The organism is Kitasatospora sp. NPDC059088, from assembly GCF_042738155.1.
GTDB lineage: Bacteria > Actinomycetota > Actinomycetes > Streptomycetales > Streptomycetaceae > Kitasatospora.
Genome location: NZ_JBHYGR010000059.1, coordinates 1 through 53,059 on the forward strand (window position 1 = coordinate 1; position 53,059 = coordinate 53,059).

Consider the following 53,059-nt stretch of genomic DNA (forward strand, 5'->3'; position numbering starts at 1 on the left):
GCCCCGCGGGGGGGGGGGGCGCCGGCGCGGGGGGGGGGGGCCGCCGCCCGGCCGCCACCTCGGGGCCCGCGCCCCCCCCCTCGCCGGTGTCCAGCACGGCCGCCCAGGCCCGCGCCACCAGCTGCTCGGCCGGGGTGCGCGGTGCGGTGCGGTCCCGGCCGGCCGTGCCCGGGTAGCCGTCCGGGCCGGGGGCGGGCAGCGCGCGCCGGTCGAGCTTGCCGTTGGGGGTGAGCGGCAGCGCCGCCATCGGGACGTAGCCGGCGGGCACCAGGTAGGCGGGCAGCAGCCGCAACAGGTGGGCGCGCAGGTCGGCGGCGGACGGCGGCTCGGTCGCGCCCTCCCCGGCGACGACGTGGGCGACCAGCCGGCGGGTGCCGGCGGCGTCCTGGTGCACGCCCACGGCGGCCTGGCCGACGCCGGGGTGGGTGAGCAGGGCGGCCTCGACCTCGCCGGGCTCGATCCGGAAGCCGCGGATCTTGACCTGCTGGTCGGACCGGCCCAGGTAGTGCAGGGTGCTGCCGTCGGCCGAGCGGCGGGCCCGGTCGCCGGTGCGGTACATCCGGGTGCCGGGGGCGCCGAAGGGGTCGGCGAGGAAGCGGGTGGCGGTCAGCCCGGGCCGGTCGAGGTAGCCCCGGGCCAGCCCCTCCCCCGCCACGTACAGCTCGCCGACCGCGCCCGGGGGGACGGCTGCGAGGTCGGCGTCCAGCAGGTACAGCCGCAGGTCGGCCAAGCCGTCGCCGAGCGGGGCCGGGCCGCCCGCGGCGGCGGTGGCGGCGTCCAGCGGGGCGTGGGTGACGTGCACGGTGGTCTCGGTGATGCCGTACATGTTGACCAGGCGCGGGGCGTCCTGGGGGTGGCGGGCGTACCAGTCGGCGAGCCGGGTGACGTCCAGTGCCTCGCCGCCGAAGACGACCGTGCGCAGCGCCGACCGCCGGGAGAGTTCGGGGTGTTCGGCGTCGGCGCGGACCAGCGGCAGGAACGCGGACGGGGTCTGGTTGAGCACGGTGACGCCCTCGTCGGCGAGCAGCCGCAGGAACGCCTCCGGGTCGCGGGCGGTGTCCGCGGGCACCACGACCAGTCGGCCGCCGTGCAGCAGCGGGCCCCAGAGCTCCCAGACCGAGAAGTCGAAGGTGTAGGAGTGGAACAGCGTCCAGACGTCCTGCGGGCCGAAGCCGAGGAGTTCCCGGGTGTGGTCGAACAGCCGGACCACGTTGGCGTGCGGCACCACGACGCCCTTGGGGCGGCCGGTGGAGCCGGAGGTGTAGATGGCGTAGGCGGGGTTGTCGGACAGCGGGCGGTGGCGGGGGCCGAGCGGGGCGGCCGGACGGCGCTCCAGGTCGGCGCGCACGGCCGGGTCGGCCAGTGCCAGGACGGGGACGTCCGCGTCGGTGCGGTCGAGCGTCACCAGGGCCACCGGGGCGGCGTCGCCGAGCAGTTCGGCCCGGCGTTCGGCGGGCAGGTCCGGGTCGAGCGGCAGGTAGGCCGCGCCGGCCTTGAGCACGGCGAGCACGGCCACCACCAGGTCGGCCGTCCGGGGCAGCGCGAGGGCGACGAACCGCTCGGGCCCGGCGCCGAGTTCGGCCAGCCGGTGGGCCAACCGGGAGGCCCGGGCGTCCAGTTCGGCGTAGTCGAGGTGCTCGGCGCCGTGGCTGACGGCCCGGGCGTGCGGGGTGCGGGCGGCCTGGGCCTCGAAGAGGTCCACCAGGGTGTTCCGGGGCCGGGCCGGGAGGGTGACCGGCCCGGTCGCCCGGCGGCGCTCCTCGGGCGTGGTCCAGGCGAGTTCGCGCAGCGGCCGGTCCAGGCCGTCGGCCAGCCCGGCGAGCAGCAGGCAGAGCCGCCCGGCGAGCGCGCGGACGGTGTCGGCGTCGAACAGCTCCGGGTCGTACCCGAGGTCGAGGCCGAGCCGCTCCCCCTGGTGGGCGCGCAGCACCAGCGGGAAGTTGGTGGCGTCCCGGGAGGAGACCTCGGCCAGCCGCACCCCGGCGCCGGCCGCGCGGGCGTCGTCGAAGGGGTAGTTCTCGAAGGCGACGATGCTGTCGAACAGCGCGCCGCCGGGGGGCAGGTCGCTGTACCCGGTGAGTTCGGCGAGCGAGACGGCGGCGTGCCGCCGGGCCTCGGCCTGGGCCTCCTGGAGGGCGCGCAGCCAGTCGGCGGCGGTGCGCCCGCTCTCCACCCGGACCCGGGTGGGCAGGGTGTTGATGAACAGGCCGATCATCGACTCCACGCCGGGCAGGTCCTCGGGGCGGCCGGAGACCGTGGTGCCGAACAGCACCTCCGGCTCACCGGCGTACCGGGCCAGCAGCAGCGCCCAGGCGCCCTGCACCACGGTGCCGAGGGTGAGCCCGGCCCGGCGGGCCGTGTCGGCGAGCCGTCCGGAGACCTCCTCGGACAGGCCCGCGCGGTGGCTCTGCGCCGAGCGGGCCCGGTGGGCCTCGCGCCGGGCCCGGTCGACGGGCAGCGGGGTGGCACCGGCGAAGCCCGCCAGCACGCCGCGCCAGTGGGCCCGGGCGGCGGCGGCGTCCTGGGCGGCCAGCCAGCGGACGTAGTCGCCGAAGGGGCGGCGCACCGCGGGGGCGGGGGCGGTGCCGGTGGTGACGGCGGCGTACTCCTCGAACACCTCGGTGAGCACCTGGGCGAGGCTCCAGCCGTCCAGGATCAGGTGGTGGGAGGTCCAGAGCAGGTGCAGCCGGGCCTCCGGCAGCCGGACCAGGGTGAGCCTGGTCAGCGGGGCGGTGGCGATGTCCAGGCCCCGGGCGAGGTCATCGGCGCGCAGCCGCTCCAGGCGTTCGGCGCGCCGCGCCGGGTCCAGGGCCCGCAGGTCGTGCACCGTGACGGGCAGCCGGACGCCGCGGCGCACCAGCTGGAGCGGGGCGGGGACGCCCTCCCAGACCACCGAGGTGCGCAGGGCGGGCGTGCGGTCGGTGACCCGCTGCCAGGCCAGGGCGAAGGCCTGCGGGTCGGTGACGCCGTCCAGCAGCAGGGCGGCCTGGTCGAGGTAGACGTCGTCGGGGCCGCCGACCAGGCGGTGGAAGAGCATGCCCTCCTGGAGCGGGGTGAGCGGCAGCAGGTCCTCGACGTCCCGGCCGTCGCCGACGGTCCGGTCCAGGGCGGCCTGGTCCAGCCCGGCGAGCGGGAAGTCGGAGGGGGTGCGGCCGCCCGCGCCGGGGCGGGCGCAGTGCTCGACGACGGCGGTCAGCGCGGCGGCGGTGGCGTCGGCGAGGGCGCGGACGGTGGCGCTCGCGTGCACCTGGTCGCTGTAGTGCCAGGTGAGTTCCAGCTCGCCGTCGGCGACCACGGCGGAGACGTCCAGCAGGTGGTCCAGCGGCTCGCCGGGGGCGAGCTCCCGGCCGGGCGCCGGGCCGGCCGGGGCGAAGTCGCCGCCGGCGGGCGCGGTCCACTGGCCGTGGTAGTTGAAGCAGACCTGCGGCAGCGGGACGTCCCGCAGGGCGCGGGCCGCCGGGTCGTCCCGGCGCAGCCTGGCCAGTGCCTCGAAGCTCAGGCCCCGGTGCGGGAGGGAGCGCAGCCGCTCCTTGACCCGCTTGAGGGTGGCGCCCCAGTCGGGGGCGTCGGCCGTCCCGGCGGGGGCGAGGGTGACGGGATACCGGGTGGTGAACCAGCCGACCGTACGGCTGAGGTCGAGGCCGTCGAAGAGGTCCTCGCGGCCGTGGCCCTCCAGGGCGACGGTGACCTCCGCCCGGCCGGTCCAGTCGGCGAGGGCCCGGCCGAGGGCGCTCAGCAGCACGTCGTTGACCTGGGTGCGGTAGACCTCGGGGACGCTGCGCAGCAGGGCCGCGGTGGTGGCGGCGTCCAGCCGGGTGCGCAGGGTGCGGACGGAGCCGGCGGTCGGGGTGCCGGGGTGGTCGACGGGCAGCGGGTGGGCCGGCTGCCCGGCCTGGTCCGTCCAGTACGGGAGGGCCGGGTCGAGGGCGCCCGCGCGGACGTGTCCGGCGAGCCGGTGGGCCCAGTCGGTGAACGGGACCGGCTCGGGCTCCAGCTCGGGCGTGGCGCCGGACTCGGCCTGCCGGTAGGCCCGTTCGAGGTCGGCGAGCAGCACCCGCCAGGAGACGCTGTCCACGGCCAGGTGGTGGGCGGTCAGCAGGAGTTGGGGGCGGGCGCCGTCGTCGGCCGGAGGGAACAGCACGGCGCCCAGCAGGGCGCCGGTGGCCGGGTCGAGGCGGGCGCGGGCGGCGTCGGCGGCCTCGGCCCGGTCGCCAGCCGGGTCGGCCGTGCTCAGCAGGGCGGCGTCCGGCGGGGTGTCCACGGGCTGTTGCCGTCGGCCGCCGGGGCCGTCGGTGAAGCGGGTGCGCAGCGCCGGGTGGGCGGTGACCAGGGCCCGCAGGGCGGCCTCCAGGGCGGGGCGGTCGAGCCGGTGCGGCAGGTCGAGCAGCAGCGACATGGTGAAGTGCCGCAGCGGGCCGTGGTCGGCGAGGAACCAGTCCTGCACCGGGGTGAGCGGGGCGGGTCCGTCCGGACGGCGCGGCGCCGGTGCGGTGGCGGCGGCCGGGCGGGCGGCGGCGGCCAGGCAGGCGGCGGCCAGGTCGGCGACGCTCTGGTGGCGGAAGACGTCCTGGGAGCCGATCAGCAGCCCGGCCGCGCGGGCCCGGGAGACGGCCTGGATGCTCAGGATGGAGTCGCCGCCGAGTTCGAAGAAGTTGTCGGTGGCGCCGACCCGGGGCAGGCCGAGCACCTCGGCCCAGATCGCCGCCAGGGTCTGCTCCTCGGGGGTCCGCGGGGCGACGAACTCCCTTTCCGTCACGTGGACTTCGGGGGCGGGCAGGGCCCGGCGGTCCAGCTTGCCGCTGGTGCTGAGCGGCAGCGCCTCCAGGGCGGTGTACGAGGAGGGCACCAGGTGGTCGGGCAGGGTGCGGCGCAGCGCCGCCCGCAGGTCGGCGGCGGTCCGGGCGGCGCCGTCGGCGAACACCAGGTAGGCGGCCAGCCGGGCGTGGCCGTGCCGGTCGGGCACGGCGGCGACGGCGGCCGCGGCGACCCCGGGCAGGTCCAGCAGGGCCGCCTCGACCTCGCCGGGCTCGATCCGGTGGCCGCGCACCTTGACCTGGTCGTCGGCGCGCCCCAGGTACTCCAGCCGTCCGTCGGCCGTCCAGCGGGCCAGGTCGCCGGTGCGGTACATCCGAGCGCCGGGCGGCCCGTACGGGTCGGCGGTGAACCGGGCGGCGGTCAGCCCGGGGCGGCCGGCGTAGCCGCGGGCGAGCTGCTCGCCGGCCAGGTGGAGCTGGCCGCCGACCCCGGGCGGCACCGGCCGGAGCCGGTCGTCCAGGACGTACGCCCGCAGGTTGGGCAGCGGACGCCCGATCAGCGGGCGGTCCTCGGCGGCGATCCGGCAGGCCAGCGCGTCGACGGTGCACTCGGTGGGGCCGTAGTAGTTGTACGCGGCGACGTCCGGGTGGGCGGCGAGTTCGCGCCAGAGCCGGGGCCCGACCGCCTCGCCGCCGAGCATCAGCACCCGGGGGCGGTGCCGGGGGTCGTCGAGCAGCCCGGCGGGCAGCAGTTGGCGCAGGTAGGAGGGGGTGAGGTCGAGGAAGTCGATGCGGTGGCGGACCACGTACTCGACCAGCGCGGCCGGGTCGGTCCGGGTGGTCTCGTCGACCAGGTGCAGCGGGTGGCCGTCGGCCAGCAGCAGCACGCCCTCCAGGGAGGTGTCGAAGGAGAACGAGGCGGTCAGCGCGACCCGCAGCGGGCCGCCGCCGGCCTCGGCGACGAACCCGGCCCGGTGGGCGGCGAGCAGGTTGGCCAGCGCGCGGTGCGGCACGGCGACGCCCTTGGGGCGGCCGGTGGAGCCGGAGGTGTACAGCACGTAGGCGGTGTTGGCGGGGTCGAGCGGGGCGGTGCGGTCGGCGTCGCCGGGGTCGGTGGCGGGGCCGTCGGCGGGCAGCGCGCGCAGCGCCGCCTCGTCCAGGACGAGCGCCGGGCGGGCGTCCGCGAGCAGGAACGCGACGCGTTCGGCGGGCAGCGCGCGGTCCAGCGGCAGGTAGCCGGCGCCGGTCTTCCAGACGGCCAGGATCGCGGTGATCATGTCGGCGGTGCGCGGCAGGTGCAGCGCGACCAGCTGTTCGGGGCCGATGCCGCGGGCGATCAGCTGGTGGGCGAGCCGGTTGGCGCGGGTGTTGAGCTCCGCGTAGCCGAGCGCCTCGCCCCCGGCGACCAGGGCCGGGGCGTCGGGCGTCAGGGCCGCCCGGCGCGCCAGCAGGTCGGGGTGGGTGGCGGGTTCGACGGGCAGCCCGGTGCCGCTCCAGTCGTGGAGGAGCTGCCGGGTCTGCGCCGGGGAGAGCAGCGGCAGGGTGCCGAGCGGGCGGTCCGGTTCGGCGGCGGCGCCGGCCAGCAGGCGCAGCAGCTGGTCGGCGGTGCGGCGGGCGGTGGCCGGGTCGATGAGGTCGGCGCGGTACTCCAGCAGGCCGGTGAGCGCCTCGCCGTCGGGAACGAACTCCACGCTGAGGTCGAAGGTGGCGGCCTGCCGGGGCACGTCCACCGGGGTGATCGCGGTACCGGCCGGGGCGGTGGCCGCGGGCGGTGCGGGGTGCAGCAGCACCAGGACGTCGAACAGCGGGTTGCGGCCGGCCTCGCGGGGCGCGGCCACCGCCTCGACCACCCGCTCGAAGGGCGTGTCGCCGTGCGCGAGGGCGTCGTTGCCGGTCCCGGTGGCGGCCGTCAGCAGGTCGCGGAAGGAGCCGGCCGGGTCGACCCGGGTGCGCAGCACGACCGTGTTGACGAAGCAGCCGACGGCCCGCTCCAGTTCGGTGCGGACGCGCCCGGGCGTCAGCGAGCCGACGGTGACGTCCGCCTGCCCGGACCAGCGGGCCAGCAGCGCCTGGACGCCGGCCGTCAGGGCGGTGTTCAGGGTGCCCTGCCGCTCGGCGGCGAGCGCGCGCAGCCGGGCGGTGAGCGCGGCGGGGACGGTGAAGGGGTGGACGGCGCCGGGGCCGGCCTCCTCGCCGCGCCGGGGGTGGTCCAGCGGCAGTTCGGGGGGCACCGCTCCGGTCAGGCGTTCTTTCCAGTGGGCCAGCTGTCTGTCCGCCCGGGCCCCGGTCTGCTGCTCGCGCTGCCAGGCCGCGTAGTCCGGGTACTGGACGGCGACGGGCGGCAGCTGCGGGGCCTCGTCGCGGGCCAGCGCCGCGTAGCCGGTGCACAGTTCGTCCAGGACCACGCCCATCGACCAGCCGTCGGTGACGATGTGGTGGGCGGTCAGCTGGAGCACGTGGGAGTGCGCGGACTCGCGCAGCAGCAGGGCGCGCAGCAGCGGGCCGTGCCGCAGGTCGAACGGGCGGGAGTACTCGGCGAGGAGCAGGGCGTCGAGGTCGGAGCCGTCGACCTCGTGGACCGGCAGCGGCACCGGCCCGGCCGGCCGTACGGTCGGCACCGGGCGGCCGTCGGCCTCCTCGAAGACGGTCCGCAGCGCCTCGTGCCGGGCGACCACGGCGGCCAGCGCCCCGCGGAGCGCCGTGGCGTCCAGCGGCCCGGTGAACCGGACGGCGAGCGCGCTGTTGTAGCGCGGGTCGCCGGGCCGCAGCCGGTCCAGGAACCAGAGCCGCTGCTGGACGGAGGACGGCGGCAGCGGCCGGTCGCGGTCGGCGCGCGGGATGCCCGCCGGGGCGGCGGCGGACTTCCCGGCCAGCCGGAGCCGGAGCGCTTCCCGCAGGTCGGCGGGGAGGGCGGCCGCGCGGTCCCGCCGGGCGGGCCCCGGGGGTGTCGAAGGCGTCGAAGGCGTCATGGTCGTCGGATCCTCACCGTTCGTCATCGTCGGGGCCGCCGGACGCGGCGGCTTCGAGTTCGCTCAGCACCTGGTCCTCCACCAGGTCGGCCAGGTCGGCCACGGTGCGGGAGACCAGCACGTCGCGGGGGGTGAGCGTGACGCCGAAGGCATCGTTGGCGCGGGAGGCGATCAGCAGGGCCCGCACGGAGTCGCCGCCCAGCAGGAAGAAGTCGTCGGTGACGCCGACGGCGGTGCCCAGGGTGTCGGCCCAGATCGCGGCGAGCGCCTCCTCGGTGGGCGTGCGGGGTGCCACCCGCTCGGCGGGGCCCGGTTCGACCGGCCGGGGTGCGGGCAGCGCGGCGCGGTCGGTCTTGCCGCCGGGGGTGAGCGGGAAGCGGTCGAGGACGGCGAAGGCGGTGGGGACCATGTGGCCGGGCAGTGAGCGGGCGGCCAGCGCCCGCAGTTCCGCACCGGTCGGTGGCTCGCCGGGCGAGGCGAGCACGTGGGCGACCAGCCGGGGCAGTCCGGGCTCGTCCTCGCGGATGCTCACCACCGCGTCCAGCACCGCGGGGTGGCGCACCAGGACGGCCTCGACCTCGCCCGCCTCGATCCGGTGGCCGCGCAGCTTGAGCTGGTGGTCGGTGCGGCCCAGGAAGTGCAGTTCGCCCCGGTGGTCGCGGCGCACCAGGTCGCCGGTGCGGTACATCCGGCTGCCGGGCGGTCCGTACGGGTCGGCGGTGAACCGGGCGGCGGTCAGTCCGGGCCGGCCGAGGTAGCCGCGGGCCAACCCGGGCCCGCTCAGCCACAGTTCGCCCGGCGTGCCGTCGGGCACCGGCCGCAGCCGGGCGTCCAGGACGCGGGCTCCGGTGCCGGGCAGCGGGCGGCCGATCGGCGGTGCGGCGCCGTCCGCCGTCAGCGGCGCGGACCAGGTGGCGACCACGGTGGCCTCGGTCGGGCCGTAGGAGTTGACCATGCGGTGGTGCGGGGCCCAGCGGGCGACCAGCTCGGGGCCGCAGGCCTCGGCGCCGACGATCAGGGTCCTGAGGTCCGGCAGGGTACCGGGGGTGTCGGCGGGCAGGGTGGCCAGGGCGGCGGGCGGCAGCAGGGTGTGGGTGATCCGCTCGGCGCGCAGCAGGCCGGCGAGCCGGTCGCCGAGCAGCGGCCCGGGGGCGGGCACCACCAGGCGGGCGCCGTGCGGCAGGGCCAGGCAGAGTTCCAGCACGGAGGCGTCGAAGCTGGGGGTGGCGAAGGCCAGCACCCGGTCGCCGGGGGCGATCCGGTAGTGGGCGGCCTCGGCGGCGGCGAAGGCGGCCAGGCCGCGGTGGGTGAGCACGACGCCCTTGGGGGTGCCGGTGGAGCCGGAGGTGTAGATGACGTAGGCGGGGTCGTCGAGGTCGAGCGGGCGGGTCCGGTCGGTGTCGGTGGGGCGGTGCTCGGGGCCGCCGTCCGGTCCGGCGGCGAGCAGGGCGGCGGTCTCCTTGGCGTCCAGGGTGAGCGCGGGGGCCGCGTCGCGCAGCATCGCCTCCACCCGCTCGTCCGGGTAGGCGGGGTCGACGGGGAGGAAGGCGGCACCGGTCTTGGCCACGGCGAGTTCGGCGAGCAGCATGTCCGCCGAGCGCGGCAGCAGCAGGGCGACCAGGGTGCCGGGTCCGGCGCCGCGGGCGATCAGCCGGTGCGCCAACCGGTTGGCGTGGGCCTCCAGTTGGGCGTAGGTCAGCTCCGAGCCGTCGGCGCTCAGGGCCACCGCGTCCGGCCTGCGGTCGACGGCGGCCTCGACCAGGGCGGGCAGGGTGGCCGGGGTGACCGGGTCGAGGGCCGGGCGGGCCGGCCCGTGCAGCAGCCTCCGCCGTTCCCGGGGCGGCAGCAGGTCGAGGTCGTCCAGCCTGGCGGCGCCGTCGCTGCCGGCCAGCGCGGTGAGGATGTGCAGCAGTTGGTCGGCCAGGCTCTCGGCGGTCGCGCGGTCGAGGTGGCGGGGGTCGTGGCCGAGCTCCACGGCGAGCCGCTCGCCCGGCGAGACGACCACGGTGAGCGGGTAGTTGGTGGCCTCCCGGGCGTCCAGGTCGCGGATCCGCAGCCCGTGGGCGCCGGCCGAGGCCGCGCTGACGGGGTAGTTCTCCAGCACCACCAGGCTGTCGAACAGCGGTGTGCCGGGCGGGAGTTCGCTCAGCGCCCGGATCGCGGCGAGCGGCAGGTGCTCGAACCGGCGGTCCTCGGCCCGCTCCTCCTGGAGGCCGCGCAGCCAGTCGGCGCAGGGCCGGGTGCCGTCCACGGTGACCAGGGCGGGCAGGGTGGTGATGAACAGGCCGACGATGTCGTCCGCGCCGGCCAGGTCGGCGGGGCGCCCGGAGACGGTGGTGCCGAAGCACACCCGGGCGTCGCCGCTGCGGTGGGCGAGCAGCAGTGCCCAGGCGCCCTGCACCAGGGTGTTGAGGGTGAGCCGGTGGCGGCGGGCGAAGGCCTGGAGCAGCGCCGTGTCGGCCGCGGTCAGCCGGTGCGAGAGCCACTGCCCGGAGCGGGCGGTGTCGCCGGGGGCGGGCCTGCGGTGGTAGGGCAGGGCGGTGGGCGCGGTGAGGCCCGCCAGGGCGGTGCGCCAGTGCTCGGCGGCGGCGCCGGTGTCGCGGGCCGCGAGCCAGCTCACGTAGTCCGCGAAGGGGCGGCGTTCGGGCAGCTCCGGCGCCCGCCCGGCGAGGAGTGCGGCGTGCGCGGCCAGCACGTCGGCGAGCACGTGGAAGACGCTCCAGCCGTCCAGCAGCACGTGGTGGAAGGTCCACACCACCCGGATGCTGTCCGGCCCGAGCCGGACCAGGTCGAGCCGGAGCAGCGGGGCGCGGTCCAGCGCCATCGGGCGGGAGCGCCGGTCGGCGAGCAGCGCCTCCAGCCGCCGGGTGCGCTCGCGCTCGGTGTGCCCGCTCCAGTCGTGCCGGGTGACCGGCAGGGTGGCGTGCCGGTGCACCAGTTGCAGCGGGACGGGCACGTCGTGGAGGGCGACGGCGGTGCGCAGCACGGGCGTGCGGTCGACGACCAGCTGCCAGGCGGCGGCCAGCGGCTCCGGGTCGCGGGCGCCGTCCAGCACGAAGGTGAGCTGCTCGACGTACAGGCCGTGTTCGGCCTCGTCCAGGCCGTGCAGCACCATGCCGGTCTGGGTGGGGGTGAGCGGCTGGATCCCGGTCACCTCCCGTCCGGTGCCGACCAGCCGGTCGACGGCGGCCTGGTCCAGCGGGGCGAGCGGGAAGTCGGACGGGGTGCGGCCGCCGGCGCCGGGTTCGGCGCAGTGGCGGACGATCTCCCGCAGTTCGTCGAGGAGTTCGGCGGCGAGCCGGTCGACGGTGGCCCGGCGGTGCCGTTCACGGGAGTAGGACCAGGTGAACTCCAGCCGCCCGTCCGCCACCCGGCCGAGCACGTCGAGCAGGTGGGGGCGCCGGGCGGTGCGGTCGAGCCCGCCGGTGAGCGCGCCGTACGGGGTGTGCAGCAGGCCGCCGGGGGCGGGCGTCCAGTCCTGCCGGCCCAGGTAGTTGAAGCCGAGCTGCGGGGTTCCGGCGAGGCCGGGGGCCTTGCGCAGGTGGCGCAGGGCGCCGTGGCCGACGCCGCCGTGCGGGACGGCGCGCAGGTTCTCCTTGACGGCCTTGAGCACGGTGCCGGTGTCGGCGGCCCGGGGGACGTCCAGGGTGACGGGGTACATCGTGGTGAACCAGCCGACGGTGCGGGAGAGGTCGACGCCGTCGAGGAGGTCCGCCCGGCCGTGGCCCTCCAGGGCGACGCTCACCCGGTCGCGTCCGGTCCAGCGGGCCAGCACCCGGCCGAGGGCGCAGAGCAGTACGTCGTCGATCCGGGTGCGGTAGGCCGCGGGGACGTCCTGGAGCAGTCGGGCGGTCCGCTCGGCGTCCAGGGCGACGGTCAGCGACTCCTCGACGGCGGCGGTGTCGGCGCCGTCCAAGTCGGTCGGCAGGACGGCGTCGGCCTCGCCCTCCGGGCTTTGCCAGTGGGCGAGTTCGCCGTCGAAGCCGCCGGCGGCGGTGTGTGCGGCGAGCCGTTCGGCCCAGGCGCGGAAGGAGGTGGTCTTGGGGCCGAGGTCGGGCCGCTGCCCCGCGCGCAGGGCGCGGTGGGCGGTGTCCAGGTCCTCCAGGATCAGCCGCCAGGACACCGCGTCCACCACCAGGTGGTGCGCGGCCAGCAGCAGGACGGGGTGGGGTTCGTCGGCGAGGTGGCAGAGGGCGGCGCGCAGCAGCGGTCCGGCGGCCAGGTCGAAGCCCTCGGTCAGCTCCCGGCGCAGCGCCTCGAACTCCGCCGCGCCCGGCAGGTGGTGGGTGCGCAGCTCCGGGTCCGGCCCGGGCGCGCTGCCGTACTGCCGCCACCCGCCGTCCGGCCGGCGCCGGTAGCGCAGCCGGAGCGCGTCGTGCTGTGCCAGGACGGCGGCCAGCGCCGCCCAGAGCAGGTGTTCGTCGGTGTCGGGGGCGAGCCGGAAGGCGAGCGACTGGGTGAGCCGGACCGGGTCCCCGTCGAGGGTGTCGAACAGCCAGTGCTGGACGGGGGTGAGCGGGGCGTCGCCGGTCACCGGGCCCTGTTCGGCGGTGCCGCCCGGGTTCGGCGACTCCTCGGCGGCGCGGGCGAGTTCGGCCAGGGTCTGGTGGGCGAACAGGTGGCGGGGGGTCAGGGCGAGGCCGGCCCGGCGGGCGGCGGAGACGATCCGGATGCCCAGGATGGAGTCGCCGCCGAGGGCGAAGTAGTTGTCGTCGGCGCCGACTTCGGGCACGCCGAGGACCTCGGACCAGATCGCGGCGAGGGTGCGTTCGGCGGCGGTGCGGGGCGGCCGCGCGGCGGCGTCGGCCGGGGTGTGCCACTGCGGTACGGGCAGGGCGCGCCGGTCCAGTTTGCCGGTGGCGCCGAGCGGCAGCCGCTCCAGCGGCACCACGAGGGCGGGCACCAGGTGGTCGGGCAGGCTCCGGCCGAGGAAGTCCCGCCACTCGACGGGGTCGGGCAGCCGGCCGTCGCGGGGGACGGCGTAGCCGACCAGCCGCTTGTGGCCGTCCTGTTCGACCACCCGGGCGGCGGCCGCCGCCACCTCCGGGTGGCGGGCCAACGCGGCTTCCAGCTCGCCGAGTTCGATCCGGAAGCCGCGCACCTTGACCTGGTCGTCGGCGCGGCCGAGGTAGCGCAGTCGGCCGTCGGCGCCCCAGCGCACCAGGTCGCCGGTGCGGTACATCCGGGCGCCGGCCGGGCCGAAGGGGTCGGGCAGGAAGCGGGCGGCGGTGAGGCCGGGGCGGCGCAGGTAGCCGCGGGCCACGCCGGTGCCGGCCAGGTACAGCTCCCCGGGGGCGCCGACCGGCACCGGGCGCAGCCGCCCGTCCAGCACGTAGGCCCGGGCGCCGCCGGCCGGGCGGCCGATCGGCGGGTCGCGGTCGGGGTCGGCAGGGCCAGCGGGATCGGCGGGACGAGCGGGGTCGGCCGGGTCGGCGGGTTCGCAGACGGCGGCGGTGGCGTAGACGGTGGCCTCGGTGGGGCCGTAGACGTTGAGGACCCGGCAGCCGGGGACGGCCTCCCGGACCAGACGTACGGTGCGGGCGGGCAGCGCCTCGCCGGCCAGCACCACGGTGTCGGCGGTGAGGCGGACGGCGTTCCCGGCCAGCAGTCCGCCGAGGGCGGAGGGCACCGCGCTGACCAGCCCGGCCCGCCGGGGCCCGGAGCCCTCGGTGAGGGCGAGGAGGTCCCGGACGAGCTCCACGCAGCCGCCGGCGAGCAGCGGCGAGAAGATCTCGAACACCGAGACGTCGAAGTTGAGCGAGGTGGCGGCCAGCACGTGGTCCAGGCCGCGGCCGGTGAACTCCCTTGCCGCCCAGTCGGTCAGGGCCAGCACGGAGGCCTGGGCGACCACCACGCCCTTGGGGCGGCCGGTGGAGCCGGAGGTGTGGATGACGTAGGCCGGGTGCCCGGGCAGCAGCGGGGCGGATCGTTCCTGCACGTCCAGCGCCTCCGCGGGCGCGGCGGCGAGCCGGGCGGCGCAGTCCGGGTCGTCGAGCAGGATCCGGGTGAACCCGCCCGCGGGGAGGCGCCGCCCGGCGCCGGAGTCGGTGATCACGGCCTCGGGCCGGACGTCCTCGAACAGGTACGCGATCCGCTCGGCCGGGTACCCGGGGTCGACCGGGAGGTAGCCGGCGCCGCTCTTGAGCACCGCCAGCAGGGCCACCACCAGCTCCGCGGTGCGGGGCAGCGCGAGCGCGACGAAGCGCTCGGGGCCGGCCCCGGCCGCGATCAGCAGCCGGGCCAGCCGGTTGGAGCGCTCGTCCAGCTCCCGGTAGCTCAGCACGGTGCCGCCGGAGCGGACGGCCGGGGCGTCGGGGGTGCGGGCGGCCTGCCGGGCGAAGGCCTCGGGCAGGGTGCGCTCCGGTGGCTCGACCACCGCGCCGCCGAGGCGTCGGACCAGCTCGCGGCCCGACTCCGGTGCCAGCAGCGGCAGTTCGGCGGCGGTCCGGTCGAGGCCCGCCGCCAACCCGGCCAGCAGCGTGCGCAGGCTCGCCCCGAGGCCCTCGACGGTCGCGGTGTCGAAGGCGGCCGGGTCGTGGTCGAGGTCGATCACGACCGAATCGCCGGGGGCGACCACCACGCTGAGCGGGTAGCTGGTCGGCTCCTGGACGCTCTCGGTCTCCACCGCCAGCCCGTGCCGGCTCAGCGCACCGGCGTCGAAGGGGTAGTTCTCGAAGACCACGATGCTCTCGAACAGGGCCGTCCCGCCGGGCAGTTCGCTCCAGTTCTGGAGCTGGGCCAGCGAGACGGAGTCGTACCGGCGGGCCTCCGACTGGGCGCCCTGCAGCGCGTGCAGCCACTCCCGCAGCGGGCGGCGCTCGTCGATCCGCGCCCGGGTCGGCAGCGCGTTGATGAACAGCCCCACCATCGAGGTGACGCCGGGGAGTTCGGCGGGCCGCCCGGAGACGACGGTGCCGAACACCACGTCGTCCCCGCCGCCGTAGCGGGAGAGCAGCAGCGCCCAGGCGCCCTGGAGGACGGTGTTGACGGTCAGCCCGGCCTGCCGGGCGGTGTCGCGCAGCCGCTCGGAGAGTTCGGCGCCGAGGCCGATCCGCACCTTGGCACCGGAGCTCGCCCGGTGGGCCCCGGCGGGGCGCCGGTCCCGGGGCAGTTCGGTGGGCGCGGGGAAGCCGGCCAGGGTGTCGCGCCAGTACCGTTCGGCCCGCGCCCCGTCCTGGGCGGCGAGCCAGCGCAGGTGGTCGGCGAAGGGGGCGCGTTCGACGAGCTGCGGCGGCCGGCCCTCGGTCAGCGCGGCGTAGCGCTCGCAGACCTCGTCGAAGACCTGGGCCGCGCTCCAGCCGTCGAGCAGCACGTGGTGGAAGGTCCACACCACCCGCACCCGGTCGGCGCCCAGCCGGACCAGGGAGAGCCGCAGCAGCGGCCCGGTGGCCAGGTCGATCCCGGCCTCCCGGTCGGCGGCGAGCAGCCGGGCGGTGTCCCGGGCGACCCGCTCGGCGGGCCGGTCCGACCAGTCGTGGTGGGCGATCGGCAGGGCCGCCCGGCGCCGCACGACCTGGACCGGCTCGGCGGTGTCCTGCCAGCTGAGCCGGGTGCGCAGCACCGGGTTGGCGTCCGCGGTCCGCTGCCAGGCCTCGGCGAGCGCCCCCGGGTCGGTGACCCCGGTGAGCACCAGCTGCACCTGGTTGACGTAGGTGCGCCCGGCCGGCTCCAGCAGGCTGTGGAACAGCATGCCCGCCTGCATCGGCGTCAGCGGGAGGACGTCGGCGACCTCGCGCCCGTCCCCGACGATCCGGTCCACCGCCGCCTGGTCCAGCCGGGCCAGCGGGAAGTCGGCGGGGGTGCGCCCGCCGGCGCCCGGTTCGGCGCAGTGCGCGAGGATCCCCTCCAGCGCGCGCAGCATCGCCTCGGCCAGGGCGGTGACGGTGTCCGCGCGGTGCCGGCCGGCGCCGTAGTACCAGGCGATCTCCAGCTCCTCGCCCTCGACCCGGGCGACCACGTCCAGCAGGTGGGGCCGCTCCGTGCCGGGCGCCTCCGAACCGCCCAGGCCGCCGGGGACGGCGCGCACCAGGGCGGCGCCCTCGGCGGACCAGTCGAAGCGGCCGAGGTAGTTGAAGCTGATGCCGGGCGCGGGGGCGTCGGCGAGTCCGCCGTCGGGCGCCAGGTGGCGCAGCGCGCCGTAGCCGAGGCCGTGGTCCGGCACCGCGCGCAGCTGCTCCTTGACGGACTTGAGCGCGGCGCCCCAGTCCCCGCCGGGGGCGTCGGGGACGTCCAGGGCGACGGGGTACAGCGAGGTGAACCAGCCGACCGTACGGGACAGGTCGACGCCCTCGAACAGGCCGTCCTCCCGGCCGTGGCCCTCCAGGCCGATCGCCACCGTGCGCCGCCCGGTCCAGTCCGCCAGCACCCGGCCGAGCGCGGTGAGCAGCACGTCGTCGATCCGGGTGCGGTAGACGGCGGGCACCTGGCGCAGCAGCCGGTCGGTGCGTTCGCGGTCCAACCGGACGGTCACCGAGCGCAGTTCGGCGGCGGTGTCGGCGCCCTCGCCGTCCACCGGCAGCGGGGCGGCGCACGCCCGGGCGGCCTCGGCCCAGTGGGCGCGCTGCCCGGCGAAGCCGCCGGACTCGGCACGGACGCGCAGCAGGCGGGCCCACTCCCGGACGGAGGTGGTGCGGGCGGGCAGCCGCAGCGGGCGGCCCTCGACGGCCTGCCGGTAGGCGGTCTCCAGGTCCTCCAGCAGCACCCGCCAGGAGACGCCGTCGACCACCAGGTGGTGGACGACGAGCAGCAGCCGGGCCGGGCCGGCGGTGCCGGGCCGGAACAGCCGGGCGGTGAGCAGCGGGCCGGTGTCCAGCCGGAAGCCGGCCTGGGCGGCCGCGGTCACGGCCGCCTCCTCGTCCCGGTGGTGGACCGTCAGCAGCTCGGGGGCGGTGGTGTCGGCGGGTTCGCAGTGCTGCTGCCAGGTGCCGTCCGGGCCGGGGGTGAAGCGGCAACGCAGGGCGTCGTGGTGCGCCCGGAGGGCGGCCAGGGCACGGCGCAGGGCGTCCTGGTCGACCGTGCCGGGCGTCTCCACCACCACGGACTGGTTGAAGTGGTGGGCCTCGGCCGGGGCGGCGTCGAGGAACCAGTGCTGGATGGGGGTCAGGCCGACCTCGCCGCCGACCGGTTCGGTGCCGACCACGGTCACGGCGGTGCCGGCGGCCGCGGCCAGCGCGGCGACAGTGGGGTGCCGGAAGAGGTCGCGCGGGGAGAGCGCGAGGCCGGCGGCGCGGGCGCGGGAGACCACCTGGATGCTGAGGATGGAGTCGCCGCCGAGCAGGAAGAAGTCGTCGTCGAGGCCGACCCGCTCGACCCCGAGCAGCTCCGCCCAGATCCCGGCCAGGGCGCGTTCGGCGTCGGTGCGCGGGGCGCGGTGGGCGGCGCCGCCGGCCGGGGCGCGGTCGGGGGCGGGCAGCCGGCGGCGGTCGACCTTGCCGTTGGCGGTCAGCGGGAGTGCGGGGACCGTGACGAAGGCGGTGGGCAGCATGTAGTCGGGCAGCTCGGCGGCCAGGTGGGCGCGCAGGGCGGCGGCGCTGGGGGGTTCGGCGTTCGCGGCGGTATCGGGGGTATCGGCATGGTCGGCGCTCTCGGCGCTCTCGGTGAGCACCAGGTGGGCGACCAGCCGCTTGCGCCCGCTGCCGTCCTGGTGCAGGCCGACCACGGCCTCGGCGACGGCCGGGTGGGCGGTCAGCCGGGCCTCGATCTCGGCGGGTTCGATCCGGAACCCGCGGATCTTGATCTGGTCGTCCGCGCGGCCGACGAACTCCAGGTCGCCGTCCTCGCTCCAGCGCACGGTGTCCCCGGTGCGGTACATCCGGCCGCCGGGCGGGCCGTACGGGTCGGCGAGGTAGCGGGCGGCGGTCTCCCCCGGCCGCCCGGTGTAGCCCCGGGCGAGGCCGGCCCCGGCCAGGTACAACTCGCCGGTGGTGCCCGGGGGTTGTGGCTGGAGCGCGCCGTCCAGGACGTACGCCCGGGTGTTGTCCAGCGGGCGGCCGATCGGCAGCACGGCGGGCAGCGGGTCGCCGGTGCGGAAGGCCCGGCGGGTGGCGAAGGTGGTGGTCTCGGTCGGGCCGTAGACGTCGACCACGGTGAGTCCGGGGCAGGCCTCCAGCACCCGGCGCACCACGGCGCCCGGCACCGCCTCGCCGCCGGTCCACACCTCGCGGGCGCCGCGCAGGCAGCCCGGGTCCTCCTGGGCGAGCACCCGGAACAGGCCGATGGTCAGGAACAGGCAGCGCACGCCCTGTTCGGTGACGGCGCGGCGGACCACGGCGGCGTCCACGTCCCCGGGCGGGGCCAGGACGGCGGTGCCGCCGCGCAGCAGCGGCACCCACAGCTCGTAGGTGGAGGCGTCGAAGGCGTGCGGGGAGTGCACCAGCACCCGGTCGTGCCCGGCGAAGGCGCCGTCCAGGGCGAGCGCGGCGACGTCCCGGCGGCGCACGGCGACGCCCTTGGGGGTGCCGGTGGAGCCGGAGGTGAACATCAGGTACTGGAGGTGGTCGGGGTGGACGGGCGCCGGCTCGAAGCGCTCCGGCTCCGGGCCGGCGGGGCCGCCGTCGACCAGCAGCACCCGCTCGTCCGGGCGCAGTCCGGCCGCGGTGCCGGCCCGGTCGGCGTCGGTGAGCAGCAGGTCGGCACCGGCGGCGGTGAGCATCCCGTGCAGCCGCTCGCGCGGGGCCCGGCCGTCCAGCGGGACGTACACCCCGCCGGTGCGGACCAGCGCCAGCTGGGCGACGACCAGGGCGACGGAACGATCCATCAGGACCCCGACCGGGCGCTCCGGGCCGACCCCGAGCGCCGCCAGCCGGGCGGCCAGGGCGGCCGCGCGGGCGTCGAGTTCGCGGTAGCTCAGGCGCTCCTCGCCCGCTTCCAGGGCGACCGCCCCGGGCGACCGCCGCACCTGCTCGGCGAACAGCTCTGCGACGTCCCGCTCCGGCCGCTCGACCGCGGTGGCGTTCCAGTCGACCAGGACCTTCCGGCGCTCCCCCGCGGACAGCAGCGGGATCCGCGCGGGCGGGCGGTCGGCGCCCTCGGGCAGCGCGGTCAGCAGGGCGGTGAGCTGCCGGGCGGTGCGCCGGATCGTGCCGGGGTCGAACAGCCGCGGGTCGTAGCACAGCCGCAGGGACAGCTCCGGCCCCGGGTGGGCCAGCAGGGCGAGCGGGTAGTTGGTGGTCTCGATCCCGTCCAGCTCGCGCAGCCGCAGGCCGTGGGCGGCCGCCGCACCGTCGTCGACCGGGTAGTTCTCGAAGACCACGATGCTGTCGAACAGGGCGGCCTGCTCGGGGAGTCCGGTGGCCTCCCGGAGCCGGGTGAGCGGCAGGAAGCCGTGCCGGCGGTCCTCGCTCTGCTCCCGTTGGAGCCCGCGCAGCCAGTCCAGCAGGGTGCCGTCGGCGGGCACCGCGGTCCGGGTGGGCAGGGTGGTGATGAACAGCCCGGTCATCGACTCCACCCCGGGCAGCTCGGGCGGGCGGCCCGAGGAGGTGGTGCCGAACAGCACGTCGCCGCGGTGCGCGCCGCGGCCGAGCAGGATCGCCCAGGCGCCCTGGACCAGGGTGTTCAGGGTCAGGCCGGCGCCGCGGGCCAGCTCCTCCAGGGCCCGGGTCGCGGCGGCGGGCAGGGTGAACGGCAGGGCCCGGCTGGACTCCGCGCGGTGGCTGCCGCGCGGCTCGCGGTCGTAGGGCAGCGGGGTCGGCTCGGTGACCCCGGCCAGCCGGGTGCGCCAGTGCCGCTCCGCCTCGGCGGTGTCGCGCCCGGCCAGCCAGGCGAGGTAGTCACGGTAGGGGCGGCGGTCGGGGACGGTGCCGGACGGGACGGTGCCGGGCGGGACGGTGCCGGACGGTGCGCCTCCCTCCGGGCCGGACCGGGCCAGGGCGGCGTGGGCCGCGAAGACGTCCGTGAGCACCTGGAACAGGCTCCAGCCGTCCAGCACCAGGTGGTGGAAGGACCACAGCACCCGCACCCGGTCCTCACCGAGCCGGATCAGCGCCAGCCGCTGGAGCGGGGCCCGGTCGAGGTCGAGGCCGCGGGCCCGGTCGCGGTCCAGCAGGTCGGCCAGCCGCGTGGCGCGCTCGGGCTCGGGGACCTCGCGCCAGTCCAGTTCGGTGACCGGCAGCTCCGCCCGGCGGTGCACCACCAGCAGCGGCTCGGGGACGTCCTGCCAGCGGACCCGGGAGCGCAGCACCTCGGTCCGGTCGGAGACCCACTGCCAGGCCGCGGCCAGCCGGCCGGGGTCGGGCACGCCGTCCAGGACGAAGTCCAGCTGCTGGAAGTAGGCGCCGCCGCCGTCGTCCGCGAGGTCGTGGAAGAGCATGCCGGCCTGGGTGGGCGTCAGCGGGAGGACGTCCGCGACCGCGCCCGGGTCCTCGCCGGTGATCCGGTCCACGGCCGCCTGGTCGAGCCGGGCCAGCGGGAAGTCGGACGGGGTCCGCCCGGCGGCGCCGGGGCTGACCGCGAAGCGGGCGAGGTCGGCGAGCTCCTCGGCGTAGCGCCGGGCGAGCGCCTCGACGGTGGCCCGCCGGTGCCGGGGTTCGGCGTAGTGGAAGGTGAACTCCAGCGCCTCGTCGACGAGTCGGCCGACGATCTCCAGGGGGTGCGGGCGCTCGACCCCCGGGTCGGCGTCCAGCTCCAGCGGGCGGAAGGTGCCGCGCAGCAGCCCGGCCCCGTCGTCCGCACGGTCGTCACCGCTGCCACCTCCGCCCGAAACGTCCATCCGGCCCAGGTAGTTGAAGCTGATCCGGGCGGTGGGCGCGGCCGGTGCCGTGCCGGGGCGGCCCAGGTGGCGCAGGGCGTCGAAGCCGAGCCCGCGCCGGGGGACGGCCCGCAGCTGCTCCTTGACCTGCTTGAGCACGGCGTCCCAGCCGGCCTCGGGCGGCACGGCCAGCGCGACCGGGTGCCGGGTGGTGAACCAGCCGACGGTGCGGCCGAGTTCGAGCTCGGCGAAGAGCTCCTCGCGCCCGTGCCCCTCCACGTCCACCAGCACCTGCGCCGGCCCGCCCGCCCCGCGCAGCGCCCGCCCGAGGGCGGACAGCAGCACGTCGTTGGCCCGGGTGCGGTAGGTCTCGGGCAGGGTGCGCAGCAGGGCGGCGGTGGCGGCGGGGTCGAGCCGTACGGTCACCGAGCGGGCCGAGGCGTAGTCGTCGGGGGCCGTCCGGTCCTCGGCCGGGAAGGGCTCGGGGTCCTGGCCGTGCGCGGACGGCGAGGGGAGGGCGTGCGCCCAGTACTCCGTCTCGTCCTCGAAGCCTCCTGCGGCCGCGAACCCGGCCAGCCGCTCGGCCCACTGCCGCAGCGGGGTGGACTTCGGCGGCAGGGCGGCCGCGCCGTCCCGGCCCGCGCGGCGGGCCCGGTAGGCGGTGTCGAGGTCCTCCAGCAGCACCCGCCAGGACACCCCGTCGACCACCAGGTGGTGGACGGCGAGGTGCAGCACGGGCGGCCGCCCGGCGCCCCGGTCGTGCAGTACGGCGCGCAGCAGCGGGCGGTGCCCGGCGCCGTGCAGCGCGAACGGACCGAAGTGGGGGGTGTCACCGTCCGGCCCGGTGTGCCGGCCCAGCCGCAGCCGGGGCGTGCGCTCCTCGACCCGCCAGTGCGCGGCCTCCGCCCCACCGGCCGTCACGAACGAGGACCGCAGGGCGTCGTGGTGCGCGACCAGGTCGTTCAGCGCCTCCTCCAGCGCCGCCGGATCCACCTCCGCGGGCAGCAGCAGTGACAGCGCCTGGTTGAAGTGCCCGGCCCGTCCGGCGGAACGTTCCAGCCACCAGCGCTGGATCGGGGTCGGCACCGCCGTCCCGGTGGCGGCCACCGGGGCGACGGCGGCGGGCCGTTCGGCCGCGTCCGCGCAGCGGGCCAGCGCGGCGACGGTCTGGTGCCGGTAGAGGTCCCGGGAGGTCAGCGGCAGGCCCTCCTGCCGGGCCCGGGCGACCACCTGGATGCCGAGGATGGAGTCGCCGCCGAGGTCGAAGAAGTTGTCGTCCGCGCCGACCCGCTCCAGCCGCAGCACGTCCGTCCAGATGGCGGCGAGCGCCTGCTCGGCGGGGGTGCGGGGGGCGACGTGGCGGACGGTCCGGGCGAGCGGTCCCGGGTCGGGCAGCCGGCCGCGGTCGAGCTTCCCGTTGGGGTTGAGCGGCAGGGCGGGCAGCAGGACGACGACCGCGGGCACCAGGTGGTCCGGCAGGGTCAGCGCGAGCGCGCGCCGCACCGCCTCGGGCTCCACCCCGCCCGCCGGGCCCGGCACCACGTAGCCGACCAGGCGCCGGTGGCCGCCGCTCTCCGCGACGGCGGCGGCCGCCTCGACCACGCCGGGGCAGCGCCGCAGCGCCTCCTCCACCTCGCCCAGTTCGATCCGGAAGCCGCGGACCTTGACCTGCTGGTCGATCCGGCCGAGGTACTCCAGGTCCCCGTCGGCGTTCCACCGCACCAGGTCCCCGGTGCGGTACATCCGCGTCCCTGGCCCGCCGTACGGGTCGGCCACGAAGCGGGCCGCGGTCAGCCCGCCGCGCCCCAGGTAGCCGCGGGCCAGGCCGCCCCCGCCGAGGTACAACTCGCCGACCACTCCCGGGGGTTGCGGGCGCAGCCCGGCGTCCAGGACGTACGCCCTGGTCAGTCCCAGCGGGCGGCCGATCGGCGGCGCCCGGTCCGGCAGCCGGTCACCGGCGAACCAGGCGGTGGCGTAGACGGTGGCCTCGGTGGGGCCGTAGAGGTTGGCGACGGCGCTGCCGGGCAGGGCCCGCCGCAGGTCGCGCACCGCGCGGGCGGAGAGCGCCTCGCCGGCCAGCACCACGGTGTCCGGGGCGACCGGGGCGGTGCCCCCGGCGATCAGCCGGGAGAGCGCCGAGGGCACCCCGCTGAGCAGGCCGACCGGGCGCGGGCCCCCGGCGTCGGCCTCGGCCTCGGCTCCGGCCTCGGCTGCGGCCTCGGCGAGGACGGTGAGGTCCGCGACCACCTCGACGGATCCGCCCACCAGCAGCGGGCAGAGCAGCTCGAAGACCGAGACGTCGAAGTTGAGCGAGGTCGCGGCGACCACGCGCGTCAGCCCGTCGGCCCCGAACCGCTCCGCCGCCCAGTCCGCGAGCGCGGCGACGCTGCGGTGGGTGACCACGACGCCCTTGGGGCGGCCGGTCGAGCCGGAGGTGTGGATGACGTACGCGGGGTGGTCCGGCAGCAGCGGGCCGAGCCGGTCGGCGTCGGTCAGGTCGGCGTCAACCCCTGAGGTGTCGGCCCCTGAGGCGTCGGCCCCGGGAGCGGCGGCGCAGTCCTCCAGCAGCAGCACCGGGCACCCCGCCGGCAGCGCGGCCGCCGTCTCCCGGGTGGCGAGGACCAGCGCGGGCCGGGCGTCCGCCAGCAGCAGCCGGATCCGCTCGGCCGGGTACGCCGGGTCCACCGGCAGGTACGCCGCACCGGATTTCAGCACCGCCCACACCGCCGCCGGAAGTTCCGCCGAGCGCGGCAGGCAGAGCGCGACCAGCCGCTCCGGGCCCGCGCCCCGGGAGACCAGCAGCCGGGCGAGCCGGTTGGCGCGCCGGTTCACCTCCGCGTAGTCCAGCCGCACCGGTCCGTGCACCACGGCGGTCCGCCCGGGGGCCTCGGCGGCCCTCGCCTCGAACAGGGCGGGCAGGACGGCGCCCGGCGCCCCGGCCCGGCCGGTGGCCGGCGGGTTCCAGGAGTCGAGCAGGGTGCGCTGCTCCTCCTCGGAGAGCATCGGCAGTTCGTCGAGGACGCGCTGCGGACCGTCCGCCATGCCGGCCAGCAGGCGGTGCAGGTGCCGGCTCATCCGGGCCACCGTGCGCCCGTCGTACAGGTCGGTGCTGTACTCGACGGTCAGCGTGCAGCCGCCGGCCCCGTCGGGGGTGAACTCCAGCACCAGGTCGAACCGGGCGGCCGGGCGGGGCAGCGGGTGGTCGGCGAAGTGCAGGCCGCCGGCGGTGGCCGGGGCGGTGGGGCTCTGCTGGACGACCAGCACCTGCACCAGCGGGGTCCGGCTCGGGTCCCGGGGCGGGGCGAGTTCCTCGACCACCCGGTCGAACGGCGCGGCGGCGTGCGCGAAGGCGTCCAGCAGCACGGCGCGCAGGTCCCCCACGTACCGGTCGACGGTGGCCTTGCCGTCCACGTCGGCGCGCAGCACCACGGTGTTGACGAAGAAGCCGGTGACGTCCTCCAGCTCCCGCCGGTCGCGCCCGGTGGTGACGGTGCCGAAGGCGACGTCCCGTTGGCCGGAGTAGCGCGAGAACAGCAGCGCGGACGCCCCGGCGAACAGGGTGAACAGGGTGGTGCCGCGGCCCGTCGCGAGGTTCCGCAGCCGGGCCACCAGTTCGGCCGGGAGATGGTGGCGGTGCGCCGCCCCGGCGGTGCCGCGCAGCGCGGGCCGGGGCCGGTCGGTGGGCAGTTGGAGCGGCTGGAGGTCCGCCAGGCAGCGCTTCCAGTGGGCGAGGTCGGCGGTTGGGTCCGTGCCCCGGCGGTGCTGCTCCCAGTGCGCGAAGTCGGGGTACTGGAGGGCGGGTTCGGGCAGCCCGTCCGGTGCGCCGGTGGCCTCGGCCCGGTAGAGCGCGGCGAGGTCGCGGGTGAGCACGGCGACCGAGCGGCCGTCGGTGACGATGTGGTGCTGGCCGAGCAGCAGCAGGTGGTCCTCGGCGGCGAGCCGGACCAGCAGCGCCCGGGTGAGCGGTCCCTGCGCCAGGTCGTACGGGCGGCCGAGCTCCTCGGTCAGCAGCCGTTCGGCGGCCGCCGCGCGCTCCTCGGCGGGCAGCGCGGCCAGGTCGGCGGTGCGCAGCGGCAGTTCGGCCGTCCCGGCGACGTGCTGGAGGAGCCGGCCGTCGAGGGTGGCGAAGGTGGTGCGCAGCGCGTCGTGGCGGCCGGCCAGCCGGTGCAGGGCGCGGCGCAGCGCCTCGACGTCGGGCGCCCCGCGCAGCCGCAGCGCCGCGCCGGTGTTGTACTCGGTGCCGCCGGCGTCGAGGTCGTCGAGGAACCAGAGCCGGCGCTGGGCGCTGGAGGCGGGCAGCGGACCGCCGCGCGGGGCGGGCGGGATCGGCTCCGGCGCCGCGTCCGCCGGCCGGTCGTCCAGCAGCGGGGCCAGGGCGGCGACGGTGCGGGCGGTGAAGACGTCCCGGAGGGTGAGCCGGGCGCCGAGCCGCTCGGCGATCCGGGCCAGGGTGCGGGCGGCGAGGATCGAGTCGCCGCCCAGCTCGAAGAAGTCCTCGCCGACGCCGACCGCGTCGAGGCCGAGGGCCTCCGCCCAGATGGCGGCGAGGGCGCGTTCCCGGCCGGTGCGCGGGGCGAGCGGTTCGGCGGTGTCGGGGCGGGCGGGGGCGGGCAGGGCGCGCTGGTCGACCTTGAGCTGCGGGGTGAGCGGCAGGGCGGGCAGGACGACCACGGCGGAGGGCACCAGGTGGGCCGGCAGGGCCGCGGCCAGGGCGGACCGCAGGCCGGCCGGGTCGGGGGCGTGCTGCGGGTCGGCGGGGGTAGCGTAGCCGACCAGCCGGGTCCGGCCCGGCTCGTCCTCCCGGACCACCACGACGGCCTGGTCGACGGCCGGGTGGGCGCGCAGCGCGGCCTCGATCTCGCCCGGTTCGATCCGGACGCCGCGGACCTTCACCTGCCGGTCGAGCCGGCCGAGGAACTCCAGCTGTCCGTCGGCGGTCCACCGGGCGCGGTCGCCGGTGCGGTAGAGCCGGGCGCCGGGCGGCCCGAAGGGGTCGGGCAGGAAACGCGCGGCGGTCAGGCCGGGGCGGCCCAGGTAGCCGCGGGCCACGCCCTCGCCGCCGAGGTACAGCTCGCCGTCGGTGCCGGCCGGCCGGGGGCGCATCCGTTCGTCGAGCACGTACGCCCGGGCGTGCGGCAGCGCCGCGCCGATGCTCGGGGTGCCGCTGCCGGCGGCGAGCGGTCCGGTCCAGGTGGCGACGATGGTGGCCTCGGTCGGGCCGTAGGAGTTGATCATGCGGCGGCCGGGTGCCCAGCGGTCGACCAGCTCGGCGGGGCAGGCCTCGGCGCCGACGATCAGGGTGCGCAGGTGGCGCCCGGCCCCGGCGGGCACGGTGGCCAGCGCGGCGGGCGGGACGAGCGCGTGGGTGATCCGGTGCTCGTCCAGCACGGCGGCGAGCTCCGCGCCCAGCCAGGGGCCGTCCGGCGGGACGACCAGGGTGGCACCGGCCAGGACGGAGATGAACAGTTCCAGCACGGAGGCGTCGAAGCTGGGCGAGGAGAACTGCAGCACCCGGTCGCCGGGGCGCACCGCGTAGCGCTCGACGGCCGCGGCGGTGAACCCGGCGATGCCCCGGTGGGTGACCACCACGCCCTTGGGGGTCCCGGTGGAGCCCGAGGTGTAGATGACGTACGCCGCGTGGTCGGTGCCGGGCCCGGCGGCTCCGGCTCCGGCTTCGGCTTCCACGGCTCCTTCTGCTTCCGCCTCCAGCGCCGCGGCGACCCGGTCCGGGTCGTCCAGCACCACGGCGGGCGCGGCGTCGGCGAGCATCAGCGCCCGCCGCTCGGCCGGGTAGTCCGGGTCCACCGGCAGGAAGGCGGCGCCGGAGCGGGCGACGGCCAGCTCGGCGGCGACCAGTTCCATCGAGCGCGGCAGGACCAGCGCCACCGTGCGGTCCGTGCCCGCGCCGCGCCGTCTCAGCGCGCGGGCCAGCCGGTCGACCCGGTCGGACAGCTCCCGGTAGCTCCAGGTGCGCGAGCCGTCGGTCAGCGCCGGGGCGTGCGGCGCCTCGGCCACCCGGGCGGCGAACAGACCGTCGAGGGTACGGCCCGCCGGGCGCGGGTCGGTGACGCCGTCCGGCGCCCCGGCGGTGTCGCGGGCCGACAGCGGAGCGGACGGACGCACGGGCTGGGCGGGCCACTCGGCCATGGCGGGAGGTCCTTCCGGACGGGGAGGAGGCTGCGCGGGCACCCGGGCGGAGGCCGGCCCTCGGTGCTGCGGGAACGGTGTGGCGGCAGTGCACGAGCGTGGGGGTGCACGGCGGTACGACGGTGGTACGGCGGCGGTGCGACGGCAGGCGCCGCCTGCGGCGGCTCAGGCGGGCCCGGTCCGCCGCGCGGTGCGCCCGGACACCTGCACCAGGTCGACCACCCCGGTGGCCGGGTCGCGGTGGAACCACCCGCCCGGCTCGGGCCGGCCGGTGTCGGGCGCGATCAGGTCGTAGCGCAGGTCGGCGTAGCAGCGCAGCGGGAGCGGCAGGTCGCCGTCCACGGAGAGGGTGAGCCCTCCGTCGTGCGCCGCCTCGACGCGGTACCGGATCCCGCCGTTGCGGTAGTCGCCCGCGCACTCCGGCAGTTCGGCCGGGACACCCCGGGGCTCCTGCTCCCCCGCGGCCACCGGGGCGATCGCGGCGGGCACCGCGATTCCGGTCAACTCGGCCAGTTCTGCCGCGAGTTCCCGCCAGAGTGCGGTGGCGCTGCCCGCGTTGCCGGTGAAGGCGACCACCGTCCCGCCGTCCGGTTCGGCCCGCAGGTGGCAGGAGGTGCCCATGGCGTTGCCGTCGTGGCCGCACCAGAGCCGCCCGTCCTTCCGGTAGAGCGCCAGGCCCGCGCCCCAGCCGTCCGCGAGCGCGCCCGGGCGGGCCCCGGGCTGGGGGCGGCGCAGTTCGTCGGCGACGTCCGCGGGCAGTGCCTTGGCCCGGCCGATCGCGGCGGCGCCGAACGCGGCCAGGTCGGCGGCGCTCAGCAGCAGCGCCCCGGCGGGCGCCTCCACCGGGGCCAGGTTCTGCCGGACCGGCCGGACCCGGCCGGTCGCGGCGTTGAAGGCGTGCCCGGCGGCGAGCGGGCGCCCCGCCGCGGCCGGGCCGGCCGGCAGCGGACCGAGGAAGGCGGGCACGGTGTCCAGCGGTTCCAGCAGCAGGGTCGCGACGGCCTCCGGCCAGGGCATCCCGGTCACCGTCTCCACCAGGCGCCCGGCGGCGACGTAGCCGGCGTTGGAGTAGGAGAAGCCCGTCCCGGGCGGGAACAGCGCGTCCCGGGCGGTGCAGACCTCGGCCAGGTAGTGCGCCGCGGTGCTCCGGGCGGCCGTGTCGGAGTCCGGCCCGGTGGGCAGTCCGCCGGTGTGGCCGAGGAGTTGACGGATCGTCACCTCGCGGAGCGGGCGGAACTCGGGGAGGTGCGCGGCGACCCGGTCGTCGAGGTCGAGGTCCCCGTCGTCGGCGAGCAGCACCACCAGGGCCGCGGTGTACGGCTTGGTGAGCGACCCGACCGGTACGGCGGTGTCCCCGGTGAGCGGCGCGCCGGTGGCGGCGTCGGCCACGCCGGTGTGCAGGGCGACGACCTCCGCCCCGGTGTCCAGGACCAGTTGGGCCCCGGGCACCCGGTGGCGGCGCGCGAGCGTGTCGAGCCGGTGCTGCAACTCGCGCCGCAGCAGCTGCGGAACGCGCTCGCGGACCGGCGCGGAAACGGGGTACGGCATGGGCGGTGGCTCCCGTTGACTGGTTCTCGGGTGCGGACGCGACGGCGCGCCCGTGAAGGAATTACGGATTGCCGAGGAACGCTCTGCCGGATTCACGGCCGGCGGCGCAGCGCAGCGCGAAGTACCGCGCGCACAACGCGATCGACCGAACGCCGTCCGGCAGCAACCGGCCCGACACGAACGGGAATGGAGGCGCCTCCCGGCGCGGCACGGCGCGACGACGGCGCACACGGGGCGCTCCGGGCCACGACGGCGCGCGGCGGCCGGACGGCACGAATACGACCCGTTTTTCCCGCTACGCGGAAAGCCCCGCGCGGCCGAATACCCGGCCCGGGCCGACGGGACCGGACTGGCACCCCGGACACTCCGGCCTGCGGGCCCGTCGGCCCGCACCCCGCAGGGTCGCCCCACCCGGCATCGCAATCCCCCCTGCGCCCCTCCCCCGCGACCACCGTGCGGAACCCTCTCCGCAACGGCCCCGGGAGACAGCGCAATCCTTGACGGACCGAACGTTCGAAAGACGAACGCGGAACAGTCTTCACGGCGGATCACCCGCTCGCAACCCCTTCCGATTGAACGGAAAGCAATTCTCATGGGAAACGGACCGACGAAATCCCTGGTGTGGCTCCCGACCACGGACGGAACACCTGATGACGCCTGTGAATTGGTTGGCCGAAACCGTGGCCGTCGGATCCCGACGGGCCGGAACCAGATTTTCACCGACACCGCAGAGTGGCCACAATGACGCTCGGGACGGCTGTGCGGAAATGCGACGGAGGATATCGGGGGTGAAAGGGGAGGGCCCGTGGTTCGGACGTGCCGCGCGGTGTTCCCGGAGCCGGCGGCGCACCGTGGTGCGCCGTACCGGGGGACTCGCGTTCCGCAACGGCGCACGGCGGCTCGGGACGGCTCACGGGGATCAGCGGCGCACGGGGCCCGAGCCGCGGGGGGGGGGGGGGGGGCCGCCCCCCCCCGGGCCGCCCCCCCCCCCCCCCCCCCCCCCCCGCCCCGGCCCCCCCAAGCCCCCCCCGGCGGGGGGGGGGGGGGGCGGCCCCCGGGGGGGCGGGGGCCCGGGGGCCCCCCCCCCCGCGCCGCTCGGCGGCGCACGACCCGCGATGTCACGACCCCCGATGCCACGACCCCCGATGTCACGTTCCGCCGCGCTGCCCGGTCCATCCGGTACCTGCACGACGAAGAACGAAGGGAGCGTCCTCACCATGAAGGCCGTCATCGTGTGTGTCTCGGTGTCCCACGGCAACACCCGCCGGATCGCCGAGGCGATCGCCCGGCCGCTGGCCGCGCCGGTGGTCGCACCGGAGGAGCTGGACCCGGCCGATCTCACCGGCTACGACCTGGTCGGGTTCGGCTCGGGCGTCTTCACCGGCCGCCTCCACCCGCACCTGCGGCGCTTCGTGAGCACCGTTCCGTCCGCCGCCCCGTCCGCCGAACACCCCTGCCGGGCCTTCGTGTTCGCCACCAGCGGCCTGCCCGAACCCGGCTTCCGCCCCTTCACCCGGCCGACGGAGCGCGCCCTGGCGGTGAAGGGCTTCCGGATCGTCGACGGCTTCACGGCCCGCGGCCACGACACCTGGCTCCCGTTCCGCCTGGTCGGCGGGATCAACAAGCACCGCCCCGACAGCCGCGACCTCGCGGCCGCCCACACCTTCGCCGAGCGCCTGCGGAGCGCGACCACGCCGACGTCCTGAGCCCGACGTCCCGAACCCCGCACCCCGGGTCCGGTGGCCGGGCCCCCTCCCGACCACCGGACCGCCTACCTGCCCCGGAGGCCCGCCACCCGGGCCCGCGCCACGCCCAGCCCCGGATCCCCTCCGCCACCGTCCCCACGCCGGGTGAGCACCACCAACAGCACCAACTGCACCACCGCACCGACCCCCTGGCCGACCCACACCCCGTCCACCCCCCACCAGTGCGACAGCACCACCGCCGCCCCCACCTGCCCACCCAGCCCGCACACCGCCGACACCACCAACGCCCGCCCGGCCCCGGTCGCCTGGTGGTAGCCGCCGAGGGCGACCGCCGGGGCGTACGGCAGCAGGTAGAGGGCCGTCAGGTGGAGGAACCCCGTGGCCTGGGCGGCCACCGCCGGGTCGTCGGTGAACAGCGCGGTGAGCGGGCCGGCCGCGCCCGCCGCCAGCAGCGCCGCCGCGGCGCCCAGCCCGACGGCGAGCCGGGCGGTGGCGCTCCGTAGGTCGCGCAGCGGCTCGGGCACGCCGGCCCCGGCGAGGTGGGCGGCCCGGAGGGCGGCGGCCTGGCGCAGCGCGTAGAAGGCCATGGTGAGCAGGAGCAGCAGCCGGTAGCCGATGCCGTACCCGGCCACCGCCGCCACCCCGAAGCCCGCGACCAGGGCGAGTTGGGCCGTGCCGACGGCCATCCGGGCGGTGAAGTCCAGTCCGAACGGCGCACCGGCCCGCAGGATGCCGACGGCCGCCGGGCCGACGCCCCGGACCGGCCCGCCGGCCCGGGGCCGCAGGCGCAGGGTGACGGCGAGGGCGATCGCCCGGGAGACGGTCAGGGCGAGCGCCGCGCCGGTCACGCCGAGGGCGGGCAGCGGGCCGGCGCCGAGGATCAGCAGCGGGTCGAGGACCAGCAGCAGGGCGTTGGAGAGCAGCGCGATCCGCATCGGGGTGCGGGTGTCGCCGGCGCCCTTGAAGAGTTCGTCGGCGACCCGCTGGGCGAAGAAGAGCCCGAAGGCCGGGAAGGCGACGGTGAGGTATTCGGCGGCCCTGACGGCGGCCTCGCCGTCGAGGAAGGCCTCCGCGATCCGGCCCCGGAGCAGGAAGCCGGGGGCGGCGAGGGCGAGGGTGCCGAGCGCGCAGAGCCGCCAGGCGGCGCGGGTGATCCGCCCGGCCCCGTCCCGGTCCCCGGCGCCGAGGGCCCGGGCGAGCCGGACGCTGACGCCGGAGGACACCACCAGGACGAGTCCGAGCAGCAGGTTCTCCAGGGTTCCGGCCAGGGTGACGGCGGCGACGGCGGCCCCGCCGAGCCCGGCCACCCAGAGCGTCCCGATCACCGTGGCGACCACTCCGGACAGCAGTTCCGCGTAGACCGGTCCGGCCAACAAGGCCAGCCGGACGGACTGTTCACGCACGGGTTCCCCCATCGTCGCGCCACCCGCACCGGAGCGGGCGACTGCCTCGAATGGATATACATCGAATCGAGGCACCTCGACAAGAGGTAGCATCATCCGCGGTACGGGGCGCATCATGGGGCGCACTCCGACGAAAGGGCTCCGACCGTGCTGACCCTCGCGATCCTCGGCTTCCTGTACGACCAGCCCCTGCACGGCTACGAACTCAAGTCCCGGATCACCGGGCTGGCCGGTCACGTCCGTCCGGTCAGCGACGGCGCGCTCTACCCCGCGATCACCCGGCTGGAGAAGGCCGCCCTGCTGCACCGCCGCACCGAACCCGGCAGCGGCGCCGCACCGCGCCAGACCCTGGAACTCTCCCCGGAGGGCCGGGTGGAGCTGCTGCGGCGACTGGCCGACCCCGAACAGGCCGAGATCACCGACCAGATCCGCTTCTTCACCCTCGCCGCCTTCCTCCACCACCTGGCCGACCCGGACCGGCAGGCCGCCGTGCTCCGGCGCCGACTGGACTTCCTGGAGGCGCCGAGCAGCTTCTTCTACGACGGGGACGGCCGACCGGTCACCGCCGAGCGGGAGCCGAACCCGTTCCGGCGCGGCATGCTGCTGGTCGCCCGGGCCTCCGGCGCCGCCGAGCGCGCCTGGCTGACCGAGACCATCGCCGGGCTGGAGGGCGCCGCGGGCGCCGCCGGTCCGCGGTGACCCCCTGACAGCGCCTCACCGCGAACCGGTGGCGCCCGAACCGCCCGGGCGCCCCAAGGGGCGCGGACCAGCGGCCCGAACGGCACGTCGAACGGCCCCGCCCCGGCGCGGAACCACGCCCTCCGAACCCGCCCCGGGGCAGCCCGGGCGTGGCTATGATGGCCTGCCTCACGACCACGGCGACCCTCCGCCGGCGTGATCCACCACCGCGCCCCGCCCGCCCCCTGGAGGCAGCCGTGCCCAGTGAAGAGACCGCAGCCACCGGCCCCGCCCCGCTCCGGCGGGACGACATCCCGGGCTGGTTCTTCGGCCTGGACCGGGCCGCGTTCTCCCATCTGCTGTCCGCCCAGACGGCCGCCGGGGTCAGCGGGGACATCCTGGAGCTGGGCAGCTACCTCGGCCGCAGCGCCGTCCTGCTCGGGGACCACCTCCGGCCGGGCGAGCGGCTGACCGTCTGCGACCTCTTCGACTCCGAGGCCTCCGACGCGGAGAACGCCGCCGAGATGTCCATGTCCTACCGCAAGACCCTCACCCGCAGCGCCTTCGAGTCCAACTACCTCGCCTTCCACGCCGAGTTGCCCGAGATCGTCCAGGCCCCCACCTCGGTGCTGGCCGACGGCCGGATCCCGGCGGGCAGCTGCCGCTTCGTCCACGTCGACGCCTCGCACCTGTACGAGCACGTCAGCGGGGACATCCTGGTGGCCCGGGCCGCGCTCGCCGAGGACGGTCTGATCTCGCTGGACGACTACCGCTCGGAGCACACCCCGGGCGTCTCGGCCGCCGTCTGGGAGGCCGTCTTCACCGGCGGACTCCAGCCGGTGCTGCTCACCCCGATGAAGTTCTACGGCACCTGGGGGGACGCCGCCGCCGCCCGCCGGACCCTGCTGGCCCGCGACTGGCGGGCCGAGGACTACGCCGTCGACGAGGACAGCATCGCCGGCCACCAGGTCCTCCGCCTCAACTACCAGGTCAAGACGCCCGCCCAGCTCCAGCGCTCGGCCTCCCGCCGGATCGCCCTGGACCTCCTCCCCCCGGTCGCCACCCGCGCCACCCGCCGGGTCCTGCGCACCCTGCGCGAACGCCGCGCCGTGCGCCCCACCCCGAGCGCCTGACCCCACCGGAGCAGCCCCGGCCCCGGCCCCGCTCCGGCGCGATCCCGACAGATCCGACGCGCCCCCGGACACCGTCCCGGGGGCCCGCCGGAGCCCCACCAGCACCTCCGCCACCACCGCCGTCGCAGCGACCGCTGCGGCGGCGGTCCGCGTTGCGGCGCCGCTCCGCGCCGTTGAGCGGGCCGTGGCACCGCCGTCACCCGGCCGTCATCCCGGACTCGTATCGAACTCAGATCAGACCCGGAATGTTTACTTCATATGACTGACGCATTGTCGAAAATTCGTTCACTCACATGGGTGAATCTCTATTAAAGGTTTGCCCATGGACCTTTAAAGACCGCATAGTGATGGCACCTCGATTTGGTCTTGAGAAAGCCAAGTTCAGGCAAAATCCTTGCGAGTCAGGAGAGACCCATGTTCCACGCTTCCACCTCCGCGGGCCCCGGGCAGCGGCTCCGCGCGGCGATCGCGGACCAGGGCACCACGCCCCTGATCGGCGTCCACGACATGTACTCGGCCTCCATCGCGGCCGAGCACTACGACGGCATGTTCGTCTCCGGCTTCGGCTTCGCCGCCTCGTACTACGGCCTGCCGGACATCGGCTTCATCGCCTGGCCCGACATGGTCGCCTTCGTCGAACGGCTGCGCGGCGCGTTCCCCACGCACCACCTGCTGGTCGACATCGACGACGGCTACGTCGATCCCGAGGTCGCCTGCCACGTGGTGCGCCGGCTGGAGGCCATCGGCGCCTCCGGCGTGATCCTGGAGGACCAGAAGCGCCCGCGCCGCTGCGGGCACGCCGACGGCAAGCAGGTCCTCCCGCTGGAGGAGTACCTGACGAAGCTCGAACTCGTCCTCGCCGACCGCACCGACCTCCTGGTGGTCGCCCGCACCGACGCCACCGAGGAGGCGGACATCCTGCGCCGCGCCCGCGCGCTCGCCGAGACGGACGCCGACGTGGTCCTGGTGGACGGCGTGCGCAGCGAGGAGTGGATCCGCCGGATCCGCAAGGAGGTCGGCGACAAGCCCCTGCTGTTCAACCAGATCGCGGGCGGCAAGTCCCCCCGGCTGTCCCTCACCGAGCTCACCGAGCTCGGGGTGGATGTCGCGATCTACAGCACGCCGTGCCTGTTCGCGGCCCACCGGGCGATCGACGAGGCGCTCACCGGCCTCAAGAGCGCCGACGGGCGCCTGCCCTCCCAGGCCGAGCTGGCCAAGCCGGTCGGCGTGCGGGAGTCCACCGAACTGCTGGAGCGCAACATCACGCGCTCCCGGCGGCTCGCGGACGTGACGGCTTGAGCCCCGGGCCGCGCCGGCCCGCCCCGTCCTCGGCGGCCGCCGCGCTGCGGGCCACCGTCCTGGGGCTGACCGGGGCGTGCGCCCTGCTCGCGGTCGGCGCGGCCCCGGCCGCCGCGGGCGGCAGCCTGATCACGGTCGTCGACAACTCGCACGCCGACTCCTGGCTGGAGGTCGACCGCACGGCCAACCTCCAACAGGGCGGCGGCTCGGCGGGCAGCGACCACGACGGCGCCGGGTCCCTGGTCGGGGGCCTGGCCGGAAGCCTGACCGGGGGCCCGGCCGGCAGCCCGGTCGGCGGCGGAGCCGGGCCGTGACGGCCCGCGCCCGACGCCCGTCGTGGTGGCGCAGGTTCGACCCGTACCTGCTGGCGCTGGCGGGCACGGTGGGCCTGGCCGCGCTGTTCCCGGCCTCCGGCGCCGGGGCCCGGTTCGCCGCGACGGCCTGCGACCTCGCCGTGGCCCTGCTGTTCTTCCTCTACGGCGCCCGGCTGTCCACCCGGGAGACCTTGGCCGGGCTGCGCCACCTGAGACTGCACGGCCTGGTGCTCGCCGCCACCTTCGGTCTCTTCCCGCTGCTCGGCCTGGCCACCGCGCTGCTGACGCCGGTTCCGCTGACCGAACAGCTGCAGGCCGGGGTGCTGTTCCTCTGCCTGGTGCCGTCCACGGTGCAGTCCTCGGTGGCGCTGACCGGCGCCGCCGGGGGCGACGTCCCGGCGGCGATCTGCGCGGGGACGTACTCCAGCCTGGCCGGGCTGCTGCTCACCCCGCTGCTGGTCGCCGGACTGCTCGGCTCGCACGCCGGGCTGTCGGCGGACGGGCTGCTGCGGATCGGGCTCCAGCTGCTGGCGCCGTTCCTGCTGGGGCAGGTGTTGCGGCCGTGGATCGGCGGCCTGGTGGCCCGTCACAAGCGGCTGCTGACCCCGGTGGACCGCGGCTCGATCCTGCTGGTCGTCTACACGGCGTTCAGCGCGGCGGTGGCCCAGGGCATCTGGCACCAGGCGACGCCGTTCGCCCTGCTCGGCATGGTCGTGGTGCTGCTGGCCCTGCTCGCCGCCACCCTGGCGGCGACCGGGCTCGGGGCGCGCGGGCTGGGGCTGGACCGCCCGGCCGCGATCGCGGCGATGCTGTGCGGTTCGCAGAAGAGCCTGGCCAACGGGCTGCCGATGGCCACCGTGCTGTTCGGGTCGGAGGCGGGGGTGATGGTGCTGCCGCTGATGGCCTACCACCAGCTCCAACTGGTGGTCGGCACCGTCCTGGCCGGGCGCTGGGCCGCCCGGGCACCCGAGCCGGCCGCGACCGGCGGGCAGCCCGCGGCCGAACTCAGCCCGGCGGGCGGGCCGCCAGCGCACGGCTGATCCCCCGGCGGAGCCGGCTGGAGGCACCGGGCAGGTGCCCCAGCCGGCTCAGCCGTTCCTCCGTCACCCCCGGCCGCCGGGCCAGCAGCAGCACCGCGGCGTACGGCCGCTCGCCCTCCCGCAGCCGCTCGGCCACCAGCTCGACCACCCCGTCCAGGGCCTCGCCGGTGAGCTCTGGGCGGGCGGCTAACAACCGCAGCAGGCAGTTGTCGTCCCAACTGTCGTGCCGCCGGGGTGCGAGGGCGACCAGCACATCGACGGGCGCAGCGGAGTTACGGGCGATCTCGTGCCAGACGAAGGAGTACTCGCACCGGGCCAGCACGCGCAGCACCCCGGGCTGGGCGGTCCGTCGGGCCAGCCGCAGGTAGGCCCCGGGCTCGTGCAGGTGGTCGAGCGCCTCGAAGTCGCTCAGCCCGTCGATCTCGTGGGTGTCGTCCATGTCGGACGCGAGACTAGCGGGGCCCGTCCTCCTCGGCGACGCGGTTTCACTCCGGAGAGGGGCGCGCCGTCACCGGACGTAGTAGGCGCGGTGGTGGGCGGCCACCGGCGCGGACTGGTAGGTCCAGACACCGGCCGCCGGGGCCTCGCCGATCAGCTGGGCGAGGTCGCGGGCGGCCTCCTCGGCCGGGTTGCCGAGGTCGAGCCGGACCCGGTCGGCGGTGCGGTCGTCCAGGGCGTAGTAGCGGTACGGCTGGTGGACGTTGAGCGGTCCGGCGAGCAGTCGGCCCTCGTCGTCGGTGCCGTAGCCGGTGATCGGGGTGTTGTTCACCGGCTCGGGGGTGAGGCCGACCAGGTCGACGTCCAGGGCGAGGATCTCCTCCTGGTGGCGGCGCAGCCCCTCCGGACCGAGTTCGCCCCGGCGGCAGGAGATGCTCCACCGTTCGCGCACGGCGGCCGCGTTGAGGGAGGGCAGGGTGGTCTCGAACCAGCCGGGGTGCTTGGGTTCGGCGTACAGCCGGCGCCCGGCGTCGATGGCGAGCGGGTTGTCGCACAGCACGTGCAGCCGGGCGATGCCGAGCAGCTTGGTCTGGTCGTAACCCCGGGCGTACTGGCCGTAGTTGACCACCGGGATGCGGTCCTCGGCGAACACCGGGTGGGCGATCAGGTTGATCTCCAGCTCCTCGGTGATGCCGCCGCCGTTCGGGTACTGGGCGAAGTACAGCTGGTAGTTGAGCGAGACGCAGGCCCCGCCGTCGAAGGTCGCGGCGCTCAGCCCGGGGTGGCGCTTGTCGAGCAGCCGGCGGGCCCGTTCCGGGTCCACCAGGTAGTCGACGCCGATGTTGTGCAGCGCGCCGTAGTGGAAGGGCAGGTGGTACGGCTCCGGGACGGGCGGCAGCGGCAGGCCGGTCATGAGGGCTCCGAGAACGAGGGGGGTACGGGCGTGCGGGGCGGGGAGAGGGCGGCCGGCCGCCGCAGCTCCAGCAGGTCCTGGTGCATCCGCTCGGCGCTGCGCAGCGCGAGGGCGGCCATGGTGAGCGAGGGGTTGGAGGTGCCGAGCGAGGGCATCGAGCCGCAGCCGACGGCGTACAGGTTGGGGTGGTCCCAGCAGCGCTGCCACTGGTCGACCACGGAGTTGCCGGGGGAATCGCCCATCAGGTGGGTGCCGCCGGCGTGGCCGGCTCCCCGGTAGCCGTGGACGGCGCCGCGGTGCTCCAGCCGGCCGGGCCAGCCCGCGCCCGGGTAGGCGGTGTGGTCCTCGGCGCCCAGCAGGGCGAAGAGCTGGTCGGAGACGGCCCGGGCGGAGGCCATGCCCTCGCGGACGTAGCCGTCCAGGTCGTAGTGGATCGCGGGGGCGGGCAGGCCGAGCGGGTCGCGCCGCTGCGGGTCGAGGGTGACCCGGTTGGCCGGGTCGGCGGGCTGCTCCAGTTCGAACTGGAGCGAGAACTGCCGCCCGAGCCGGTCACCGAGGCGTTCGCGCAGCTCCTTGCCGCGCAGCCCGGCGGCGAGCAGCGCGGCGGCCTCGGTCGCCGGGTCGCCGCCGGCCCAGGACCAGCCCCAGTTGCCGATCTCGATCCGGAACGGCGCCCGGTGCCGGCGGGCCCCGCCGAAGCGGAAGGCCTCCAGTCCGCTGGTGGAGCCGGGCCCCCGGTAGGGGCCGACCTGGCCGGGCATCAGCCCCCAGGTGAGCAGCGCGGGGTGGTCCATCAGGTTCCGGCCGACCTGGTCGCTGCGGTTGGCCAGGCCGGACAGCAGCAGCAGCCGGGCGTTCTCGATCGCGTGCGCGGCGATCACCACCAGGTCGGCGGTCACCCGGTGCGCCGTGCCGCCGGCCAGGTACTCGACCCCGGTGGCCCGTCCGGTCCCCGGGTCGGCGAGCACCCGGCTGACCACGGCCTCGGTGCGCAGTTCGACGGCGGGCGCCCAGCGGGCCTGGGTGCGCAGCGGGGTGTACTTGGCGCCGCCCGGGCAGGCGGGGACGCAGCTCGCGCTCCCGGCGCAGGGCGCGCCGTGGCCGGTGCCGGGCCGGGTGGGCAGGCCGTTGCGGGCGTGCGGGGTGCGGGTGACGGCGAGCCGGGCCGGGTCGGTCATGGCGGGGTCGCGCACCGTCCGGCCGTCGAGGGCGCGGGCCAGCTGCCGGTCGAGGTGGCTGGCCGGGATCGCCCGCATCGGGTAGGCGTAGCCCGCGGGGAGGGGCAGGCCGACGGCGCGGCGCTGTTCCTCGGCGTCGGCGGCGACGCCGAGTTCCTGTTCGGCGTCGCGGTAGTGGGGTTCCAGGTCGTGGTAGCCGATCGGCCAGCTGCGGCCGTGGCCGAGGTCGCCGGTGCGGAAGTCCTCGGGGTGCATGCGCGGGGTGAGGCCGGTCCAGAGCAGTCCGGTGCCGCCGTTGGCGCGCAGGTAGCCGCTGGCGTAGGGCAGCGGGCCGTACTGGCGCAGGTGCCCGTCGGCGGTGTAGCCGCCGTCCGGGTGGCCGGTGAGGTCGGTGACGTCGGGTGAGGGGGCGTCGGGGTTGTGCGGGTAGGGCGAGGTGGGCGGGCCGCCGCCGGCCGCGCGGTGGGCGGCGGAGGTCTCGGCGCTGCCCGGTGCGGGCCGGCCGGCTTCCAGGACGAGGACCCGCCATCCCCGGGCGCCGAGGCGCTGGGCGACCAGGCTGCCGGCGAAGCCGGCCCCGACCACGACGGCGTCCCAGTGGGCGCTCACTGCTGCTCACCTCCGGACGAGGTGCCGCCGAACGGGGCACTGCTGGACGGGGCACTGCTGGACACGGCACTACCGGACGGGGCGCTGCCGGACGGGGCCTCGGCCCAGCTGCCGTACCCGGGGGCGGCGGCGCCGGGCGGGCTGCCCCGGAAGGTCCGCCAGACCAGTCCGTGGTCGTGGGCGCGGGTGGAGCTCGGGGCCTCGCCGGGCCAGGCGCCGACGTACCAGAGGTGGACCAGGGCGTGCTCGTCGCGGACCCGGTGGGCCAGGGTGGTGCGGTGGTGCTCGTCGGCCATGCCGGTGGCGCGGAGTTCGGGGACGTCGAAGCCAGTGAGTTCGGCGCTGACGCGCAGGAACTCGTCGAGGTCGGCGAGTTCGTCCTCCTCGACGGGCCCCCAGGGCCCGTACGGGTCGTCGGCTGCGGTGCGATCGTCGGACACGGACACGCGGGCACCCCCGGGATCGTCGGCGGACGGCCAGGAGCGGATGGCCAAGACATGACAGGCCGCTGCCCACCGGGCACGGTCCGCCTGCTCAGCGTGATCCTCCCTCCCGGGCGGACCACCGAGGGCGGCTTGCCCGAATGTGACGCATCTTGATCAGTTCACGACCGATCACCATCCCTGCACGGCAGTTCCTGGACCGTTTCCGCTCAGCCCAGCGCGCGCACCGCCGCCAGCACGTCCAGGCCGAGCGCCGGATCCGCGTCCTCGGGCAGGTTGACGGACAGCCGGGTGACCAGCCCCGCGTACCGGCGGTGGATCTCCCGGGCGGCCTCCTCGACCGTGCCGGAGACCGCGAAGGCGTCGAACACCTCGTCGGAGACCAGCGCCGTCATCTCGGCCCAGCGCCCGCGCACCGAGTGGGTGTGCAGCTCCTCCTGCAACCCCTCCCAGCCGTGCTGCGCCAGCACCGGGCGGTAGGCCGGGGTGGAGGCGTAGAAGGCCAGCCGCTCGCGCACCCCCGCCCGGTTGGCCGCCAGCTCCTCCTCGGTCCGGCCGGTGGCGGTGAGCACATTGCCGACCGTCTCGAACGGCCGCCCGGTCCACTCCGCCCCCTCGGCCTCCGCCCGTGCCCGCGCCTCGACCAGCCCGGGCAGTACCTGCTCGGTCAGGTAGGCGGTGGAGGAGAACGGGTGCGCGAGGAAGCCGTCCGCCACCGCCCCGGCGGTGCGGGTCATCAGCGGCCCGACGCCCGCGAGCAGGATCCGGGGCACCCCGGAGGGGACAGGGTCGGGCGAGAACACCGGCGTCATCACCGTGTGGGTGTAGAACTCGCCCCGGAACCGCAGCCGTTCACCGGTCTGCCAGCTGTGCCAGATCGCCCGCACCGCGTGCACGTACTCCCGCATCCGGGCGGCCGGCCGGTCCCAGGGCATCCCGAAGCGCTTCTCGATGTGCGGCTTGACCTGCGAGCCCAGCCCGATGACGGCCCGTCCGCCGGAGGCCGCGTGCAGTCCCCAGGCCTGGTAGGCCAGCGTCATCGGGGTGCGGGCGAAGGCCACCGCGATGCCGGTGGCCAGCTCGATCGACGCGGTGCGGTCGGCCGCGCGGGCGAGCTGCAGGAACGGGTCGTACGCGGTCTCGGCGACCACCAGCCGGTCCATGCCCCGGCGTTCGGCCTGTTCGGCGGCGTCGAGGATGCCGGCCGGGTGCCCGGAGGCGGTGGCGTCGAGGCGGAGGGAGGCGGGTCGGTCCATGCGGGTGCTCCTGGTCGCGGGGCTGGGGTCCGGCTCGCGCCGTGCGGTGCCGGGCTGGTGCGGTGCCGCGCGGCGGCGGTACCCGCCCAGCCTGCCACGCCGTCACGGGCCGGCCGGTCGGCCCTCCCCGGCGAACAGCCGGTCCAGGTGCCGGTCGACGGCGGTGAGCACGGCGTCCGGCTCGACCACGCCCAGCTCCAGCAGGGTGGTGAACCCGGTCAGTGCGAGCAGCAGGTCCGTCTCCACCACCGGGTCACGGTCGGCCGCCACCGACCCGTCGGCGATCGCCTGCCGCACCACCCGCTCGACCTCCGCGCGCCCCTGCACCAGCCCGCCCCGCACCCGGGCCCGGACCTCCTCGTCGTGCAGCGCCTCCAGGACGTACGCGGCGCCCATCCGGCTGGTGACCCGCGAGTCCGGCCGCAGCGGCAGCAGTTCGACCAGCATCGCCCGCAGCACCGCGCGCGGGTGCGGCCGTTCGCCCAGCCCGGCCAGCGCCCGGGCGACCCGCAGGCCGCTCTGCTCCCCGGCGAGGTCCATCGCGAAGCCGAGCAGCTCCGCCCGGGAGGCGAAGTAGTGCTGGAGCTGCCCGAGCGAGATCCCGGCCTCCCGGGCTACCTCGCGCAGGGTCAGCTGGGTGGTGCCGCGCTGCTCCACGATCCGCCACAGCGCGCGGGCGATGGTCTCGCGGCGCTCCCGGTGGTCCACCTGCTTGGGCATGTCCCGGCACTCCTCGACGGCTCCCGCCCGGCCCGTTCCGACCGGCTTTTTCCATACGCTTGACATAATACAACTGACCGACAACGCTGGAGGCATTCCGAGGGAGGAGCGTCCCGTGCTCGTGCAGCCCGTCGCCCGCACCACCGGAGGAGCCGTCCGCGGCTTCGTGGACCGCGGCCTCGCCGCCTTCCGCGGCATCCCCTACGGCCGGCCCCCGGTCGGCCCGCTCCGCTTCGCCGCCCCCGTACCGCCCGAGCCCTGGGACGGCGTCCGCGAGGCCGTCGCGTACGGCCCCGTCGTCCCCCAGTCCGGCCCCCTCCAGGCCGAACCGACCACCGGCACCGACTGGTTGACGCTCAACGTCTGCACCCCGCACCCGGACTCGGCCGGGCTGCCGGTGCTGGTCTGGCTGCACGGCGGCGGCTTCATCTCCGGCACCGCGGGCGACCCGCTGTACGACCCGACCGAGCTGGCCCGGGCCGGCCTGGTCGTGGTGACCGTCAACTACCGGGTGGGCGCCGAGGGTTTCGCCCTCCTCGACGGCGCCCCGGCCAACCGCGCCTTCCTCGACCAGATCGCGGCCCTGGAGTGGGTGCGGCACAACATCGCCGCGTTCGGCGGCGATCCCGCCCGGGTCACCGTCGCCGGCCAGTCGGCCGGGGCCTCCTCGGTGGCCGCGCTGCTGGCCGTGCCGCGGGCCCGCGGCCTGTTCCACCGGGCGATCGCCCACTCCGTCGGCGGCAACCTCGCCACCCCCGCGCTGGCCGCCGAGATCACCGCCGCCCTGGCGGAGCGGCTCGGCACCGCCCCCACCGCGGCCGGCCTCGCCGGCATCGACCCCTGGCAGCTGGCCGAGGCCGTCACCGGGCTCGGCGCCGCCCTCCCCGGGCATCTCGCGCGCTGGGGCCGGCTCGCCCAGACCGGCGTCCCCACCGTGCCGGTGGTCGACGGCGAGCTCCTCACCGAGGAGCCCTGGACGGCACTGGCCGCCGGACGGGCCGAGGGCATCGAGCTGCTGGTCGGTCACGCCCGGGAGGAGTTCCGGCTGTTCGCCGTCCTGGCCGGCCGGCACGGCGCCTTCACCGAGGAGGACGCCCGCACCGCGCTGGCGCTGCTCGCCCCGCACCCGGGCGGCCCGGACGCCTACCGCGCCGCCTTCCCCGGCGCCACGCCCGACACCCTGGTCGGGGCCGTCTTCTCCGACGCGCTGTTCCGGATCCCCTCGCTCCACCTCGCCGAGGGCAACACGGCGGCCGGCGGCACCTCCCACCTCTTCCAACTCGCCTACCCGGCCCCGGCCCTGGGCGGGGCGTTCGGCGCCTGCCACGGCCTGGACGTCCCACTGGCCTTCGGCTCCCTGGACAGCCCGATGGGCCGACACTTCCTCGGCGACCCGCCCGCCCCGGAGGCCGTCGCGGTCTCCCGGGAGCTCCAGCAGGCCTGGGTCCGCTTCGTCGGCACCGGCGACCCGGGCTGGGCCGCCCACGAGCCGGAGCAGCAGCTCACCCGGGTCCTCAGCGCCCGTTCGGAGACCGTCCGCTACCCGGACCAGGCCTCCCGCGGCATCTGGGCGCAGGGCGGTCCGACCCGCTTCGACCTGGTCTGACGCTCCCCCGGCCCGGGCGGGGTCCTCCCCCCGCCCGTATGGACGTTCAGCGCCCGACCGAGGCCAGGTACCCGGCGGTCAGCTCGGGCGTGGCCAGCCAGGCGGCGTGGTCGCTCGGCTCGGCGTAGGTGTTGGCCAGCCGACGGGCGACCTCCGGGTGCTCCGCCGCGGCCGCGAAGACGCCCTGGAGGTGGTCCGGCATGGTCAGCAGGGCCGTGGTGAAGTCGACGGCGTGGCGGGCGTGCCGCTGCCAGAACCCTTCGGCGGTGCGGCACATCCAGTCCGCGGTGAACGGGGCGTCGCCGTGCTCGCGGATCGCCCGCCGGTACGCCTGCGCCGCGCGGGCGGCGCCGTTGGCGCCCTGGCCGGTGATCGGGTCGTTGACCACCGCCGCGTCGCCCACGCCCAGCACGTGCACGGCGTCGACGCCCGAGCCCAGTTCGGCCACCGGCCGGCGGACGGTCGGGGTGACCGCACCCGACAGCCCGGCCCCGGCGTCGGTGGGTTCGGCCTCCCGCCACAGCTCCGCCTCCCAGGGCAGGTGCTCGGCCAGCAGGGCGCGGATCCGGTCGAGGTGGACGTCGGGCGCGGGCCCGTCGCCGAACACGTCCAGCGGGCCGCCGGGCAGCGCCTCCCAGAGCAGGATGTCGCACGGGCCGGCCAGGGTCAGGGCCGGCTGGAGGTAGAGCTCGCCCAGGCCGGGCAGGGCGTGCATCCGGGCCCTGGGCCCGGCGGCCGGGTCGGGCGCCCCGACGCCGTGCGCGTAGAGGCAGGACAGGGCGCGCTGCGGCCGGTCGAACGGCGAGCGACGGGGGTCGCGCTGGAAGATCCCGGCGAGCTCGCCGCGCCCGGTCGCGACCACGGTCAGCTGGTGCCGGCGGGCCAGTTCGTGCAGTCCGGCGCGGTCCAGGGAGCGGTACTCGACCAGGCCTCCGCGCTCGGCGAACAGCTCCAGCCAGCGGGACAGTTTGATCCGCTGGTCGACGGACCGGGCCGGCTCGTCGAGGGTCATGGTGAACTCCAGCGCGCGGACGCCCGGCGGCACCACCAGCGCCGCGTCCACCGAGTGCACCGCCGGGGCCTCGGCCGCCCACAGGTCCAGCCCGGCCGCCGCCTCGATCCGCAGCGCCGGGCCGAACATCGCCTGGGTGGACAGCACCCGCCCGTCCCGCAGCTGGTCCGGGGTGCGCTCGGCGACCAGCGTCACCTCGCAGCCGTCGGCCAGCAGCCCGAGCGCGAGCTGGAGGCCGGCCTGGCCCGCTCCGACGACGGCGATCCGGCGCATGCGGCAGCCTCCCGGGCTCTGTCGACGATCCGTTGACGATCCGTTGACGGTCCATCAACCAGGCACAGTAGTCGAGCCGCCGGGCCACCGGCAGGGGCCGGACGCGACGGAACCCCGAGCCCTCTCCCGGGCCGCTCCGACCGTCGAACCCGTTCGCATAGTCATGCACTGAGATAACTCATTGACCACGCCGAAATGTTTGATGTATTCAGTTCTCCGCAAATCTATTCACCGACTCCGGGTTCGAGGCCGCCCACCGCGCCCCGCGCCGGGCCCACTCGGAGAGGGATCGATCCACCATGCAGCCCGTCGCACCCCGCGGCTTCCGCGCCGTCACGACCAACATGGGCCTCAAGGACGTCGAGGACGACTTCGCGGCCGTCGTCTCCGAAGTCCCCTGCCGGTCGGCCGCGGTGTTCACCCGCTCCCGCTTCGCCGGCCCCAGCGTCCTGCTCAGCCGCGGGGCGGCCGCCCTCGGGGCCTGTCGCGGGATGGTCGTGCTGTCCCGCAACGCCAACGTCGCCACCGGGCGCACCGGGGCGGACAACGCCGCCGAGGTGCGCGACCGGGTCGCCGGGATCGTCGGGATCCCCCCGGAGGAACTCGTCATCGCCTCCACCGGCGTGATCGGTCGCCCGTACCCCATGGACGGCATCCGCGCCGGGCTCTCCGCCCTGAACTGGCCCTTCCCGGCGGCCGATTACACCGCGGCGGCCAAGGCCATCATGACCACGGACACCCGCCACAAGGAGGTCCGGGTCCGCTGCGGCGACGCCGTCCTGGTCGGCATCGCCAAGGGCGTCGGCATGATCGAACCCGACATGGCGACCCTGCTGACCTTCTTCTTCACCGACGCCGACCTTCCCGCCGACCGGCTCGACACCCTGTTCCGGCGCGTCATGGACCGGACCTTCAACGCGCTCAGCATCGACACCGACACCTCCACCAGCGACACCGCGGCGCTCTTCGCCAACGGACTGGCCGGCCCGGTCGACCCGGCCGCCTTCGAACAGGCCCTGGACGAGTGCGCGTTGCACCTCGTACGGGAGATCGCCTCGGACGGCGAGGGCGCGTCCAAGCTGATCGAGGTCCGGGTGACCGGTGCCCGTGACGCCGCCCAGGCGAAGCGCGTCGGCAAGAGCGTGGTCAACTCCCCGCTGGTCAAGGCCGCCGTGCACGGGGCCGACCCGAACTGGGGCCGCATCACCATGGCCGTCGGCAAGCTCCGGGACGAGACCGACATCGACCCGGCCGCCGTCCGGATCGGCTTCGACGAGCTCCCGATGTACCCGGAGGAGCCGGGCGAGGCCCTGCTCGACCAGGCCCGCCGCTACCTCGGCGGCGACGAGGTGGTGATCCGGATCGACCTGGGCATCGCCGACGGCGCCTTCACCGTCTACGGCTGCGACCTCACCGAGGAGTACGTCCGGCTCAACTCCGCCTACACCACCTGACGCCCCGGCCCGGCCCCGCTCCCCCTCGGGACGGGGCCGGAACCAGGGCCGGGACAGGAACGCGACGTACCGTCAGCCCCGCAGGTGCGCGGTGAGCAGCCGCACCACGGCGTCGATCTGCTCCGCCAGGTAGAAGTGCCCGCCCGGGAAGACCCGCAGGCTGAACCCCCCGGTGGTGTGCCGCTCCCACTGGGCGACCTGCTCCACCGTGGCGTTGGCGTCGCTCTCCCCCACCAGGGCGGTGATCGGCTGCGGGACGACGGCGTCCGGCGCGGCGAGGTAGGTCTCGATGGCGGTGTAGTCGGCCCGCAGCGCCGGGAGGATCAGCTCGCGCAGGGCCGGCACGTCGAGGATCCGCTCGTCCGTACCGCCGAGCCGGACGATCTCCTCCAGCATGCCGTCGTCCGACCTCAGGTGCACCGCGCTGTCCCGGGGCAGCGACGGCGCGCGGCCGGCCGAGACGAACAGCCGCTCCGGCCCGGCCAGGCCGTCCCGGGCGAAGCGGCGGGTGACCTCGAAGGCGACCGCCGCGCCCATGCTGTGCCCGAAGAACACGACCGGGCGGTCCATCCAGCCGCGCAGCTCCTGGTAGACCTGCTCGGCGAGTTCCGGCACCGAGTCGATCGTCGGCTCCGCGTAGCGGTTCTGCCGGCCCGGGTACTGGACGGCCAGCACGTCGGCGTACGGCGCCAGCGCGTTGGTGTAGTCCATGTAGTAGCTGGCCGATCCGCCGGCGTGCGGGAAGATCACGATCCGGGCGGGAGCGAAGTCGGACGGGTTGAACCGGCGGAACCACGGGTTGTCGACGGCTGCGCTGCTGGGCATGCGGGGTGTGACCTCTCTCCGTGACGGACTCTGCTCACCCCAGTCTCGCAGTGCACCCGCGCCACCGGGGGCGGTTACGGTGGGCGACCCGGATTCCGGCGCTCCGGACACCGCGCCGACACCTGCCCGTCCTCACCAGTCCTCGTCCTCCTCCGACCAGTCTCCCCTGGGGTCCACGGCCGCGTCCGGTTCGGTCACCCAGCCCGCCGCCAGCACCAGCCGGGAGAGCCGGTGGACGGCGAGGAAGCCGAACGGGCCGCCGAACTCCACGCTGACGTGGCGCTGCAGGAACGGCGGCCGCGACACGGCCGCGGCGCCGCCCGCCATGATCCCGATCGCCGTCACCGCGGAAGCCCGGAACCCGCGGGCGCCGAAGGTCGCGGTGGCCTTCTGGCGCGCGCTGTCGGCGAACAGCGGCAGCCCGCCGACCTGGAGGCCGGGCAGCCGGTCCTCCGTCGCGGACGGGGTGCTGAGCGTCGTCAGCCCGAAGAGTTCCTTGCGGGCCAGCAGATCGTGCTCGGCCGCCACGGTGAACTGCGGGACGCCCACGGTCAGCAGGTCCTCCGGCTCGTACCGCGCCAGCGCCCCGACCGAGAGCCCGGGGCCGGTGGTGCCGACCGGCAACCGGTCGGCGGTGGTGCGGCGGTGGCGCTGCGAGAGCGACCCGATCCCGGCGGCCAGCACGCTGCCGGGATCGGCCGTCGGCTCGCCGAGCAGCAGGTGCACGGTGATGTCGCCGTACCCCAGCACCTGGAACTCGGTGACCGGGCCCGCGGGCGTCTCCAGCAGGGCTGCACGGTCCAGCAGGCGCGTCGCCCCGGTCAGGTAGCGGACGGGCCGGCCCCAGTCGTCCGTGTGGTTCCCGCCGATTCCCCCCAAGTCCTGGAACGGCCGGATCCAGTCCGTCCGCAGGGTGAGCGCCGAGGCCAGCACCAGCCGGCTGTCCGGGTTCAACCCGACCGGCATCTCGTCGATCGCTCCGTCGGTCTGCTCGCTCGCCCAGGCGTCCAGCAGCTTCTTGTCCTGCTCCGTGTCACCGCTCAACCGCCCGACCAGGTCCGCCGGGACGGAGGCCCGCCACTCCGGGCGCAGCCGCAGCCGGTCGTCGGTCCAGACCCCCAGCGCGGAGCGCACCGCGGGGATGTCCCGCAACAGGCCGAGCAGTTCGCGGGCCCGCTCGGCGGCGGCCGCGACCGGCACCCCGAGCGCCTGCGCCAACTCGCCTTGGACGGGGGCGCTTCCGGCCGGGGCCAGCAGCCCGAGCAGCGGCCAGACGCCGGCCGGCATCAGGACGGACCCCTGCCGCAGACCGGCCTCCCCGACCCAGCGCTCCCCCAACGCGTTCGCGGCCCGTACGGCCTCGGCCCTGCTCATCTGCTCCCCCGTGCTCGCTGGTTCCGGTGCGCGCAGACTCTAGGACCGTCGCACCGGGCAGGGCCAGCGGTTTTCCCGGCCGGGGCTCTCCGGTCAGGACTCCCGGTCAGAACTCCCGGTCAGGACTCCCGGCCCAGGTACCGCGCGCGGGTCAGTTCGTGGACCCGGACGGCGTTGCCGTTGCCGGGGACGGTGGTCTCCCGCTCGACCCGCAGACCGAGCTTGGCCATCACCCGCTCGGAGGCGGTGTTGCCGATCTGGGCGATGCTGACGACCCGCTCCAACCCGCAGTCCTCGAAGCCGAACCGCAGCGCCGCCGTCGCCGCCTCGGTGGCGATGCCCCGGCCCCAGAACGACCGGCCGAGCCGCCAGCCGATCTCGACGGCGGGCAGCACCTCGGGCAGGAACAGCGGCACCGCCAGGCCGGCGAACCCGGCGAGTTCACCGGTCTCGCGCAGCTCCACCGCGAACAGGCCGAAACCCTCGTCCTCCCAGGCCCGTTCCCACCGCTCGACCGCCGCCCGGCTCAGCTCCGGGCCGAGGACGCGCCGGTCGCCGATCCAGCGCATCACCTCGGGGTCCGCGTGCACCTCGGCCATCACCGGCACGTCGCTCTCGCGCCAGCGCCGCAGGAGCAGCCGGGAGGTCTCGATCGTCACCATCCGCCCATCATCCCCCCGTTCGTCCCCGCCACCGGGCCGGGGTCAGGCCCGTCGCACCGCCAGCACGGCCGAACTGCCGGGCGTGGTCAGCACTTCGCTCGCCGCCAGCGCCGGATGCGTCAGGTAGTGCAGGCGCAGCCGGTCGACCTCGCCGCCGTAGCGGGGCGGCCAGTGCGGCGAGGGCGTGAAGTCGTCCATCAGCAGCAGGCCGCCGGGGGCGAGCAGGTCGACCACGCGGTCGGGGTCGTCGCGCTTGCCGCCGCCGTCGCAGAAGAACACGTCGAACGGCGCGTGTTCCGCCAGCAGCCGCCAGTCCCCGTGCAGCACCCGCACCCGTTCGTCCCCCGTGAACAGCGCCGCGGCCTCCCGGGCCAGTCGCCCGTCCCGCTCGACCGTGACCAGCCGCCCGCCCGGCCCGAGCCCGCTGCGCAGCCAGGCCGTACCGACGCCCGCACCCGTGCCGCTCTCGGCGACCCTACCGCCCGGCTTGGCCGCCGCGGCGAACGCCAGCAGCCGGCCGACCTCCCGGGTGCAGCTCTTCCCGAACCCCAGCCGGGCGGCGCCCCGCTCGGCCGCCAACACCCGCTCGGGAACGCCCCGTTCCCCGTCGTCCGCCATCCGCCACCCCTTCACCGGTTCCGGGCCATCATGCCGTCCGCCCCGAAGGCGACCGTCTCCGCCCTCGACCGGGAGACGGCGTCCAGCAGCAGGACGGAGGCCGCCTCCGGGATCGGCGGCGGTCCGCCGGACCGGGTGTGCCGGGTGAACGCCGCCGACAGCCGTGCCAGGCCCTGGTGGTGCCGGGCGAACATCCGGGCGGAGGCGTGCCGTCCGCGGGCCCGCTGGCCGTCGAGGGCGGTGGCGGCGCCGACGTCGAGCAGCACCAGGTGCAGTTCGCGGCCCTGCCGGCCGGCCTCCCGGGCGAGCCAGCGTCGCATCCAGGCGCGGCTGCCGCAGTCGTGCACCAGCAGCGGTCCACCGCGCCGCACCGAGCTCCGCAGCAGCCGGACGTGCTCCAGTCGCGCCCACGGCCGGTAGACGGCGTACGGCAGGCGCGCGGGCATCACCGCCTCGCAGGCCTCGTGCACCGTCCGCGGGTCCACCGTCGCGGCCCCGCCGCCGGCCGACCAGCGGCGCAGCAGCGTGCTCTTGCCGGCCCCGGGCAGGCCCGAGACCACCACCACGGCCCCGGCCGGGTACTCCACGACGAACCGCTCCCCGGCCGCACCCCGCAGGTCCAGCACCCCACGCGGCGCCAGCACCGCCGCCCCCGTCATCTCCGCCGTCCCCGTCGTCCCCGACTCGCCGCTGTCCACCGCTCCCCTGTTCCCTGTCCGATCGACCGCCGACCCTAACAAGCCGGGCGCCCGCACCGTCGTACGGAGCGGGCCCCACCCACCGGGCACCCGTGGTGGTGCCGCGCCCTAGACTGACGCCTCGTCAGACGGCGGAAGGGTGGGCATGACAGAGGCCGGCGGGACGTACACCGGGCTGGTGCTGGACGGACTCGCGCGGGATCCGGGGCGGACGGCCCTGTCCCGCGGCACCACGGCGCTGACCGCCCGGGAGTGCCTGGACGCGGTGTTCCGGACGGCCCGCGCGCTGGACCGGGCCGGGCTCGGGCGCGGGGACGGCGTCACCGTGCTCGCCGGGAACACCCCGGAGGCGGTGCTGGTCCGGCTGGCGGCCAACCTGCTGGGCTGCCGGGTGGCGATGCCCGGCCCGGACCTCCCGGTCGCCGACGTGGTGGCGCTGGCCGGGTTCGCCGAGACCGCGGCGCTGGTCTTCGACCCCCTCCGGTACGCCGCGGCGGCCGGGGCGGTGGCCCGGGCGCTGCCCGCCGCGGGGGTGTTCGCCCTCGGCCCGACGACCTCCGGCACGGACCTCGTCGAGCTCGCCGCGGCCTGCTCCGCCGCCCCGCTGGAGCCGCGCTGCCGCCCCGAGGACGTGATGGCGATCCGGTTCACCAGTGGCACCACCGGCCGGCCGAAGGGCGTGCTGCGCCGCTTCGCCCGTCCGTCCCGGCCCGCGCTGCTGTCCGGGGCGTCCTTCCTGCTCTGCACCCCGCTCGCGCACGGCGGCGGCACGAGTGCGGACCTCGCCCTGGCGGCCGGGGGCACGGTGGTGCTGCAGGAGGGCTTCGCGGCCGAGGAGGTGCTCGCGGCCGTGGAGCGGCACCGGGTGTCCCGGGTGTACCTGCCGCCGCACCTGCTCTACCGGCTGCTGGACCACCCGTTGCTGGCCGGGACGGACACCGGCAGCCTGCGCCGGGTCGGCTACACCGGCTGTCCGCCCTCGCCGCGCCGGCTGGCGGAGGCGACCCGGCGGCTGGGCCGGGTGCTGCACCAGACGTACAGCCTGACGGAGTGCGGGCCGGTCTCCCGGCTGAGTCCGGACGAGCACCTGGACCCGAGGCTGCTGAGCACCGCCGGGCGCCCGTACCCGGACACCGGGGTGCGGATCCTGGACGAGGAGGGCGCGCCGCTGCCGCCGGGCCGGACCGGGGAGATCTGCGTCCGCACCCCGACCGCGATGGCCGGGTACTGGCGGGACCCGGAGCTGACCGCGCGGGTGCTGCGGGAGGGCTGGCTGCACACCGGGGACCTGGGCAGCCTGGACGCGGCGGGCTATCTGACGGTGGCGGGCCGACGGGACGCGATGGCCGTTGTCGAGGGGCACAATGTGTTCCCCCACCAGGTCGAGGAGCCGCTGCGCAGCCATCCGGACGTGCACGAGGCGGTGATGTTCACCAGCACCGACCCGGACCGCCTGGAGCGCGTCCACGCCGCCGTCGCGGTGGCTCCGCGCGCCCGGGTGACGGCGGACCAGCTGCGCCGCTGGGTCCGGGAGCGCGGGGACGCCCGGTGCGTCCCGGACACCGTCCTGCTGCTCCCCGCGATCCCGCTGACCGGGCTGGGCAAGCCCGACCTGCCGGCCCTGCGCACGCTGGCCGAGGAGCGGCGCGGGCGGACCGTCATCGCCACAGGGGCGCGCGAAACCATGTGACGCGCCCCTCCGGTGCTTCGAGCGCCCGCGTAGGCCACCTGTTGCGCACCAGCCGACGGGAAGAACCCCACGGTGGGCACTCGACCGTGCGGGCCGAGCTGCCGATACACCCCGGCGGCGCTCCCTCGCACCGCCCCCAGGAGGCACCCCTTGACCTGGCTACGCGTCCTGACCGCACTCGGCATCCTCGCCGCGGCGGCCGGTGCCCTGTTCCTCTTCGCCCGCTGCACCGCCCCCTCCCGGGGGGAGCGCACCGGCGGAGCCGCGCCACCCGACCTCCGGCAGGAGGCCGAGGGCAGCGGCCTCTTCCAGCGGACGGGCGGCGACGGCTGAGGAACCGCCCCCTCAGCTCCCCGCGAGGTCGTCCGGACGGACCTCGATGTGGTCGGCCGCGAGGTCGACCGCCACCCGGTGCTCCATGCCGAGCGACTCCAGGAACTTGACGGGCAGCTGGACCCGGCCGGCGCGGTCGAGCATCACGTACTCGCGCTCGCTGACCGACTCCTCGCCGTGCTCGTCCGTCACGGTGCGGCGCAGCACCTCGCTGCTGGTCCGCCCGTCCCGGATGGCCACCGTGCGGCGGACCTCGCCCGCGACCATCGGGTCGTGGGTGACGATCACGACGGTGGTGCCGAGCTCCCGGTTGACGGTGCGGAAGGACTCGAAGATCACCCCCGCGGTCTCGGAGTCCAGCTCACCGGTCGGCTCGTCGGCGAGCAGCACCGGCGGGTTGTTGGCCATCGCCACCGCGATGGCGACCCGCTGCTGCTGGCCGCCGGAGAGCTCGTTGGGGCGCCGGTGGGCGAGTTCCCCGATCTCCAGGGCCTCCATCAGCTCGGCCACCCGGGCGGCCTGCTGCTTCGGGCCGGTCCCCCCGCTCCGGCGGCCGCGCAACTGCATCGGCAGGGCGATGTTCTCGGCCGCGGTCAGGAACGGCAGCAGGTTGCGGGCCGTCTGCTGCCAGATGAAGCCGACCACCTCGCGGCGGTAGCGCAGCCGTTCCTTGGCGGACATCTCCAGCAGGTCGCAGCCCGCGACGGTGGCGGTGCCCGCGGTCGGCACGTCGAGTCCGGCGAGGATGGTCAGCAGGGTCGACTTACCGCTGCCGGAGGCACCGACCAGGCCCACCAGGTCGCCCTGCTGGATGGTCAGTTCCAGACCCTGCAGCGCCTGGACCTCGATGCCCTCGGCGCTGAAGATCCGGACCAGTCGGTCGCAGACGATGGCCGAGCCCGCTCCGTAGGCCTTGGGCGAGGCGGCGGCCAGGGCCCGCTGCCGGAGCTCCTGGAGGCTGGGGGCCTCGACCGCCGGCCGCTCCTGGGGGGTGCTCTTCACGGCTGCTCTCCTGTCTCGACGGTCCGGTCGGCCCGGTCGGTGCGGTCTGTCTGTGCGGTCCGGTCGGCGTGTGCGGCCCGGTCGGTGCGCTCGGCCCGGCCGGTGCCGATGGTCCGGCAGCTCCGAACGCCGCGGCCGGTGCCGATGGTTCCCACGGTGGCGGCGCGGGCCGCCCCTCGCGGCGTCATGCCTGTTCCCCGGCGCGGAGTTCGGTGGCGATCTGGCGTCGGCCGGCGATGAGGGTCTCCAGGACGATGCCGAGGCCGACCAGCAGGGCGA

At 76.5% G+C, this 53,059-nt stretch carries 28 protein-coding genes; 10 read left to right on the forward strand and 18 right to left on the reverse strand.

Going from position 1 to position 53,059, the window contains the following annotated elements; genetic code table 11:
- The 3 genes from ACFWXO_RS24985 to ACFWXO_RS24995 all read right to left on the reverse strand — a co-directional run.
- Positions 1-7,723: amino acid adenylation domain-containing protein (locus ACFWXO_RS24985; RefSeq protein ID WP_380526080.1), on the reverse strand; the 7,723-nt coding region annotated here is incomplete at its 3' end.
- A 13-nt stretch (positions 7,724-7,736) separates the two neighbouring features.
- A complete protein-coding gene (locus ACFWXO_RS24990) occupies positions 7,737-26,555 on the reverse strand; it encodes a non-ribosomal peptide synthase/polyketide synthase (RefSeq protein WP_380526082.1) in 18,819 nt (6,272 codons plus the stop codon).
- 165 nt (positions 26,556-26,720) lie between these two features.
- Positions 26,721-28,103 carry a serine hydrolase domain-containing protein gene (locus tag ACFWXO_RS24995; protein WP_380526084.1) on the reverse strand — a complete coding sequence of 461 codons (1,383 nt, stop codon included), beginning with the start codon at positions 28,101-28,103 and terminating at the stop codon, positions 26,721-26,723.
- Positions 28,104-29,320: 1,217 nt separating this feature from the next.
- On the opposite strand from ACFWXO_RS24995, the gene ACFWXO_RS25000 reads away from it, so the two are divergent.
- Positions 29,321-29,809 (forward strand): flavodoxin family protein, encoded by a 489-nt coding sequence (locus ACFWXO_RS25000; protein WP_380526086.1) that lies wholly within the window; start codon positions 29,321-29,323, stop codon positions 29,807-29,809.
- Between the two features lie 65 nt (positions 29,810-29,874).
- Here the strand turns inward: ACFWXO_RS25000 and ACFWXO_RS25005 are convergent, their stop codons facing one another.
- Positions 29,875-31,212 (reverse strand): MATE family efflux transporter, encoded by a 1,338-nt coding sequence (locus tag ACFWXO_RS25005; protein WP_380526088.1) that lies wholly within the window; start codon positions 31,210-31,212, stop codon positions 29,875-29,877.
- A 147-nt stretch (positions 31,213-31,359) separates the two neighbouring features.
- Here ACFWXO_RS25005 and ACFWXO_RS25010 point away from each other — a divergent pair, with 147 nt between their 5' ends.
- The 5 genes from ACFWXO_RS25010 to ACFWXO_RS25030 all read left to right on the forward strand — a co-directional run bounded on the left by ACFWXO_RS25010 (position 31,360) and on the right by ACFWXO_RS25030 (position 35,676).
- Positions 31,360-31,911, forward strand: a complete 552-nt coding sequence (locus ACFWXO_RS25010; protein WP_380526090.1) for a PadR family transcriptional regulator — start codon at positions 31,360-31,362, stop codon at positions 31,909-31,911.
- Between the two features lie 236 nt (positions 31,912-32,147).
- Positions 32,148-33,023 carry a class I SAM-dependent methyltransferase gene (locus ACFWXO_RS25015; RefSeq protein WP_380526092.1) on the forward strand — a complete coding sequence of 292 codons (876 nt, stop codon included), beginning with the start codon at positions 32,148-32,150 and terminating at the stop codon, positions 33,021-33,023.
- 414 nt (positions 33,024-33,437) lie between these two features.
- Positions 33,438-34,322 (forward strand): oxaloacetate decarboxylase, encoded by an 885-nt coding sequence (locus ACFWXO_RS25020; protein ID WP_380526094.1) that lies wholly within the window; start codon positions 33,438-33,440, stop codon positions 34,320-34,322.
- Positions 34,319-34,636 (forward strand): hypothetical protein, encoded by a 318-nt coding sequence (locus ACFWXO_RS25025; RefSeq protein ID WP_380526096.1) that lies wholly within the window; start codon positions 34,319-34,321, stop codon positions 34,634-34,636. Before ACFWXO_RS25020 ends, ACFWXO_RS25025 begins: the two co-directional genes overlap by 4 nt.
- The gene (locus ACFWXO_RS25030) at positions 34,633-35,676 is read left to right on the forward strand and encodes a bile acid:sodium symporter family protein (protein ID WP_380526098.1); all 1,044 of its coding nucleotides are present in this window, start codon (positions 34,633-34,635) and stop codon (positions 35,674-35,676) included. Before ACFWXO_RS25025 ends, ACFWXO_RS25030 begins: the two co-directional genes overlap by 4 nt.
- Here the strand turns inward: ACFWXO_RS25030 and ACFWXO_RS25035 are convergent.
- The 6 genes from ACFWXO_RS25035 to ACFWXO_RS25060 all read right to left on the reverse strand — a co-directional run bounded on the left by ACFWXO_RS25035 (position 35,642) and on the right by ACFWXO_RS25060 (position 41,233).
- Positions 35,642-36,115 (reverse strand): hypothetical protein, encoded by a 474-nt coding sequence (locus ACFWXO_RS25035; RefSeq protein ID WP_380526100.1) that lies wholly within the window; start codon positions 36,113-36,115, stop codon positions 35,642-35,644. The two genes, ACFWXO_RS25030 and ACFWXO_RS25035, sit on opposite strands and share 35 nt — an antisense overlap.
- Positions 36,116-36,184: 69 nt before the next feature.
- Positions 36,185-37,027 carry a hypothetical protein gene (locus ACFWXO_RS25040; protein WP_380526102.1) on the reverse strand — a complete coding sequence of 281 codons (843 nt, stop codon included), beginning with the start codon at positions 37,025-37,027 and terminating at the stop codon, positions 36,185-36,187.
- Positions 37,024-38,814, reverse strand: coding sequence for a GMC family oxidoreductase (locus tag ACFWXO_RS25045; protein WP_380526104.1), 1,791 nt, complete (start codon positions 38,812-38,814; stop codon positions 37,024-37,026). Before ACFWXO_RS25045 ends, ACFWXO_RS25040 begins: the two co-directional genes overlap by 4 nt.
- Positions 38,811-39,254: a hypothetical protein gene (locus ACFWXO_RS25050; protein ID WP_380526106.1), complete on the reverse strand. Its 444-nt coding sequence runs from the start codon at positions 39,252-39,254 to the stop codon at positions 38,811-38,813. Before ACFWXO_RS25050 ends, ACFWXO_RS25045 begins: the two co-directional genes overlap by 4 nt.
- Before the next feature lie 212 nt (positions 39,255-39,466).
- Positions 39,467-40,513 carry a TIGR03617 family F420-dependent LLM class oxidoreductase gene (locus ACFWXO_RS25055; protein WP_380526108.1) on the reverse strand — a complete coding sequence of 349 codons (1,047 nt, stop codon included), beginning with the start codon at positions 40,511-40,513 and terminating at the stop codon, positions 39,467-39,469.
- A gap of 102 nt (positions 40,514-40,615) precedes the next feature.
- Positions 40,616-41,233: a TetR/AcrR family transcriptional regulator gene (locus ACFWXO_RS25060; RefSeq protein WP_380526110.1), complete on the reverse strand. Its 618-nt coding sequence runs from the start codon at positions 41,231-41,233 to the stop codon at positions 40,616-40,618.
- A gap of 115 nt (positions 41,234-41,348) precedes the next feature.
- Between ACFWXO_RS25060 and ACFWXO_RS25065 the strand changes: the two genes are divergently transcribed.
- Complete coding sequence (locus ACFWXO_RS25065; RefSeq protein WP_380526111.1) at positions 41,349-42,839, forward strand: carboxylesterase/lipase family protein; 1,491 nt, start codon at positions 41,349-41,351, stop codon at positions 42,837-42,839.
- 46 nt (positions 42,840-42,885) lie between these two features.
- Here ACFWXO_RS25065 and ACFWXO_RS25070 read toward each other — a convergent pair whose 3' ends face one another.
- Positions 42,886-44,124 (reverse strand): styrene monooxygenase/indole monooxygenase family protein, encoded by a 1,239-nt coding sequence (locus ACFWXO_RS25070; RefSeq protein ID WP_380526113.1) that lies wholly within the window; start codon positions 44,122-44,124, stop codon positions 42,886-42,888.
- A 299-nt stretch (positions 44,125-44,423) separates the two neighbouring features.
- Here ACFWXO_RS25070 and argJ point away from each other — a divergent pair, with 299 nt between their 5' ends.
- Entirely contained in the window at positions 44,424-45,578 is a 1,155-nt protein-coding gene (argJ, locus tag ACFWXO_RS25075; protein WP_380526115.1) for a bifunctional glutamate N-acetyltransferase/amino-acid acetyltransferase ArgJ, read from the forward strand.
- A 72-nt stretch (positions 45,579-45,650) separates the two neighbouring features.
- Here the strand turns inward: argJ and ACFWXO_RS25080 are convergent, their stop codons facing one another.
- The 5 genes from ACFWXO_RS25080 to ACFWXO_RS25100 all read right to left on the reverse strand — a co-directional run bounded on the left by ACFWXO_RS25080 (position 45,651) and on the right by ACFWXO_RS25100 (position 49,755).
- Positions 45,651-46,403 carry a thioesterase II family protein gene (locus ACFWXO_RS25080; RefSeq protein ID WP_380526117.1) on the reverse strand — a complete coding sequence of 251 codons (753 nt, stop codon included), beginning with the start codon at positions 46,401-46,403 and terminating at the stop codon, positions 45,651-45,653.
- 132 nt (positions 46,404-46,535) lie between these two features.
- A complete protein-coding gene (locus tag ACFWXO_RS25085) occupies positions 46,536-47,777 on the reverse strand; it encodes a serpin family protein (RefSeq protein WP_380526119.1) in 1,242 nt (413 codons plus the stop codon).
- Between the two features lie 119 nt (positions 47,778-47,896).
- Positions 47,897-48,439 carry a GNAT family N-acetyltransferase gene (locus ACFWXO_RS25090; protein WP_380526121.1) on the reverse strand — a complete coding sequence of 181 codons (543 nt, stop codon included), beginning with the start codon at positions 48,437-48,439 and terminating at the stop codon, positions 47,897-47,899.
- A 42-nt stretch (positions 48,440-48,481) separates the two neighbouring features.
- Entirely contained in the window at positions 48,482-49,057 is a 576-nt protein-coding gene (locus ACFWXO_RS25095; RefSeq protein WP_380526123.1) for an O-methyltransferase, read from the reverse strand.
- Between the two features lie 11 nt (positions 49,058-49,068).
- Positions 49,069-49,755 carry an AAA family ATPase gene (locus tag ACFWXO_RS25100; RefSeq protein WP_380526125.1) on the reverse strand — a complete coding sequence of 229 codons (687 nt, stop codon included), beginning with the start codon at positions 49,753-49,755 and terminating at the stop codon, positions 49,069-49,071.
- Between the two features lie 145 nt (positions 49,756-49,900).
- Here ACFWXO_RS25100 and ACFWXO_RS25105 point away from each other — a divergent pair, with 145 nt between their 5' ends.
- Positions 49,901-51,445, forward strand: coding sequence for an AMP-binding protein (locus tag ACFWXO_RS25105; protein WP_380526127.1), 1,545 nt, complete (start codon positions 49,901-49,903; stop codon positions 51,443-51,445).
- A gap of 150 nt (positions 51,446-51,595) precedes the next feature.
- A complete protein-coding gene (locus ACFWXO_RS25110; RefSeq protein ID WP_380399440.1) occupies positions 51,596-51,778 on the forward strand; it encodes a hypothetical protein in 183 nt (60 codons plus the stop codon).
- A gap of 12 nt (positions 51,779-51,790) precedes the next feature.
- On the opposite strand, the gene ACFWXO_RS25115 is transcribed toward ACFWXO_RS25110, so the two are convergent.
- Together ACFWXO_RS25115 and ACFWXO_RS25120 are read right to left on the reverse strand one after the other, a co-directional pair.
- The gene (locus tag ACFWXO_RS25115) at positions 51,791-52,780 is read right to left on the reverse strand and encodes an ABC transporter ATP-binding protein (protein WP_380526129.1); all 990 of its coding nucleotides are present in this window, start codon (positions 52,778-52,780) and stop codon (positions 51,791-51,793) included.
- Entirely contained in the window at positions 52,777-52,968 is a 192-nt protein-coding gene (locus ACFWXO_RS25120; protein WP_380526131.1) for a hypothetical protein, read from the reverse strand. The genes ACFWXO_RS25115 and ACFWXO_RS25120 overlap by 4 nt, the downstream gene beginning before the upstream one ends.
- Positions 52,969-53,059 lie beyond the last annotated feature (91 nt).

Coding starts and splice junctions, on each gene's coding strand:
- ACFWXO_RS25055 (WP_380526108.1), bottom strand. CDS start 40,513: ATGGACCGACCCGCCTCCCTCCGCCTCGACGCCACCGCCTCCGGGCAC.
- ACFWXO_RS25120 (WP_380526131.1), bottom strand. CDS start 52,968: ATGACGCCGCGAGGGGCGGCCCGCGCCGCCACCGTGGGAACCATCGGC.
- ACFWXO_RS24995 (WP_380526084.1), bottom strand. CDS start 28,103: ATGCCGTACCCCGTTTCCGCGCCGGTCCGCGAGCGCGTTCCGCAGCTG.
- ACFWXO_RS25105 (WP_380526127.1), top strand. CDS start 49,901: ATGACAGAGGCCGGCGGGACGTACACCGGGCTGGTGCTGGACGGACTC.
- ACFWXO_RS25070 (WP_380526113.1), bottom strand. CDS start 44,124: ATGCGCCGGATCGCCGTCGTCGGAGCGGGCCAGGCCGGCCTCCAGCTC.
- ACFWXO_RS25020 (WP_380526094.1), top strand. CDS start 33,438: ATGTTCCACGCTTCCACCTCCGCGGGCCCCGGGCAGCGGCTCCGCGCG.
- ACFWXO_RS25080 (WP_380526117.1), bottom strand. CDS start 46,403: ATGCCCAGCAGCGCAGCCGTCGACAACCCGTGGTTCCGCCGGTTCAAC.
- ACFWXO_RS25090 (WP_380526121.1), bottom strand. CDS start 48,439: ATGGTGACGATCGAGACCTCCCGGCTGCTCCTGCGGCGCTGGCGCGAG.
- ACFWXO_RS25060 (WP_380526110.1), bottom strand. CDS start 41,233: ATGCCCAAGCAGGTGGACCACCGGGAGCGCCGCGAGACCATCGCCCGC.
- ACFWXO_RS25035 (WP_380526100.1), bottom strand. CDS start 36,115: ATGGACGACACCCACGAGATCGACGGGCTGAGCGACTTCGAGGCGCTC.
- ACFWXO_RS25085 (WP_380526119.1), bottom strand. CDS start 47,777: ATGAGCAGGGCCGAGGCCGTACGGGCCGCGAACGCGTTGGGGGAGCGC.
- ACFWXO_RS25000 (WP_380526086.1), top strand. CDS start 29,321: ATGAAGGCCGTCATCGTGTGTGTCTCGGTGTCCCACGGCAACACCCGC.
- argJ (WP_380526115.1), top strand. CDS start 44,424: ATGCAGCCCGTCGCACCCCGCGGCTTCCGCGCCGTCACGACCAACATG.
- ACFWXO_RS24990 (WP_380526082.1), bottom strand. CDS start 26,555: ATGGCCGAGTGGCCCGCCCAGCCCGTGCGTCCGTCCGCTCCGCTGTCG.
- ACFWXO_RS25095 (WP_380526123.1), bottom strand. CDS start 49,057: ATGGCGGACGACGGGGAACGGGGCGTTCCCGAGCGGGTGTTGGCGGCC.
- ACFWXO_RS25040 (WP_380526102.1), bottom strand. CDS start 37,027: ATGACCGGCCTGCCGCTGCCGCCCGTCCCGGAGCCGTACCACCTGCCC.